The sequence below is a fragment of the Lachnoanaerobaculum gingivalis genome, from assembly GCF_003862475.1.
Taxonomy (GTDB): Bacteria; Bacillota; Clostridia; order Lachnospirales; family Lachnospiraceae; genus Lachnoanaerobaculum; species Lachnoanaerobaculum gingivalis.
In genome coordinates, this window is sequence record NZ_RRCO01000001.1 from 807,400 (window position 1) to 865,070 (window position 57,671).

Below are 57,671 nucleotides of genomic sequence, written 5' to 3' on the forward strand. Positions count from 1 at the left end.
CTTGGAGGTATGGCATATATATAATTGGGTGCGGATGCAATTCCTGCTATTATAAAATCATAGCTCTCCCCATTATGTATAAGACTTATAGTGTCGCCTTTTTTTAATTTTCTGGCTTTCATCATCTTTGAGCCTATAAATATCTGCTCACTGTTTGGAGGACTGTCAGGCTTTAAAAGAGGCCTGTTTAAATAAGCTTCTTCATCATAGGAGAGTACATGCAGATTTGCTATATCACCGATACCCTCTCCGGCAATTCTTAGATCCGCACTCAAAATACCACAAGCTCTCTTTATTCCCGGATAATCTTCAAATTCCTTTAAGCTTTCCTTAGGCATGGAAATAACATTTGCAAAAATATCAGCCATATTGTTTTCTTTATAATAGCTGTATACCTGACCTTTAAGATTTATAAATGTATCATTCATTGAAACAAATATAAAAACTCCAAGAGCCATTATAAGAGCGGCACCTATATATGTTCCCAAATTCCTTTTTGCGGACCTGAATAAATTTTTTGCAAAATATTTCATTACCACACCACCTCATCCGGACTTATGGGATGCTCATTTGTCACTATTTTTCTGATATTACCGTCCTTAAGATAAAAGACTCTGTTCGCAATCTTTGCCACATTTTCATTATGGGTTATTATCATAATGGTTTTATTATATTTTTTATTAAACTCAAGGAGTATTTTAAGTATCTGTACTCCTGTGGATATATCAAGAGCACCTGTAGGCTCATCACAAAGCAAAAGGTCCGGATTTTTACAGATCGCTCTTGCAATCGCCACTCTTTGCTGCTGGCCTCCGCTCATTTTTCCCGGATAATGATCTCTTCTATCCCATAATCCGACCTGAGTAAGAAGTTCCCTCGGATCAAGCGGATTTGGTGAGAGTTCCGCCGCCAGTTCCACATTTTCAAGAGCATTTAAGTTCGGCATCAGATTATAAAACTGAAAAATGAAGCCTATATTTGCTCGCCTAAAGGAGGTAAGTTCTCTTTCTGTCATACTGCTTAAATCAATTCCGTTGTAGCTTATACTCCCTGAACTTACGGTTTCGATTCCTCCAAGGATATTTAAAAGCGTGGACTTTCCTGAGCCTGAAGGTCCCAAAATAACCACAAGTTCCCCTTTATATACCTCAAAGCTTACATCATCAAGTGCATTTACCTTTACTTCCCCAAGAAGAAATTCTTTATGTACATTTCTTGCAATTATAAGTTCTTCCATAGTTCTACCTCATATCTTTATTCGTCAATATAAAACCTTCTTACATATTGTTTTGAAACTTCCGTCATTTCCTCATCCAACAGCGGAATACCTATGGCATCAAGAATCACTTTGAGCATATCTATTTTTCTAAATGCCCCCTCCATGCTGTTATCTATCAGTGTAGGCAGAAGCCAGACCTTTGAAAGCAGACCGAATACCTCCGCAGCCTCCTTGGTGTATTTGGGATCGACTTTCATAGAGCCGTCCTTATTCCCCTCCTTTATAAGTTCTTCTATCTGAGGTGAAATATTTTTTAAAACAGTTTCAACCAGTTGAGTAAAAAAATGCGGATTATGAATCAGAGGGATGGTTTCCATATTCATTCTCCTGACATTCTCATCATTGGCGGCTTCCTTAAAACTTGCCCTGATTTTTTCCAATGCATTTAATCCTGTATGATTTTTTATCATATTCGTAAAGCTGTACTCTTCACATAATTTATCAAAGATTGCACTTAGGATCTCATCCTTTGATTTAAAATGATGATATATAGCTCCCTTTGTTATATCACCCAGCTCATCCACAATATTTTGTATGGACACATTATCATAGCCCCTTGTGGTAAAAAGGTAATAAGATGTCTGCAATATTCTCTCCACTGTTTTTTCAGGGTATTTATTCCTTGACATATTTCCTCCGATATATGTTATTAAAAATTATTTATCTCTCCTTACTCTGTCGAATATATTTAGTATGAAACTTAAAATATACATACCAACCGTATGTATGTATATTATAATATTATTATATTTTTTTCAAGATATAATACTGTAAAATCAGAAAATAGTAGCGACAGTTTATTTACCGGTACATAAAAAAGCTTTTGGAAAATATCCAAAAGCCTTTTATCCGGATGCCGTCAGGTTCTCCGGCAAAACTTAATATTATATTGATAATACCATATCCACCTGTCTGGAAAATGATATCCCCGTTTTACACCAGAGTGCAAAATGTTCACAATTATTTTTAGCAAAATTATAGGATTTCTCCCCAAGCCTTGACTTTGCCCTTTCTATAGTCTCTTCAGGTGAAAACAACTTATACTTTGCTTTAAATAAAAAATCAAATACTCCGGTCTGTTCTCTCGGATTTTTATCAAAGTTTGTACTGCTCCTAATTTTTCTTGGCGGACCTCCCGCCTTTGGAAAATGAAGTACAAAATAATCCTGTGATCCTTCGGTAAATTCCTTTAAATCAGTCTCATATATGCTGACATTTCTGCCGAAATCCTTGGTTTTGTCCGCATAATGAATGACCTTACCGTCTCCTATATAAATACCGTAGTGATCGTATAATGCTCTGGACACTCCTATCACATCTCCGGGCTTTAGGAAACTGCCTGAAACCAACCTTTCAAATTTCTCTTCCATAGCACTCATTGTACCGGTAGCTTTTCTTATATTATTTTTATCAAGAATCCTTGCATGTCCGTCAAGAAGACTGTACTGCAATCTATAGCCCATTTCTTCTTTTTTATCTCTCCAAAAATGTTGCTTACCGCAAATTTTCTCTTCTCTGTTCGGTCTGTCACCACCGGTTCCCATCAACATTTTTCCGGCAATCAAAAGTGCTAATAACATATCCACTCCAAGTAATATATAATATTTACCCAGTTAGGCTTTGCTAAGTTAGGTATTACTAATATATATTACCTGTGTGAATTTTTCAAGTGGAAATTACTTTTCCGAATATTTCAGCCGGAATATATGCCTTTATACTGATTCCTTCGTCAATATATTCTTCACTGAGGATTTCACCGAATTTTCTAACAATTGCTATTTTGCCGGCATCCTTATATGGGAATACATGCTCAAGATAAACTCTTTGCTTTTGCAAAATATCTTCAACAGTCTTTTTTAAATCCTCTATACCCTCTCCGGTCTTTGCCGACATTTTAAGGATTTTGTCCGCATGGAAATCTCTTGGAAGTTCCATATTTTCTTCCATAAGATCGGTCTTATTAAATACTGTGATTATATCCTTATCCACTACATCAAGGCTTCTGAGTGTATCGTATACCACCAACATCTGTGATGATGCCTCTTCATTTGAAGCATCCACCATATGTATCAGAAGATTTGCATACTTTGCCTCTTCCAGAGTGGATTTAAAAGCTTCTATAAGATGATGCGGAAGTTTTCTTATAAAACCTACAGTATCTGTTACCAGTATTTCCTGGCCGCTTCCAAGTTTTAACTTTCTTGTTGTAGGATCAAGAGTTGCAAAGAGCTTGTCCTCCGCCAAAATATTTGCATCTGTAAGCTTATTAAGCAAAGTGGATTTTCCGGCATTGGTATATCCCACTATTGCCACATTAAAGGCAAGATTTTCATCTCTGGATTTTCTTATCAACTCTCTGTGATTTTCAACCTTTTTAAGCTCCGCTTTCAACTGTGAAATTCTCTCATGGATAAGTCTTCTATCCATCTCAAGTTTTTTCTCTCCCGGACCTCTGGTACCGATACCTCCACCAAGTCTTGAAAGACTGCTTCTAAGTCCTACCAGCCTTGCAGAAGAAAATTTTAACTGTGCCAACTCAACCTGAATCTTTCCCTCACTTGTTGTTGCTCTTTTTGCAAATATATCCAGGATTACCATTGTTCTGTCCATTACCTTGGTGTCCAAAAGATCCTCAAGATTTCTAAGCTGCGCAGGTGTGAGCTCATCATCGCATACCACTCCTGTAGCTCCAAGCTCTATAACTCTGTCTTTGACTTCCTCTATCTTGCCCTTTCCTATATAGGAACCCGGATGTATCCTTTCTCTTGACTGTATAATACTGTCAAGCACTGTTGCACCTGCAGTATCCACAAGCTCTGCCAGCTCTTTCATGGATTCCTTTGTATCGTCACCCACATCAACTCCCAGCAAAACCACCTTTTCCTCTATTTCTTTTGTTTCATATGTACTCATATACTACCTATCTGATTCTTGACTTTAAAAAAGCCACTTCGTGAGAGACCGCTTCGTCCTCACCGTATTTTTCAATATATGCATTGAAGCATTCCAAAGCCTTATTATAATCGCTCATATATTCATAGCATGATCCTTTTGAAAACATCAAAGACTTTAATGTCTCATCATCATGTGCATTTAAAGTCTTATTTTCCAAAAGTGCCATACCCTCTTCAACGGCTTCAAGTGCCTTTTCGTAATCTTCTCTCTTTGACATATGCTTTGCATAGACTGCCAATACCTTGGCATTCTTTCTATTGGTTTCTTTTAACTGATTTTCAAGAAACTCCTCGGCCTTATCAAGATATGATGAATCTGAACTCTTGCCATACATATCCTCATAATACTGTACTATACTGATACCGGCATTGATATGAAGTTCACTTCTGTCATCCAGACTCTGTGCCTTATCATACATTGCAGCGGCATCTGCTATATCTATATCCATATCTACATTGCTGAGTTTAGTATATATGATAGCCAGCATATCCAAGTATTCTACTCTTTCTTCATCCGCAGATATAAGAAGTCTGTATGTATGCTCTGCAGCCTTGTAATCTCCGGCTTTATACTCTGCTTCCGCTCTGTATCTGAGTATATCTATTTCAAGACCTCTGATATTCTTGCTTCCATGTACGCCTATCGCCTTATCAAAGACTTCTACAGCTTGTGCATATTTCCCTTCTTCAAGTAAAGCCTTGCCGCTTTCAAAGTATTTCTTTTCATTTGCACCACAACCGCTTAGTAAAACAATAGATAATACGCCTAATATAAATATCTTTTTAATTTTTCCCCGTACTGCCAAAGCCACCTCTGTCTACTCCATCCAATTTATTCACTTCTTCAAATTCAAATGCATCCTGATGCTTGATTATTCTGAACTGGCATATCCTGTCATTTACTTCTATAACTGTATCTCTCATTGCCAATGCTGGAAATCTCCATTCATCATTGTCACCGCAATATGACTCATCGATAACTCCCATTGAGTTAGTCTGTAAGATTCCGAAGTTTTTGAAAGTGGAACTTCTCGGTACCACCAATGCTTCATATCCAAGTGGCAATTCCATTCCCACTCCAAGCCTGATAAGCTTGTAATCACCCGACTTCATCTCAACTCTTTCAGCGGCTCTTAAATCTATCCAGTCACTTTTTCCGTCTATAAATTTCAGTTTCTCAATATTCTCACTGAAATATTTTATCTTTATTTTCATATTAATTATCTTCCCCTGCCGTATTTATTTCACTTTCAAAGCCGAACTTCCATCCGGTCTCTTCCTCAACCTCATGCACTATCTCGGCTTCAAGATCAGAATTGAGTCTTGGCAATGATTCTTTTGACTCCACTCCAAATCTTCGAAGGAATTCCTCCGTAGTGGCAAACTGTGAAGGTCTTCCGGGTGCATCCAGTTTTCCGGCTTCGTAAACAAGTCCGAACTCTACCAGCCTGCTAACCACATAGTCCGATGAGACGCCTCTTATACGTTCTATTTCAGCCTTTGTAATAGGTTGCTTGTAGGCAATAATTGATAATGTCTCAAGCATGGCATCGGTAAGCACCTGCTTTTTTGGTGTCTTACATACCTTTATAAGTTGTTCATAGTACTCCGTCTTTGTACACATCTGAACACAATCCCCCAAATCAATTATCTGTATTCCTCTGTTATCATTATTATACTTTGCTTTTAAAGATTCGAGATTTTGAATCACTTCGCTCTCTTTCATATCAAGAGCGGCACATAATTGTCTTATTTCTACAGATGTTCCCAAGGCAAAAAGTATTGCCTCAATCGCCGCTTCTGTTTTACTCAATTTAGCCATCTAATATATCGCTAAGATCCAGCGTCTCCTCCTTTCCCTCTTCCTCCAAAGTTTCTATTTGCATTTCTCCGAAAGTCTCCTCCTGTAAAAGAGCTATTTTACCTATTTTCATAAGTTCCAGTACACTTAAAAATGTAACCACAACTTCAAGCTTGGTTACCTGACTTTCAAGTAACGATCTGAAAGTAAATTTTCTGTGCTTTCTGGCATATGCCATAACCTCCTGTATCTTTGTTTCCAAAGATACAGGTTCCTTTTTTATAGTACCGAAATTACTTCTTACCTTATCGATCCTGTTTTCCTTTTGCTTCATTACACGGTCAAATACTTCTTTTAGCTTGTGTAGATTTAAATCTCCGAAAAGCTCATCCAAGTTTACAGGCTCCTTGTACTCTTCCACTTCTGCAGGTATACTCGGCTCCTTAAAAAGTATTTTCCCGGCATCAAAGTATCTTCCGGCAAGCTCATTTGCCATCATCTTATATTTTTTATATTCCAAAAGCCTTGCCACGAGCTCCGCTCTAGGGTCAATGATTTCCTTTGTTTCCTCGTCCTCTTCAAGCGGTAAAAGCATCTTAGCTTTTATATCAAGAAGCGTGGTTGCCATCACAATAAATTCGCTCATCAATTCAAGGTCATCGGTTTCCAGCTCGTTCATATAGTTTAAATACTGCTCAGTTATACTCACGATTGGAATATCATATATATCTATTCTATCCCTTTCTATAAGATATAAAAGTAAATCCAGCGGTCCTTCAAATCTCTCCAATTTGTATGAAATCTCCATACTCACCTCTCATATATAGATATCACTCAACCTTACTATTGTACCAAATTTTAAGATTTATTGCGACATTTAAGATTAATCACTATCAGCTCCGACATGTCATTTAATCTGATATTTATACTGTGAGTTCCAAGTCCCGCTCCGATTATCTGAACCATATTTCCGACTTTTTTCATTCCTACAACCAATCTGTTAAAGAAATGAAACTGTGGTGTCATCACTCCTACTCCACAAGGAAACCTTATCGTTCCACCGTGAAAATGTCCTGCAAGTGCCAAATCCACATGACTGTCTGCATAGTCTTTTACAAACAGAGGTGAATGTGCCAATAAAATATTAAACTTTGATTCATCTATACTTATGCGCTTATTTATATAACCGGGATCCAGAGGCTTTTTAAATCTTCTCAAATAATATTTTCTCTCAAGGTCCAATCCGTGAACGCACATATTATCATCTAAATCATAGCTTTTATTTGAAAGATATACTATCCCCATATCCTCCATTATCTGCTTATACTGCCTGTAATTTAATCCGAATTTATTCTCACTCAGTCTTTGTTCATGATTTCCGTTGGCATATATACATTTATACTTACTTGAAAGTCTTTTTAAAAGAGGCAGCACATTCTCTATACCGAGTCTACTCTTTACGGTTATCATATCACCGCCTATAAGCACCAAATCAGGCGATATGTCCTCTATAGCCGCAAGGAGCTTTTCATTATTTTTTCCGAAACTGTTATTGTGTAAATCTGTTAAAAAGACTATTTTCTTTTCACTCTCAATCTTTTCACTGCCTATACTATATTGTACTGTTTTAAAGTTCTTTCTTTCATAAAAAGAACGGAGCAGTAAGGAAATACTCCCCACTGCTCCTAATCCTATAATTTTAGAAAATATATTTTTCATCAAACTCCTAGCTTACCCAAACGCCGTTACTGTTTAAAGTGTATCCGTCAGGTGTGGTGGTATTTGTCAACATTTTACCATCACTTCCCAAATAATACCATAGTCCGTTGTACTTAAGCCAGCCTGAAGAATCCATAGCTCCGGAATCCTCCATAAAATACCATGAACCGTTTGTATCCTGTCTCCAGCCTCTTGCCATTTTGCCGTCTGCATCAAACCAGTATTTCTTTCCGTTAATATTTAAAACTTCCGCTCTGGCACTTGTTTTATCTGATTTTACATAAAACCAGCTTCCGTTGCTCTCTTTCCAACCTATATCAGGGGCCATACCCGGACCGTAGTTTTCAGCTCTTACATCAGATGTGGCAATTGACTTCGGTGCGGCATCAACTTTTGCACTGTCCGCATTTGTTACCTGAACTTGCTGTGCAGATTCTGTTCTTTCAACAACTTCCTTTTTTTCAGCCTGCACTGCGGCCCCTGTAATACTCTTTTTTACACTTACATCTTTTGATGCAATATCCACACCGCCTGTTGAAGCTATCGCAAAGCCGTAATCAAGCAATGCTCTTGTATCGGTATAATGAGTTCCCTGACTCTTAAGTATTACGACTACCAGTCTTACACCGTTTCTCTCCGCACATGTTACCAAAGTATTTCCCGCACTCTTTGTATATCCGGTCTTTCCGCCTATTACACCCGGATAAAACCTGTTGTCATTGGTCTGAATCATCTTATGATGCATTGCAATTGACTTTGCAGGATTTCTCTGAATTGCCGGAAATGTATAATATCTTGTACCGGCAATAGCTCTGAAATTAGGATTTCTGAATGCTTCAGCCGCAATCAATGCCATATCCTTGGCTGTAGTCTTATGGTTTTGATTGTTCAAACCGCTCGGATTTACAAAATTTGTGTTTTTTGCACCTATTTCTCTGGCTCTGGCATTCATCATATTTGCAAAGCCCGGTATTGAACCTCCTACATGCTCGGCAAGTCCGTTTGCAACCTCATTTGCAGATGCAAGCATAGTTCCGTAAAGTGCATCTCTTACACTTATTCTGTCACCTTCTACTACACCTAAGTTTGTAGCTCCCGATTCCAGATTTGTAGTAGCACTCTTTGAAAACACCACCGTGTCATCAAGATCGGCCTGCTCCAAAGCAAGCAATGTTGTCATAATCTTAGTGATTGAGGCAGGGAAAAACTGCTTATTTCCATCTTTTTCATACAGAAACTCACCTGTATTTGCATTGTAAAGTGCAGCTCCCTGTGATGCTATGTTTGGAGGAGTAGCTGCATATGTTACCATTCCGTTCCCCGGCGCAAAAGTTATCACACCCACCGACAATAATATCGACAGGCCGCCGGCTATAATTTTTTTGATTTTCATTTTTATACTCACTTTAATTTTAAAATTTACCCTCTAACTTATTAATACTATATCACAAATATTGAACATATGTATTAAAATAACCTTACATACCTGTTACTTTATGCTAAACTATATTTTAGAGGTAAAGTATCTTTAACAGTCTAATAAAAATCTAACTGAAAATCAATGAACATTTATATCTAAATATGTTCCATACTTTTACGTAAATACAAAAATTCGAACCGTTTAAAGTCCGAATCTTATTAAATCTTAATTATTTATTTTTCCGTAAGCTCTTTCATTATATCTTCCACATGCTCCAGCGCTGTAGCTCTGTAAGCATTTGAACCGCAAAAAAGCAATGCATGACTTTCATCCGAGTTTGCAGCACAACACAGTGCATCGGTTATACAATACGGTATAGTCTTTCTGTCACATACCGACAATGACAGACAGTTGTGACAATGTCTTATCGGTATAGGACCTTCTTTCAGTCTATCCATAAAGTCATTTCTTATAGCTCTTCCCGGCATACCTACAGGCGATTTTGTGATAACTATATCTTCTTCTTTTGCATCAATATAGGTCTGCTTGTAATCATCCGGTGCATCACATTCATATGTGGTAACAAATCTTGTACCCATCTGTACTCCGTCCGCACCCAGACTTATGGCATGATCCATATCTTCTTTGGTATATATGCCGCCTGCTACGAATACCGGAATCTTTTTGCCGAATTTTTCTTCATAGATTTTTACTTCTTCTATTATATCCTTTATTTCGACATCATACTTTTCTCTTTTATAATTTTTACTTGCCATGGTATCGGCACCAAGCTCATGAAGCTCATCATAGGAAAATCCAAGATGTCCACCTGCAAGCGGTCCTTCTATTACTACAGCATCCGCTGTAGTGTTATATTTTCTGTCCCACATCTTTAAAATGACTTTTGCACTTTTTCTGCTTGATACTATCGGTGCAATACAGGTCTTTTTTGCGTTTTCGCTTAAGGCCTGTCCTTTTGCTACAAGCTCCGGCAATTCTATAGGCAGTCCGGCTCCGGATATTATAATATCCGCACCGGCTTTTACAGCTTCTATTACATAGTCCGCATATTTATTTGTTGCTACCATTATATTAAAACCTATAAAAGGATTATAATTTTTTAATTTTTCCAAGAATTTAGAAGCCTGTTTTGAAACCTTAAATCTGTTTTCAAATACTTCCGCCGCTATATCTCTGGCTTTTTGAAGTTCGGTCTTTACGGCACGAAGATTTGCTTCTATAGGATTTTTATAAAAATCATCCTCTCTGAATCCGATCTGTGCCGTTGATATAATTCCCATTCCTCCATTGCCAGCCACATGTGCCGCAAGGGATGAAAGGCTTATTCCTACACCCATACCTCCTTGGATAATGGGGTAGAGCAAACTTTTATCACCTATTTTTAAGAATTCCATATTTCCCTTTCAGCTATTTAAAACTTCCTGAATCTGTTATATCTGTCCTCTGCAATTTCTTCCTTGGATTTTGAAGAATTCTTCTCAAAGAAATCGTCCATATTTGAAACCATTTCTTCTATTACAGTATCCATTGTATCTACAGTCAAAGGTAATTCTTCCTTTATAACTCTGTCTATTACTCCTAAGCCTAAAAGTTCTTTTGAGGTAATCTTCATAACCTCTGCAGCCTCTTTGTTCTTTTTTGCATCTTTATAAAGTATTGAAGCAAAACCTTCAGGTGAAAGTATTGAATATATGGAATGTTCAAGCATCCAAACTTCATTGGCTACGGCAAGTGCAAGTGCACCTCCGGATCCTCCTTCACCTATTACAACAGAAAGTATAGGTACTGTCATATCGCTCATTTCAAAGAGTGCTCTTGCTATTGCCTCGGCCTGTCCCTTCTCCTCGGCTTCTATTCCGCAAAATGCTCCCGGAGTATCCACTATGCATATGATTGGCATATTAAACTTCTGCGCATGCTTAATAAGTCTTAGCGCCTTACGATATCCGCTCGGATTGGGCATACCGAAGTTTCTGATTTTATTTTCCTTTATGCTCTTACCTTTTTGCTCTGCCACAACCATTACAGGTTTTCCATAGTAGTTTGCTATACCGCCGATAATTGCACCGTCATCTCCCGAGAGTCTGTCTCCATGTAGTTCCAAAAAGAAACTGAACAGTCTGTCGATATAATCCTTTGCGGTAGGTCTGTCAGGTCTTCTTGATAAGAGTACACTGTCCCATGCAGTCTTCGGTGCCTTTACCTTCGTGCGTTTCTCTGTGACCTTTTCGGTATTTTCATCCTGACTTTCCTTACGTGCAACTTTCTTAAATCCTGAGGTATGAGCTCTTAGTATCTTCTTTAAGACACTTCTTTGCTCCGATCTTTCTACTATAGCATCTATAAATCCGTGCTCAAGTAAAAACTCTGCACTCTGGAAACCTTCCGGCAGCTTTGTACCTATAGTCTGTGCAATTACTCTCGGACCTGCAAACCCTATAAGAGCCTTAGGCTCTGCCAGTATGATATCACCAAGCATTGCAAATGAAGCACTTACTCCTCCCATAGTAGGATCTGTAAGGACGCTTATAAAAAGCTGCCCTGCCTCATGGTGTCTTTTTAATGCTGCTGAGGTCTTTGCCATCTGCATAAGTGAAATCATACCCTCCTGCATTCTGGCACCGCCTGAACAGGAGTAAATAATAATCGGCATTTTCTCTTCTGTAGCCTTTTCCACTGCTGCCGTTATCTTTTCTCCAACCACTCTTCCCATGGAAGACATCATAAATCTTGCATCACATACGGCTATAGCTGTTCTTACATTACCTATAGTAGCCTCTCCTGTAACTACAGCTTCATTGAGCTTGCTCTTTTGTCTTTCCTCTTCAAGCTTAGTCTCATAATCCGGGAAATCCAAAGGATTTGATATAGGCATTGTCTTATTCCACTCGATGAAACTTCCGTCATCCACAAGCATTTCTATTCTTCTGTATGCATGAACTCTGAAATATCCGCCGCATTTCGGACATGTGTAAAAATTTGACTTTACATCTTCAGCAAAAATCGGCTCTTTACAGATTCTGCACTTTTTCCAAAGTCCCTCCGGGATATCTATCTTTTCACTTTCCGGTTCTATCTTTGCATATGTCTTTTTAAACATATTTCTAAACATGACAACACCTCAAAACTTTCATTGCTACATTTTAAACTGTTTTTCTATAAATGAAGTATCTATATCAGCATCTATAAAGTACGGATTATTAATAATCTCATAGTTAAAGTCTATATTTGTATCCACACCCTCTATTACTATCTCACCAAGAGCGGATCTCATCTTTGCAATAGCTTCCTGCCTGTTCTTTCCATGAACTATCAATTTTAAAAGCATGGAATCATAAAAAGGTGATACTGTGTAATCTTCATAAATATGTGTATCTATTCTTACACCGTTACCGCCCGGCAAATGCATACTCTCAATTCTTCCCGGAGAAGGTGCAAAATTCTTATCCGGGTTTTCGGCATTTATTCTGCACTCTATGGAATGTCCTTCAATCTTCACATCCTTTTGAGTAACGGAAAGCTTCTCTCCCGCAGCTACTCTGATCTGCTCCTTTATCAGATCCATACCGGTAATCATCTCTGTTACGGGATGTTCTACCTGTATTCTTGTATTCATTTCCATAAAGTAGAAGTTCTTATTCTTATCTACCAAAAACTCAATGGTTCCGGCGTTCTCATATCCTGCAGCCTTTGCCGCACTTACGGCAGCCTTTCCCATCTTTTCTCTGAGCTTACTGTCAAGAAATACTGACGGCGCCTCCTCCAACACCTTTTGATGTCTTCTTTGTATGGAACAATCTCTTTCACCGAGATGTATTACATTTCCATAGCTGTCGGCCAAAATCTGGAACTCTATATGTCTCGGTCTTTCTATATATTTTTCAATATACATGGAGTCGTCGGAAAAGCCCTTAAGCGCCTCCGCTTTTGCAGTCATAAAATTCTCGGCAAAATCGTCTTCGCTTCTTGATATTCTCATGCCCTTTCCGCCTCCGCCAAGAGCCGCCTTGATCATTACAGGGAAACCTACTTTTTTGGCAAGCTTTAATGCCTCATTCACATCCTTGACACTTCCGTCAGTTCCCGGTATTACAGGAATATGTGCCTTCTGCATTGTTGCTCTGGCTACAGCTTTATCGCCAAGCTTAGCAATTGTTTCAGATTTAGGTCCGATAAACTTTATTCCTACTTCAGTGCAAAGTCTTGCAAACTTTTCATTTTCCGATAAAAATCCGAATCCCGGATGAATGGCCTCGGCACCTGTTGTAACGGCCGCACTGAGTATCCTCTCCATATCAAGATAGCTCTTCATCGCAGGTGCAGGTCCTATACAAATAGCCTCATCTGCAAGCATCGTATGTAAGCTGTCTCTATCCGCCTCAGAATATACGGCAACACTTATAATACCCATTTCTCTAAGCGCTCTGATTATTCTGACTGCAATCTCTCCTCTGTTTGCTATCAATACTTTTCTAAACATTTATTCTCCAATGATAAAGGTAAGTTCGGCATCAACCGCTATCTCACCGTCCACACTTGCTATAGCTTTACCTATTCCAATTCTTCCTTTTGATCTGATTATCTCACAAGATAATTTAAGCTTATCTCCCGGAACAACTTTTCTTTTGAATTTAGCAGAATTTATAGCTCCGAAATATGCTGTCTTTCCCTTATTTTCAGGTACTGAGAGAATAGCAACCGCTCCTGTTTGTGCAAGCGCCTCTATCATAAGTACGCCCGGCATTACAGGCTCCTCGGGAAAATGTCCCAAAAACTGAGACTCATTATATGTTATACATTTGTATCCGACGCTTTTTTTGCCCGGCTCCAGCTCCTCAATACAGTCAATAAGTAAAAATGGATGTCTGTGAGGTATTATCTCTTGAATTTCCTTGATTCCCAACATAATCTTTACTCCAAAATAAACAGTGGCTGTCCGAACTCTACCACATCCTCATCCTTAACAAGGATCTCTTTTACAACACCGTCAAAGTCACTCTCAAGCTCATTCATCAGTTTCATTGCCTCAATGACACCTATTACCTGACCTTTCTTTACTCTGTCACCTACATTTACAAAGCTTGGTGAATCAGGTGAAGGTGCACTGTAGAAAGTTCCTACAAGCGGTGATGTTACGGTATGACCTGCAACCTTTGTGTTCTCTACCGTGTTTGCAGCTTCAAAACTTACGCTCTGTGCCACCGGTACGGCCTGAACCTCTCCTGCTACAAGCTTTGTTTTATTTTTCTTTATAACAATTTTTTCGGAATCTGTAGCATAGTTTAATGTATCAACATCATTCTTACTTACTGTCTCTATAAGTTTTATAATCTCATCTATCTTCATAGGTTTACTCCACGAATTTTTTTATAACTATACTTGCATTGTGACCGCCAAAGCCAAGGGAATTGCTTATTGTTCCGTTAACTTCCACCTCTTTTGACTCTGTCAAAAAGTCCAGATCGCACTCCGGATCTTTATTTATAAGTCCCACATTCTTGTGCATAAATCCGTCTTCTATAGACTTTACACATACAATTGCCTCAACACCTCCGGCTGCACCGAGAAGATGTCCTACCATTGACTTTGTAGAGCTTATTCCCACTTTATTTGCATGCTCACCAAGGGCGGTCTTTATTGCCTTGGTCTCAAATAAATCATTGTGGTGAGTTCCTGTACCATGTGCATTTACATAGTCAATATCCTCAGGCTTCATACCTGCATCCTTTATTGCAAGCTCCATAGCCTTTGCAGCGCCCGAGCCGTCTTCTGCAGGTGAAGTAATATGGAATGCATCACAGGTTGCACCGTATCCTGCCATCTCGGCATATATATGTGCACCTCTTTTTTTAGCATGCTCAAGTTCTTCTAAAACCAAAACGCCTGCTCCCTCTCCCATGATAAATCCGTTTCTGTCCTTATCAAAAGGTATTGATGCTCTGTCCGGATCATCTACCGTATTAAGTGCTGTGAGTGAAGTAAATCCCGCCACACCGATAGGAGTGATGGAGCTTTCCGTACCTCCTGCAAGCATTACATCAGCCTCTCCGTAAACGATGGATCTGAATGCCTCACCTATACAGTTTGTTCCTGTGGCACAAGCCGTTACTACATTTATATTCTTTCCTTTACATCCATAGGCAATCGCTACATTACCTGCCGCCATATTTGAAATCATCATAGGTACCAAAAGAGGTGCCACTCTGCTTGGTCCTTTTTCCAAAAGCTTTCCGTATTCCTTTTCCATAGCCTGCAGCGATCCGATTCCCGATCCTACCGCAACTCCTACCATATAAGGATCTTCCTTTGACATATCAAGCTTTGCATCTTCAATAGCCTCTTTTGTTGCCGCTACTGCAAACTGTGAAAACTGCTCCATTCTTCTGGCAGATTTTGGATCCATATAGTTCTTGGCATCAAAGTCCTTTACTTCAGCTGCAAGCTTTGCCTTATAGTCGGTTGTATCAAAGTATGTTATAGGTCCTATACCGTGTACACCCGCTTTTATATTTTTCCAAAAATCATTGACATTAAGACCTATCGGTGTGATAGCTCCCAATCCTGTAATAACAACTCTTCTTCTCATAGTCACCTCTTTTTTGGTTGTTCTTTCAATCCTTATTAATTACATACTCATTCCGCCATCTATTTTGATGACCTGACCTGTAATATATCTGCCCTCTTCACCGGCAAGGTATGCCACCATATTTGCAATATCCTCTACCTCACCCTGATATCCCAACGGAATAAATGAATTGATTTTTGCCTTGGCATCATCTGTCATGGCATCCGTCATATCTGTTCTTATATATCCCGGTGCTATGGCATTTACGGTAATATTTCTGCTTGCCATCTCTCTTGCTGCAGTCTTTGTCATTCCTATAACTCCTGCCTTTGATGCCGCATAGTTTATCTGTCCTGCATTGCCCATCACACCGCTAACGGAAGAAATATTTATTATTCTTCCGGCTCTTTTCTTAATCATGTATTTTGAAACCACCTGCATGGTATTAAAGCTTCCCTTTAAATTGGTTGCTATTACCGCATCAAACTCTTCAGGTTTCATTCTCATCATCAGATTATCTTTTGTAATACCGGCATTATTTACCAATATATCCACCGCACCGTCCTCTGAAATGATATTTTCAATCATCTGCTTGGTGCTCTCATAATCCGATATATCGCATTGGCAGATTTTTGCACTTCCGCCATTATCCTCTATCTCTTTTGCAACACTTTTTGCGGCCTCACTTGATGCCGCATAATTTATATATACCAGTGCTCCGTCAGCTGCCAGTTTCTTTGCTATAGCGGCTCCGATGCCTCTTCCTGCACCTGTTACCAGAGCTGTTTTGCCTTCTAATCTTTTCATTTTGCCTCCAAAATCTGACTACAAACACTTGCCACATCCGCATACTCTTCGATATTGAAGATTTTTACCTCCGGATCAATTTTCTTTACAAAACCTGCCATGGTCTTTCCCGGTCCGATTTCTACAAAGGTATCAACACCCCATTCAATCATTTTTCTTATGCTCTGTTCCAAATGTACACTTCCGGATACCTGATCTATCAAATTTTTCTTGATATCATTCTTATCTGTAACAATTTGCGCATTGATATTTGCCACATAAGGTATCTGAATATCTCTTATTTCAACACCATCCAGTACTTTTGAAAGTTTTTCTCCGGCTTCTTTCATAAGTCCTGAGTGAAAAGCACCGCTTACCTTTAAAGGCAGTACTCTTTTTGCTCCGGCTTCTTTTAATTTTTCGCCTGCAAGGGCAACCGCTTCTTCGGTTCCTGATATTACAGTCTGTCCCGGGCAGTTATAATTTGCCACCCAACATCCGTCTATCTCATCAACTACAGACTTGATGGTCTCGCTATCAAGTGAAAGTACAGCACTCATTGCACCACCCTTTATTTCCGACATGTACTGACCTCTTTTGTCCACTACCGAAATGGCATCCTCAGCACTTATAGCACCGCTTAAATACAGTGCTTCATATTCTCCAAGGCTTAAACCTGCACATATATCAGCCTTAAGTCCCGCTTTTTCTACAGCCTTTAACATGGCAATACCTGTTGCCACCATGGCTATCTGTGTATATCTTGTATTGTTTAATTCATCATTTTCTTTGAAAATCAGATCACATGCATCTATCCCCGTGACTGTTTTTACACTGTCAAAAACCGCCCTTGAATCCGCATCATTTTCATAAAAACTCTTGCCCATATTTTGTTTTTGAGCTCCCTGTCCCGGGAATAAAAATGCTATCTTCATAATTTATACTAAGCTCCCTGCATTCTTTAAAAGATTAGTTGCCTCACTCATTATCTCGTCAATGATTTCTTTTGCACTTTGCTTTTTGTTTATAAGTCCTGCTATCTGACCTGCCATAACTGTTCCGTTTACAATATCACCCTCCATAACAGCTTTTCTGAGTGTACCGAGAGTCAAGTACTCAAGTTCCTCAAAACTCTTTCCTTCAGCTTCAAGCTTAGTGTATTCTCTGGTCATAGCATTTCTTAAACTTCTTACCGGATGTCCGTGACTTCTGCCTGTTACGGCCGAATCGATATCCTTTGCGGCAATTACCCTGTCTTTGTAGTTTTCATGTACAATAGACTCATTTGCAACCACAAATCTTGTTCCTATCTGTACAGCCTTTGCTCCAAGCATAAGTGCCGCAGCCAAACCTCTTCCGTCTGCAATACCTCCTGCCGCAATAACAGGAATATTTACCGCATTTACAACCTGTGGAACCAAAGTCATTGTAGTAGCTTCACCTATATGGCCTCCACTTTCGGTACCCTCGGCTACAACGGCGTCAGCTCCGCATCTTTCCATTCTTCTTGCAAGTGCAACACTTGCAACTACGGGAATTACCACTATTCCGGCTTCCTTCCACATCTGCATATACTTCTCAGGTGAGCCTGCGCCTGTAGTAACTACCTTTATACCTTCTTCCACAACTACCTTGGCAATTTCTTCCGCATGAGGTGACATAAGCATTACATTTACTCCAAAAGGCTTATCTGTAAGCTTTCTTGCCTCTCTTATTTCATTTCTTACAACCTCTGCCGGTGCATTTGCCCCGCCAATAAGTCCAAGTCCGCCTGCAGCACTTACCGCTGCAGCCAAATGATGCTCGGCAACCCATGCCATACCGCCTTGAATTATCGGATATTCTATACCTAATAGTTTTGTTATTTCTGTTTGCATTAATTTCCTCTGCCTTTTTAAGAAAACGCCCGTAGGCGTTTTTTATTTTTTATAAATTATCTACGCCCTTGTCCTTAAGGTAATTTACCACATCACCTACAGTTAAAAGCTTCTCTAAATCCTCAGAAGGTATCTCAACACCATAGTTATCCTCAAGTGCCATTACCATCTCAAAAAGGTCAAGTGAGTCTGCATTTAAATCATCCTTGAAGCTTGACTCCAATGTGATTTCTGATGCATCGATATTTAACTGCTCTGCAATAATTGATTTCATTTTCTCTGACATAATTTTCTCCATCCTTTTAAATGTTTATTTTATATTTAAGTTGTAAAATAATTACAATCTTAATACACAAGTTCCCCAGGTTAATCCTGCTCCGAATCCACAAAGCAAAATCAAATCACCTTTTTTTGCAATGCCTTTTTTTATTACCTCATCAAGCAATAAAGGGATACTTCCTGCTGAAGTATTTCCGGTATTTTCCAGATTGTGAGGTAACTTTTCAAGAGGTATATCCAGCTTTTTGGATACGGCCTCAAGTATTCTCAAATTTGCCTGATGTAAAAGATATAAATCTATATCATCCTTATGTACCCCTGCCTTTTGTATAGCCTGTTCAATGCTGTGAGGTACCGTCCTGACAGTGAATTTAAAGACTTCTTGTCCGTCCATTCTTATATATCTGTCATCACCGTAAGAATTATCATACAGTGCAAATCCCTTACTTCCGTCAGCTCCGATATCAAAGCTTAAAAATCCCTCTTCTATATCCGCCTTCTTGAGTACCGCGGCTCCCACACCGTCACCGAAAAGTACACAGGTGGTTCTGTCAGTCCAATCCATCTCTCTTGAAAGTACATCACCGCCTACTACAAGAGCATACTCAATATCCAGAGTATTCATCATTGAATATGCAATACTCAGCGCATATATAAATCCGGAACATGCGGAGCTTACATCCATACATGCACAGTCCTTTGCACCAAGTAGAGGCTGTAACTCACATGCGGTATTGGGGAGTCTCTTATCCTGAGTTGATGTACCCACTATAATAAGTCCCAAATCCTTGCCGTCAATATTTGCAGATTCTAATGCTTCTTTTCCGGCTGCAAATGCCAGACTTACCAGATTTTCATTTTCACCTATGATATGTCTTTTTTTGATTCCGGTTCTTTGGCTGATCCACTCATCACTTGTATCTACGATTTTACTCAAATCATCATTTGTCAAAACCTTAGAAGGCAGCTTTGAGCCTGTTCCTGCAAGTGCTATCTTCATCCTTCATAAGTCCTTTCATAAGACTTTCATCAAAATAAAAAATACTTTGAATACCAAAGCAAATAGTTTGATACTCAAAGTATTTTAATTTTACTACATAAATTTGTCAAGTGATTTGTTCATTCAGTTCCGTATGCTATTAATGCATCTTTCTTTCTGACCCCCAAGGATAATGTATAGTATAAAATATCCGCATCAAATTTTGCCACAACTACCTGAAGCTTTTCTCCTTCAATATTTTTTAATACTCCAAGCAGTTCTCCCTTTTTTACTCTCTGTCCCTGTTTAATATAAGGATACCAAAGCCCGTCACACTCCGCCTCTACATACTCTACACTCACTATCTCTTTTTGTTTTTTATTTACACTTATATCATGCCCATCTTTTATTATCCCAAGCATCTCCATAAGCTTATATATATCTTCTTTTTCGGCAAGCACATCATCTTCACTCCATATACCATGTTCCCCCCTTTCATAGAGCATTGCGGGAATGTTTTTCTTTGTGGCATAGCTGTAGAGTCCGTTGGATGCGTAGGAGCCGACTCTAAAATTCACGCTCATTCTCGAAGCTATATCTCTCACATAGTTTTTCATATCTTCACCGGAACCGTAAGGAAAGAAGATAAGAGGAATGAGATTCTCATTAATATCTCCCCCATGCAAATCCACTATAAAATCAGCTGTCGGGTAGAGATATTTTTCTATGTCAAAAGCAATCCTTTGTGTACTTGTACCTTTTTCATCACCCGGAAATTCCCTGTTTAAATTTTTATAATCTGATGTGGATATCTGTTTTACTCCGTCATAAAATCCGTCGGTATTTAAAACAGGGCAGATAATAATATTTCCGGATAATTTTTCAGCTTCAAGTTCTTTTATAAGTCTTAGAGCTGTTTCTATTCCCACATATTCTCCGCCATGTACTCCTGCGGTTATAACTAAAGTTTTTCCTGTATTTCTCCCACAAAAAGCTGTTCCGCTTATATTCCCAAGTGTGAATTTTTTCTTTTCCCCTTTATTTATCAGAATATCTCCTATTTTCACAGATTCCTCATTTCCGAACACACTAAGTTTTTATGTTATATTAGCATAGTTAGTCGCATCTAACCATATATTTTTTCATTTATTATTATTTGTTCAAATAAAAGACAGCTGTCTGTTTTTCTATAATTTTTATTTTTTTATGAAAGATATTTCCATATTTTATTAAAAAAACTTGAAAAACTTATTTTCAAGTAGTATGTTTATTATGTATTAATTAAACATAGATAGAAAGAGAGGAATTTTCTATGGCAACATTTATGATCGGCCTTGTGATTCTAATCGTAGGCGGGCTTATCATGGGCAAGTTATGTGACCATGTTTTTCAGCCTGACGACAGAGAAACACCGGCCTATTCTAAGCAGGACGGTGTAGACTATGTTCCTATGCCTACATGGAAAAATGCACTTATCAACCTACTTAATATCGCAGGAACAGGACCTATTCTCGGACCTATCCAGGGTATTCTTTTCGGACCTATAGCACTTCTTACAATACCGATAGGTAATGTAATCGGCGGTGCGGTTCACGACTATTTTGCAGGTATGATTTGTACAAGAGACGGCGGCGCTCAGATGCCTGAGATGGTTCGCAAATATACAAGTAAAACCGTATTCTGGATTTATGACGTGTTTGTATGTCTCTTGCTTTTACTTGTAGGTACAGTATTTATTTATACACCGGGTGATATAGCCGCAACTCAGGTATTCGGTTTCAGCGGTGCTCCTACAGAAGTTTCAACATGGGTCATCTACGCTGCGATTTTTGTTTATTACCTTATTGCAACAGTTTTCCCGATTGATAAGATTATAGGACGTGTATACCCTATCTTCGGTGCGATTTTGGTATTCTCCGCACTTGGTGTATTCGGTGCAATGGTTATCTTCCATTATCCGCTTGTAGATGTTTGGGGAAGCTGGGCAACACAGTCATTTGACTATGCAGCATATTTTAAAGCGGGACATTTTATTCCGATTTTCTTCGTTACTGTAGCCTGCGGTATCCTTTCAGGATTCCATTCATCACAGACAGCTCTTGTAGCTCGTACAATTAAGAGCGAAAAAGAAGGTCGTATGACTTTCTACAATATGATGGTTGTTGAAGGATTTATAGCTATGGTATGGGCTGCCGGTACAATGGCACTTATCCAGTTTACAGCTGAGCACGGCGGTATCACAATGCAGCTTAGTGACAAGGGTGTATGGCAGTATATGATCCAAAAAGGAGGCGAGCTTGTCGCTATTTCTCCTACCAGTGTTGTAGGTGTAGTATGTAGATATGCACTTGGACCTATCGGAGGTGCCGTAGCCCTTATCGGTATTATTATACTTCCTATAACATCAGGAGATACAGCACTTCGTGCACTTAGACTTACTATTGCAGATACTTTCCACATCAAGCAGGATAACAATGCAAGAAGACTCAGTCTTGCCGTTCCTATTTTCGTTATAGTAGGTGCAATCCTTGTTTGGGCAAAGATTGATCCTAAGGGATTCAATATTCTTTGGAGATATTTCGCATGGTCTAACCAGACAATGGCACTCTTCCCACTTGCTGCCGCTACTATTTATTTAATAATAAATAAGAGAGGACAGTGGGCATGGATGACCCTTATACCGGGTGTCTTCTACACATTTATTTGTGCATGCTATATCTTGAATGCAAAGCTTGGCTTCGGTTTAAGCTGGAATGTTGCTTATATCGTCGGTGCTGTAATTGCCGCTTTATATGCAGTTCTTACTATCTGGAGAGGTAAAAAGGGTGGTTTCACTCCTGCCGATCCTGTAAAGTAAATAAAATTATTGCTCCTCCCAAGACAGTTGTAATATAATACTGTCTTGGGAGTTTTTTATTATTTTTTATTAGACAGAGGAAATATGGAAATTTTAGAATTTTTAAAACAGGAAAATATATCGGATAAAATTATTTCAGAAATAAAGTCATTTAGAAGCTTCTATAAGCTTGAAACCGAGGATGAAAGAAGAATCCCGAAAGATTCATATCTTTACTACGGAAAAGAGATTTGGGAAGAGGCGGCTACAGCTATAATAGCAGGTGAAAATATCTTGCTTGACGGTCCTAAAGCTACAGGAAAGAATGTATTGGCACAAAACCTTGCAATGGCATTTGCAAGACCCGAGTGGGATATATCACTTTATATAAATACCGATGCTTCATCTCTTATAGGCTCGGATACCTTTGAAAACGGCGAAGTCAAGCTTAGAAAAGGACCTATACTTAACTGTGCTCTAAAAGGAGGTTTCGGCGTGCTTGATGAAATAAATATGGCAAAGAATGAATCTCTTGCCGTACTTCATGCGGTACTTGACTTCAGAAGAACCATTGATTTGCCGGGATATGACAGAATAAATCTTCATGAAGCCACAAGATTTATAGGTACAATGAACTACGGCTATGCCGGCACCAGAGAGATGAACGAAGCTCTTGCTTCAAGATTTATGGTACTTCATATGCCTGTTATATCGGCAGAAAACTTACAAAAGCTTATAAAGGATAAATATCCTACTCTAAAACCTGAGTACATATCACAATTTGCCACTCTTTTTGATGAAATAAGAAAAAAATGTGAGGGCGGTGAAATCTCTACAAGAAGTCTTGATCTTAGAGGTCTTATCTCCTGTATAGGAATGATGAAAAAGGGACTTGGAGTTACAAAGGCTCTAGAAATGGGACTTATCAATAAATGCTTTGATGAGTATGAAAGACAGCTTGTACTTGATATTGTAAGTGCCAGATTACCTGAAAGTCTTTTGGGGGAGAGTATCTTTTCATGATCTTGACGGAGTTTGAAAAAAAGAGAGCCGCAAACATGATTTGGAATGCTGCAGGAAATTATGATGTTTCCGTCGGATTTCGTATGTATGACAATGATGCAAAGGCGGATCTTTACTGGAATACTATACTTGGCAGCAGCTATGCACATTTTGACTGGAAAAGGTTAAAAGAGTTTTACAATACCTTCCATGAAACAATAGGGCAGGGAACCTATGAAGCATTGTTTTGGATTGCACTTGAAAATTCCACCTTTGAAAAGGAAAAGGATTCAAGACCGAGTCTTCCACTACTTAGAAAAGAGTACTGCAAACAAAAGCTCATAGAATTTATGCCGAGTATTGCCGAAAGCAGAGAGGGATGGATACTTGAAGGACATTACAGGACTTCTATTGGTGAGGACAGCGGACTGCCCGATTTGGTGGACAGGAAACTCTTAAGTGAGGTTGAAATAGGTGCTGATGTGGATACAGAAGGCTTTATCAGGAGTCTGTCAAATACTCTTGCAAAGTATTTTACATATCTTCCAGGTGTCAGTGCAAAGGGACAAAAGCGCAGATTCAAAATCCCTGTTCCAAGACTCTTCTTCGGCAAAAAGGCCGGGGTATCAAATGAAATTGAAGGCGCCACCAAGCTTGTACTTGGCTATGTTGAAAATCAGGGAGGTGCCGACGCCTCAGCATTTGAAACAGACTCTGAAAAATTTAACAGAATCACGGAAGAGGGGCTTAGAAAATATATCAGCAGCTATTTCGGAAAGTCCATTTATGATGATAAGACTTCGGAGAAAATACAAAGAGAGTGCTGTACCGGTAATCACGAAGGTACCAGAATATTTTTTACAAGAGGTGAAAGTGAAGATAAGGTAAGCGGATTTGCCGCAAAGATGCGAAAAGAAATGCAAAAGCAGTATACTAAAAACAAAGCATTTTTCTTTGACAATATCGGAAGTAATAATGCGGCCGTCTTGGAACTTACAAATCGTATAAAAAATGCTCTGCTGACTCAGCTTGAGCCTACTACGGTTTATTCAAAAACAGGTAAATTAAACCCCGCTCTTGTCTGGAAGGCTCTGTATCTTAACAATAATAAGATTTTTGAAAAACAGGTGGCGGAAGGTAGCGGCAATATAAGTGTCGATATTTTACTGGATGCCTCAGCTTCACAGATTCATCGTATGGACACAGTATCCACACAGGGCTATATTATTTCAAAAGCACTTGACAACTGCCATGTTCCTGTAAGAGTATGGGGATATTCATCTATGAACGGCTACACTGTAATGAATCTTTACAGAGATTACAATGAGACCTCAAAGAACAATGAGATATTCAGATTCTTTACCACAGGTGCCAACAGAGACGGTCTTGCACTTAACGCTTTAATGGAACAGATGAAGAAAAACAATGCTTCTCACAGAGTTGTGATATGGCTTACAGATATAAAGCCGAATGATATGCTTGAGGTCAAGGGTAAATCAAGAAATTACAGCGGTGATATCGCTATAGAGGATATGACCGAGCTTGTACATAAGGCAAAGCTTGAGAACATATATGTCCTCTGCGCATTTACAGGCGATGACGCCGACCTGCCGAATGTTCAGAAAATCTTCGGCCGAAGTTTTGTAAAAGTAAAATCGCTTGATAATTTTGCCTCATTGGTAGGAAATATGTTACAGGCGGAAATTAGGAGAATGTAAAAGCGGGGCTGTCGGGAAATGGCAGTCATAAAATAGGGAGGAGTAACTCATGATGAGTCACTCCTCCCTAAATTTTTACATAAAAAAAGATGGCTAACGACAACCATCTTTCTCCGTTACATGTTATAATGTAACTATGCTCACAGTTAATTATTATAACGACTTTTTTGAAATAGGTCAACAGAAAATCAACTTTAGCTTATATGAATTGAGTTTACCCAATGACGATCCAGTCTATACCCTAAAAAAAGTTATGGAGGATTTAGATTTTTCCGGACTGTTAGCCAATTGTTCGGACAAGGGAAGAACAGGGTACAATCCAATTATGATGTATGCAGTTATTACTTATGCAAATATGCGAGGAATACGCTCTATTGATCGTATTGTGGATTTATGTGAAAGAGATATTGCTTTTATCTGGCTTACTCAAGGGAGGAAGCCTAAAAGAGATGCTTTTTATGATTTTAAAAGTAAGAAACTTACTTCAGATATCCTGGATGACTTAAACTATCAGTTTATGAGACGATTACAAAAAGAAGGATTTGTAACATTAAAAGAGTTGTTTATTGATGGAACGAAAATAGAAGCTAATGCTAATCGTTATACTTTTGTATGGCGTGGAAGCATTAATTATCATCTTGCAGGTCTGCTTGATTCTATAGACAAGCTTTATTCAGACTATAATTCTTTTTTACAAGATAATGGATTTGGTGAAAAGTACGAGTTTGGAAATGCACAAATGTTTGTGATTGACGGGATTGATAGAGTTAGAGATATTATTGAAAAGAACAGAAAAAGAAAGATTACAAAACATAAAAAGCTATCTAATAACCGTATTATAGAGATTGATAACTGCTCTCCTCTTGAAATACTTAAGCTCCAGAAAAATCTTATGACAATTGCTGACGGAGAAGGCATTGTATTTGTTAACGGAAAGGGTAAGAGAAAGCCAAAACTTCAACAACTTTATGAAGAACTTGAACATTGTGGACAGCGATTAATGCACTATAAAGAATGCTTTGAAATTATGGGGAAAGATAGAAACAGCTATTCCAAAACCGATTTGGAAGCAACCTTTATGCGAATGAAGGAAGATCATATGTTGAACGGGCAGCTAAAGCCGGCATACAATGTACAGATAGCAGTAGAGAATTATTTTATTGTACATAGTTATGTAAGTAATGATCGTACAGATTATAATACATTAATTCCGGTCCTTGAAAAGCATAAGGAAGCATTTGGAGAAGTACTTGAAGAAGTGACAGCAGACAGCGGTTATTGTAGTGAGAAAAATCTCTTATATCTAAAAGAAAATAAGATAGACAGTTATATAAAACTGCAGGATCATGAGAAAAGAAAAACGAGAGCATACAGTAAAGATATAGGTAAATACTACAACATGAAGACAATGGTATTTGAGGATGAACAAGTCTATATCTGCCATGACGGTCGTGAACTGAGACATATCAACACTGAAAAGAAAAGACAGAATGGTTATACACAAACATATGAAGTATATGGATGTTCAGACTGTAGTGGATGTGAACATAAGTCTAAATGCTTATACAAATATAATCCTGATAAAGATATTGATAAGAACAAAGTGATGAAGATCAATGAAGTATGGGAAGAGCTTCGAGAGAAGTCACATGCTAACATACAGAGTGAAAAAGGTATTCTGAAACGACAGACACGCTCTATTCAAACGGAAGGTCATTTTGGAGATATTAAAGAAAATGAAGATTTCCGACGCTTTAACTATCGTTCTTCAGATAAGGTATATAAAGAATTTATGCTTTTTGCAATAGGAAGAAATATAAATAAATATCATCGTTTTCTCTACGCAAAACTAAAGAAATTTGAAGGAAAAATACAGGAGAAAACCGCATAGTAAAAAATGCAAAAGCAAAATTTCTGCTAAGGGGGTTTTGTGCCCAAAAATAGAAAGTATAATAGAAAAACAAAATATCCTGACAAAGTCACAAAGCCAAAATGCCTTGTATTTGTCAGGATATTTCTATTTAGTTCTGTAGGGATTAAAATTCAGTATTTCCCGACAGCCCCCTTTTTATAAATACTATACTTTTAACTTCTTTATTACCTCTTTGACTTTACTATAAACCACCTTATAAGAAGTCCAAGGGCAACCCAATATCCTATATATCCGACTACACTGACAACTGTTATTACAGAGTCCCAAAACAACTGCATATCCATAAGATTCCTCCTCGTTCCCCATACAAAACTTTCACGAAGCTTTTATTTAATTTCATTGTACATCGTATAAATCAGTTGTCAATAGCTGTGTAGCGCCCTCCTATACATTATCCAAAAACTCCATAAATGTAGGCAAATTGTCCCATTCATGTCTTTCTATTTTTTTCTTTATAGTATGCTCTTCACCGAAAAGATATAGGCTGTCCACCAAATCGCTCACCTGATTGAAGTGGTGGCTTGTTATTATAATTGTCTTTCCGGCCTTTTTCAAAGAGTATAAAACATCCTTTATAAGCTCCACATATCTTGGTGAAAGTCCGTTAAAAGGCTCGTCAAGTATTATCACCTCAGGATTCATGGTAAGTACCGAGCCTATAGCCACAAGCTTCTTTTCGCCACCTGATAATTGATAAGGTACCCTGTTTTTAAGATGTTCTATCTGTAAAAGTTTTAAGCAATCTTCCACTCTTCTTTCCACCAAATCCTCAGATAATCCAAGCTGCCTCACACCGAAGGCAAGTTCCTCATAGACTGAGAAATTGAAAAGCTGCACATCGCTGTTTTGAAATACAAATCCTATTTTTCTGTAGAGGTTTGATACTCTTTTTAAGTCCTTTATATATGCTTTATTTATCTCTTCACCGTCAAAAGTATATTTACCCTCACTCAAAGCAAAAAGCCCTACAATAATCTTAAGCAATGTGGATTTTCCGGCTCCGTTCGGACCCATTATAGATACACTCTCTCCCTTTTTTATATCAAGGTTTATATGGTCCATTCCTATTTGGTTTTCATAAATATATTTTCCGTTTTCAATATGAATCATATCTGCCCTTTCAATATAAAAAATAAAACTATAAACAATATACAAACAGCTATATGCAATATGTCGGATTTACTTAATTGCAATCTTCTCCTTACTTTGACCTTATTCCCGTATCCTCTAAGCAGCATAGCTTCATAAAGGATCTTCATATGTTCCTTACTTATAAGATATACCTGACCCAAGATTGCACCTGTAAGTTTTTTTGAAACTACACCTCCCACACTTCTTATTCTGACGGCATAAAGTATATTCATTATATGATTCCCGAGAATATAAAAATATTTGATTGAAATATCAAATATCATAACAATCTCATCCGGAAGATATAGTCCCCTAAGTCCTGCTATAAAATCACTCCATGAGGTCTTTGTCAAAAATACCGAGAGGTTTAAGAGCAAAAGTGCGGTTCTGATAAGGAAAAAAGCCGGATGAATACCGGGATGAAGCAAATAACTCGGCAATAAAATAACGGCGGTAAAGATAATAAGCCTAGTCAGCTTTTTTACAATAGCCCTTATCTCCCTACCGCTGAAAAAAACAATCTCCACCAAGAAAAAGATTCCGACTGTCCATAAAAACAATATGCTCTTACTGTTGTAAATAAGTATCAAAAGTATTATCAATTCGCAAATTCTTATAACCGGACTGTCGTCATATTTCTTTCTGTTTTCTATCTTTAAATAAGATAAAAGAGAAATAACAGTTGAAAGATTGCTTTGAAGAAAACTGTTTTTAACTTCATGCCTTTCCTCTGTTATTTCTTCTCTCATCATCCAATCAGGCAATGTCTGATTTGTCATACATACTTCCTATAATTTTTGAAATAATAAAAAATAAAAGTATCGCCGTTACCGCGCTGAGCACATATCCGACACCTACATTTATCCCCGGTATCTCATAGTCTGTAAATAATGAACTGAATGAGAATCCTGTTGCCATTCCTGTAGGTAATGTAGCCATAGTATTTGAAGATTGAAGCTTTTCAAGCAATTCTTCACCCGACCATTCTCCAAACGCCGTTCCGGAGGCTATAAGTCCTATAGGTGTTATAATTACCAGAAACAGTATCAGACCGTAAAGCTTTCCTATCAGACTCTTATCCACACTCTTTTCATTGTATATCGCATCCGTAGAGGCCATGTTTACAAAGCGATATATTACAACTGTAAAAAATACTTCCACCCAACCTGCTATCGCCATATGTGGAATCAGCATTGCAGGTATTGTCACCGAAAGCGGATACGGATTATAAAGCGGCAATCCGTTACTTGTTGCTATTATCGGCTGTATACCAAGTTCTATTGCGGTAAAGAATGCCGCTATATTGATGCCGATAAATGCACCTGCCCCCGCTCCGATATAGCTATGCCCTCTTTTTCTAAAAAAATCATAGATCGCGTATCCGCTAAAAGGCATAAGGATTGCCATATTGAAGATATTGGCGCCCAGCGAGAGTATTCCTCCGTCACCGAACAAAAAGGCTTGAAGTATAAGTGCCACACTTACACAAAGACTTGCGGCATAAGGTCCCATCAAAACGGCTAAAAGCACACCTCCGATAGCATGTGCCGTTGTACCTCCCGGTATAGGTACGTTAAACATCATCATAAGGAATGAAAGCGAAGCACCAACTCCAAGCATGGGTGCAAGCTCTCTCTTCTCTTTCAGTTCAAGTCTTACTTTAGACACGGACACAGCCAAAGGCGGCAATGATACTACACTTAAAGCCGCACAGGTAGCCGGTCCCAGATAATTGTCAGGTATATGCATATTTCTCCAATCTATCTTTGATTTTTTCTAAGTTCCAAATGTTTTAAACCCCTTATATCTTCACGATAAAAGTTTATAAAATCCCACATAATCCCCAGATTATTGTGGCTGCTCCTGCCCAAAATTCGAAGCACAAAACCATATTTTTCCAAGGCGGTAATACCGTAGATTCCTTCAAAATCTTTAGTATCAAGCGCCTCTTTACTTCTCTTTATCCAATCTGTACAAAAATTTTCGTCAATTATTACAACAGAATTAAAATTGGTGTAGCCCTCAAAAAGTCCAAGCTCGCTCATATCCTCTTGCCTCGGATCCACTATCAAATAGTCATTGAATACAAGCTCATCATCATATAAAATCTTTGTCTTTAAATCCACTTTATTGTACAAAAAAGGTGTGTCGCTTTTTGACCAACCGGCAGTCAACCCGTCAGTTAATATAAGGCTTCCTCCCTTTTTTATATCTGCAAATGTCTTTTGATAATATATGGCATCCTCATATGGAATAACCTCATCAATATAGTACTCAAGGAAGGCGTTTTCTTTTACCATAACCTCATTTAACTGTGACGTGGTTTTACCGTTTGGACATTTATATATATAATTCGGTGTCTGAGTGGTTAAAATCGCATGAGCATCTTTTTCCAGCGTCACTACATTGTAATACCTCTCACCCTCTATAAATCCTCCACCGGTAGCCACCAAAAAGTACAAAGGAGTATTATCTTTAGTTGGAATCTGTGCGGAAATCCTTGAGTTACCGCTTCTATAGCGATTGGTAAGAACCGTCCTGTCACCGCGCTTTTCAAAGGCGATATCACTTACTCCGTCATAGGATCTGTTCATTTATAACCCTTCCAGTAAAACATCTTTTTTTATCCAATCAATAACTCCTGACAAGCCTTCATCAGTTTTCAGATTTGTAAAAAGGAAAGTACCGCTCTCACGGAATTTTTCAGAGTCCGTCTTCATCCTGTTAAGATCGGCTCCTACATATGGCGCAAGGTCTATCTTGTTGATAATAAAAAGATCCGACTTTATCATTCCCTGTCCGGCTTTTCGGGGGATCTTTTCTCCCTCAGCCACATCTATAATATATATTGAAAAATCCACAAGTTCAGGGCTGAATGTAGCCGCCAAATTGTCACCACCGCTTTCCAAGAAAATAAGATCAAGCTGTTCGGGGAATCTCTCTTCAAGTTCATCAATAGCCGCCAGATTCATAGATGCGTCTTCTCTGATAGCCGTATGTGGGCAACCGCCTGTTTCCACACCTATTATTCTATCCTCAGGCAGTACGGAATTTGCCACCATAAACTGTGCATCTTCCTTTGTATAAATATCATTTGTAATTACAGCTATACTGTAATCATCCGCCATATGGCGAGTAAGTCTTTCTATCAAAAGTGTCTTTCCCGAACCTACCGGCCCTCCGACACCTATACGAATTGCTCTCTTCATAATCTACCTTTCTACTACGACATAAAAAGCCTTGACTCCTGGCTTTCATGTCTGATCTGCGCAAGCTCTATACCTATCATACTTGCGCCCAGATACTCCTCATCCAAATCTTTAATCTTCTCATAAACAGAAAAAAGCCTCTCACTGATATTATGTAAAATAATCTGCCCTTCCATCTGTCCCAGCGGAACGGCACGAACTGCATTTTGAACCATAGTGGATGCAATGCTGTAGCCGTAAAGAATAAAGGCATCTTCAACATCTATACCCTTTTCAAATGCAAAAACAGCAAATACAATTGCCGGACTGCCGAAACACTTTTTTTTCTTTATCTCTTCTTCATATCTGACTATTGTTTTTATATCACCGTACATTCCCTTAAGAAGCCTTATCATCTGCTTTGCAATAAGCTTTGTACCGTTTCTGGTTTCCGTTGCAAGTGTGGACATGGTGATAATCTTGTCGTACTCACAAATCTTTTCAAAATCATTATTTTTTAGTGCCTGCATACACAATAAAATAAGCAAACCTTCACTGTACTTAAACTGCTTTTCAAAATAGTTCTTAAACCAGATTTCAAACTCAGGTGCTTTCTTTATTCTTCTGTCACTAAGATAATTTTCCATTCCAAAAGAATGGTTGAAAGTACCGATAGGAAATGTGGAGTCACATACCTGAAACACTTCAAGAAGACTTAGTTTATCAATATTTAAACTGTTTTCGGTCATGATAAATCAACATATCGAAGAGATTCTTCAAGCTGAATTTCTTCCACCTTAAACTCTACATTAGACTTCTCAAGATTCTTTGCAACTACAGGGTCATAAAGCAAAGAAATCTTTCCGCCCTTTACTTTAACAGGTTTGTGCATATTTCCAAGCATATGTGCAATGATTCCGCAGTCATCCATATCCTTCGGAGTAATAACTATCATCTCCTCAGGAATTACATTCAGCACCAATACATGGTGGTCGTCTATAAAAAAGAAGGAGCCGTTTTCAAGTTTTCCCTCTTCAAGTCTGATGCCGTATTCATTGTGATGGTCACTCTTTACACGAAGAATACTCTTTGCAAGATCGTCACTTTTTACCATTGCAGTCTCTACATGTACATGGCCGAGATCTTCTCTTTCCTTTATATTTCCGTCTATCTTTGTAAAAATCATAAATACCCCTTTTATAACAAAGGAGAGTAGATAAAAGTGAATGCTTTTTTGTCTACTCTCCAAAGTAATAAATCATCTTAGAATAAATAATATCTCTGAGCCAAAGAAATTCTCTCTACAGGCTCACAAGTAATCTCCTCACCGTCGATAGTAACCACAAAGCTCTGTGGGTCTATCTTGATAGTCTTCGGAGTATAATCATTCCATTTCATATCTCTCTTTGTAAGATTTCTTGTGTTCTTTACAGGAAGCACAATCTTATCAAGTCCAAGCTTCTCCTTGATGCCATGCTCATATGCATATGCTGATACAAAGGCGATATTTGACTTTCCGCAAGATTTACCCAAAGAACCGTAAAGATCTTTCATAAGTCTCGGCTCAGGAGTAGGCAGTGATGATGATGCATCACCCATTATACCGTAGCTTATAACACCTGCCTTTAAAACCATCTTAGGCTTTGTACCGAATCTTGAAGGCTCCCAGATAACAAGGTCGGCATACTTTCCGACTTCTACAGAACCGATGTACTCTGAAATACCGTTTACAATAGCCGGATTGATAGTGTACTTTGCAACATATCTCTTGATACGGTTGTTGTCATTATACTCGCTGTCTCCTGCAAGCGGTCCTCTTTGCATCTTCATCTTGTCTGCAAGCTGCCAGCATCTCATAGCAACTTCGCCTACACGTCCCATTGCCATAGCATCACTTGTCATTACGCTGATTGCACCCATATCCTGAAGTACATCCTCAGCCGCAATAGTCTGCTTTCTTACACGAGACTCTGCAAAGGCCACATCCTCAGGAACCTTAGGGTCAAGATGGTGACAAACCATGGTCATATCAAAAAGTTCGTCCACAACATTTGTCGTATATGGGTCTGTAGGATTTGTTGAAGATGAAAGTATATTGTTCTTACCTGTTACCACCATAATATCAGGGGCATGTCCTCCGCCGGCACCCTCAGAGTGGAATGCATGTACGGTACGACCTGCAAAAGCATTGATAGTATTGTTTACGAAGCCGCCCTCATTTAAAGAGTCTGTATGTACCGCAAGCTGTACATCATACTTATCTGCAGCCTTCAGCGCATTGTCTATAGCCGATGCTGTAGCACCCCAGTCCTCATGAGTCTTTATACCTGCCGCACCTGCCTCTATCTGCTCACCTACAGTATCGACTACCGCACCGTTTCCTTTTGCAAGGAAGCCGAAGTTTAGTGGCTCATTATCTGTTGCCTGTAACATTCTTGCTATATGGAATGCACCCGGTGTTGTAGTAGCCGAGTTTGTACCGTCGGCAGGTCCTGTACCTCCACCGAACAGTGTAGTTATACCGTTATCAAGTGCCGCATGTGCAAGTCCCGGTGAAATGAAATGAACATGAAGGTCAATACCTCCGGCTGTTACTATAAGTCCCTCACCTGCAATAGCCTCTGTAGAAGCACCTACAACAAAATCTATCTTGTCCATATTGTCGGGATTTCCACCCTTACCTATGGCTAAAATCTTTCCGTCACGAATACCGATATCGGCCTTATAAACTCCGGTATAATCAATAATTGTAACACCTGAAATAATAGTATCCGCTACCTTCGGATTATCTCTCCTTGTCTCTGTGGCGTTGACACCCATTCCGTCTCTAAGTACCTTACCGCCTCCGAAGATACTCTCCTGTCCGTATACAGTGTAGTCTTTTTCAATACAGGCAAAAAGATTGGTATCACCCAGTCTTACACTGTCTCCTACAGTAGGTCCGTATAGTGAAGCATAGGCTTTTCGATCCATTTTAAAACTCATATGTATCTCCTTACTGTTCTATATCTAAATAACCGTTGACTTTATTGTTAAAACCGAATATTCTTCTCTTTCCGCCGAAGTCAATCAAAGACACTTCTCTTTCCTCGCCCAGCTCAAAACGAATTGCGGTACCTGCCGCAATATCAAGTCTTTTGCCATATGCCTTTTCACGGTCAAACTGTAGTCCTTCCTCATTTGCTTCATAGAAATGAAAATGCGAACCTACCTGAACGGCTCTGTCTCCTACATTCTTTACTTTTATTTTAATTGCCTCATAGCCTACATTGTAATCAACAGGCTCTTTTTTTAAAATATATTCTCCCGGAATCATATCTACTCCTATCTGATCGGATCATGAATTGTAACAAGCTTTGTACCGTCAACAAATGTTGCTTCTACTTGAATCATATGAATCATCTCAGGCACTCCCTCCATTACATCGTCTCTGGTGAGTACCTTGGCACCTTCATTCATCAAGTCTGCTACGCTCTTTCCTTCTCTTGCCCCCTCTAATATGTAGTCTGTAATGATTGCTACGCTCTCGGGATGGTTTAATTTTAATCCTTTATCCCTTCTTCTTTGTGCAATCATTGCAGCCAGACTTATCAGCATCTTCTCCTGTTCTCGTTCAGTTAATTGCATAAATCCTTCCTTTCTACTTTGGCCATTTATCCACTAACATAAGAAATCCCGGAATCCATGCGGTTACAATTCCTTCGAAAATTGCAAGGTATGGAACAAAATTTCCAAGATCTTTCTTTAAGTTTATTTCTATAAAAGCGGTAAGCCATAAAATACCCCATAGCCACCATATAATTCCGTACAGCATATTTCCTCCATATCCAAAAAAGCAAAGCAAACCTGCAGGAATAGAATTTATAGCTACAAAAAGGCTAAACCACCCATATAGACGCTGATCAAAATTCCATATAGTATTGATGGCGGTATAAAGATATGTAAATGCAAATAAAAGTCCTGTTGCACTTGCATAAAACCAACTTGCATCCGCACCTGTTACCGCACCGTAACCAATGGCAATTAAATTTAGGATAAGTCCCAGTCCGCCTGTAAAAATATTCATAACTACATTTGACTTATCATTGATTTTTTCAAGTCGATAAAATCCGTTACTCATAAGAACCATACCGACATAAAGTAAAATAACTCCTAACATTGTCCCACCTTATATTAATCAAACTTTAGAACCCGGAGCTCCTTTTTAGAAATATTTCTTCCAGTAAAGAAAAAAGGGCAAACAAAACATGCGTCTTTGCAGTGTTAATGTTCACCCTTGCCATCCAACTGATGGTTACATTTTAGCACAAATCTGATAAAAATAAAAGTTGTCATATTCAAACGAAATTTCACTTTCAAAAAGATTGTACCGAAAAATATAGCGTAATTTTCCTTATTTTTATTCTAATAAAAGCATTATTTTACAATGAAAAAATTTCTATAAAGATTATATCCCATAAATTATCTATTTATAAGAGAAACCGGTAATTATTTTATTTAAAATACAGAAAAAAATTTACATTCTCAAATAATACCGGCATTAAAATATTATACCAAAACGGCCTCTTCCTCTTTATGAACTATCTCATCAGGTACAGCCCAACCGAGAGCCTTTCTCTTTTCAATGATATCGGCAACTATCTTTTCACCCAGAGAATCCGGATTTGTATCTACTACCATTACCGATCCAAGCATTTCCTTTGTTCCCTCTTTCAAAAATTCTATTACATTCTTTGAACCGTGAATTTGAGCCTCCACACAGTGATATGAATTGATTCCCATAAGTCTGAAGCCAAGGGCCGCATCTATTCCCTTTTCATTGCTCCACTCCGGAGATGAAAATGCAAAAGGCATTTCATAAAGCGGCTTACTCGCCTCACCCGCAACTCCTGCAAAGATTCCGCTTGATTTTGTATTATCTATACACTCACCCACATGCCATACCGGAGGTAAATCTCCAAGGAACTCTTTTAAACTCTCTCCTGCATGCTCCTGTCCCGAAACATTGCAATATCCCATCTTCATAAGCGGGAATGAGGCACATCCGTTTGTAAGTATCAGGATATTGTTTCTAAGCAGTGCATTGGCTACATCAATAACACATTTCTCATATACAACCTTAGGATTGTTACATCCTACTATATTTACAATACCAAGTATTTTGCCTTCTCTTACGGCCTCGTATAAAGGTTTCATAGAACCGTAGTGTTTATGCACATACTCAGGTGAAAATCCGACTTCGGCATCAACCTCATATGGCGGGATATATACAGGTATACCCTGTCTGTCTTTAAAGCTTTCTATACCTCTGAGTACTATTTTTTCTGCAAGTTCTCTTGTCTCTCCTATATTTGAATGATGATGGTCATACTCAAATCTCTCGGCACCTGGCAATCTTGCAGATTCACTTGTCGTAACAACTGTAGTTCTGAAGCACTTTGCAACTTCCATAATTGATGGAAATACATCCTGTACATCGGCAATCCAAAGGTCAAGCGCTCCCGTACCAAGTACAAGCTCCGCAGATACAGCATTTGAAAGTGGAATAACTCCTGCATAACGATACATTGCTGAAAGTCCTGAACAGCAGATGCCGTAGAATCTGATTCCCTTTGCCCCGGCTTCTTTTGCAAGATTTATAAACTTCTCTTCCTGACCGACTCTTACAATCTCACTTACAAGGGTAGGCAGATGACCGTGAACAGCAATATTTACATATCCTTTTTTCAAAGCACCGATATTTACCTTTGATGTAACTCTGTCACCCACTCCGAAAAGTCCGTCTGTTGCTATTGATGTACTTACAACACCTGAGTATGTGAATGCAAGTCCGCAGCGTAAAAACTGCTGCATAATGCTCTTCCAGTCACCGTCAGTACCGACACCTGTTTTATGATAAGCTTCAAACACTTCATGGTAGGCACTGATAGGTATAATATCAAGTTCCTTCCACACTTTCTTTCTTTCCTCTGAACCAAGTGCCTCTATGATCTTATAATCCCCCGGCACTGTACGGCTCATATCATCCAAAAGCACATCAGCAAGTTCCGATGCAATCTTTTTTATACTTCTTCTCTCAGTCTTTATTCCGAATGCTTTTGCGGTATCCTTTATCTTTTGCTGTCCGAGTATAGGTAAATCAAGTTTCCCTTCAGCAGCCCACTTTAAAGATAGAATAACTTCTCTACCGTGCATACCGTGCTGAGCCGCACCTGCAGCAGCGGAACGAAGCAAATTTCTTGCCACTATAAGGTCCGCATCCGCACCACAGACTCCCTTAGGACTCTTTGAAGTTATCTTACATGGACCCATATTACAGATCTTACAGCAGATTCCTGCCATACCGAAACCACACTGTGGCTGCTGTTTGTCAAATCTGTCAAATGTGGTATCAAATCCCAGCTGATTCTGACGCAAAATCATCTCTTTTACTGCCGGATCCGGAGTATTTTCCAAAACCTCATCCTTTGACGGAAAAGTCTTTCTGTACTCAGATACAGCATTCATATAATCTCTGATAAAAGCTTTATCGTCTCCGTCCTCTTCATGGTCCGACTTTAATGTAATTGTCGGTACTCCATGTTCATCAAATCCTATCAAATTTCTATGGCTGTGAATATGGTCAACTCCATGCTTATGTTCGTGACTATGATTGTGTTCGTTATTATGATTATGTTCGTGACTGTGTTCTTTCTTTCCCATGAGCATTCCTTCCTACTTTACAACAAGAAACCTATAACCTATTTACCTATTAATTTAGTATGTTTTAAGTTTTTTTGATTATAAAATATTTTTTATCCCATGTCAAGCGGAAATTTGTACTCTTTTAAAAACCATCTTTTTAAAAAAAATCGCTATAAACCCGTTTCCCGGTTTATAGCGATTTAATTTATATATCTATATTAATCTTCTTTAGCAAGCTCTGCTTTAATCTTCTCTGTAAGTGCAGGAACTATCTTATTCAAATCACCTACTATACCATAGTCTGCAACACTGAAGATAGGCGCATTCTCATCCTTATTGATAGCGATGATAATATCACTCTCTTCCATACCTGCCAAATGCTGTATAGCACCTGAAATACCTATTGCAAAATAAAGATGTGGACGAACTGTTTTTCCTGTCTGTCCTACCTGAATATCCTTTGACATCCAACCTGCATCAACTACAGCTCTTGAACAGCTTACAGTACCGTGAAGTGCATCTGCCAAATCCTTAAGTATCTTAAAGTTCTCTGCCGAACCTACACCTCTACCTCCTGATACCAAAATCTTTGCAGCCATGATATCTTCTGTTGTCTTGGCATTCTTTACTATCTCTAAGATCTCAACATATTTGCTGTTCTCTTCAAGCTTGGCATCAAAGTCTATTACCTGTGCTTTTGCTCCTGCCACTCTTTCCTTCTTTTGCATAACACCCGGACGAACTGTTGCCATCTGCGGTCTGTTCTCAGGACATGCAATAGTAGCTATGGTATTTCCACCGAATGCAGGTCTTGTCATAAGAAGCTGATTATGCTTCTGCTCTCTTCCTGCAATAGCCACTAAAGGATAATCACCGATCTCAAGCTGTGTACAGTCTGCTGTAAGTCCTGTTCCGACTCTTGCGGAAACTCTAGGTCCTAAATCTCTACCTATAGCTGTTGCACCGATAATAAATATTTCAGGCTTAAACTCGTTTATAACTGCTGCAAGTGCCTGTGTATACGGCTCTGTACGGTACTCTTTAAGTTTAGGATCATCTACGACTATTATCTTATCTGCACCATGCTCGGCGAGTTCTTCAACCAGTCCCTTTATATCAGATCCAAGTAATACTGCTGTAACCTCTGTATTGAGATCAGCAGCCAAATCCTTACCTTTTCCTATAAGTTCAAGGGAAATACCGCTCAATTTGCCGTCTACCTGCTGGGCAAATGTAAACACTCCCCTGTATTCTTCTGTATTTTGTCTCATAAACGACTCCTTTTTAGATGATATGTGTTTCTTTTAACTTGCCTATGATGTAGTCAACAGACTCTGATGCACCAAGGTTTACCTGCTCTCCTGCACCCTTTCTTACCTTATCGGATGCTTTTGCAATCTGTGTCGGTGAACCCTTAAGACCGATATTTGAATCATCTACACCTACAAGGTCCGCTCTAGAGAATACGGTTACTTCTTTGTCATAAGCATCAAAAATACCACCCGGAGTCATATATCTTGGCTCATTAAGCTCTGATAAAGCTGTAATAAGTACAGGCATTTTTGCTTTTAAAACATGATATCTGTCATCAAACTGACGCTCTACCACAACACTGTCTCCATCAATCTCTATCTTTTGTGCATAGCTGATAACAGGTAAATCAAGATGTTCTGAAATCTGTGGTCCTACCTGCGCCGTATCTCCGTCAATAGCCTGACGTCCTGTAATAACCAAGTCATACTCCAATTTCCTAAGTGCACCGGCTATTGTCTGTGATGTAGCCCATGTATCGGCTCCTCCAAGTACTCTGTCTGTTATAAGCACTGCCTTGTCGGCTCCCATTGCCATAGCTTCTCTAAGCACTTCATCAGCCTTTGGAAGTCCCATAGTAACCACTGTAACTTCTGCACCGTATTTATCTTTAAGTCTAAGAGCAGCCTCAAGACCCGCCTTGTCGTCCGGGTTCATAATTGTAAGCATAGCTCCTCTGTTTAATGTGCCGTCAGGGTTAAAAACAACACCGCCCTTTGTATCCGGCACTTGTTTAATACAAACAACTATCTTCATGACATCCTCCATTCGTAATAGCACAATTATTTAAGCAATGCGCCTGAAATTACCATTCTTTGTACTTCACTTGTACCTTCGTATACTTCTGTAATCTTCGCATCACGCATCATTCTTTCAATCTCATATTCTCTTGTATATCCATATCCACCGTGAAGCTGTACTGCCTTTGTGGTAACTTCCATTGCCACTTCTGCAGCATAAAGCTTAGCCATAGCCGCTTCCTCAGAATATGTCTTCTGTGTTGCCTTAGCCATAGCTGCTCTGTATACAAGCATCTGTGCCGCCTTTACTTTGGTTGCCATATTTGCAAGTTCAAACTGAGTATTCTGGAATGCTCCGATAGATCTTCCGAACTGCTTTCTCTCTTTTACATATGCAACTGTTCTCTCAAGTGCTCCCTCAGCAATACCAAGCGCCTGTGCGGCAATACCGATACGACCGCCGTCAAGAGTGTGCATTGCAATACCGAATCCCTTACCTGCAGGACCGAGCATATTTTCCTTCGGAACTCTGCAATCTGTAAAAATAAGCTCATAAGTAGATGAACCTCTGATACCCATCTTCTTTTCCTTTGTTCCGAATCCGAATCCAGGTGTATCCTTCTCAACTATAAATGCGGAGAAAATCTTCTTCTGTCTTCCCTTTGCATCCACCTTTATCTCTGTACATGCAATTACAACATAAATATCCGCCTCTTTACCGTTTGTAATAAAAATCTTTGAACCGTTAAGTACATACTCGTCACCGTCAAGCACCGCCTTTGTAACAGCGCCCTGAGCATCCGTACCCGCATTAGGCTCTGTAAGTGCGAAAGCACCAAGTTTCTCTCCCTTTGCCAAAGGAACAAGATACTTTTCCTTCTGCTCCGGTGTACCGTACATAGCGATAGGATCTGCACAAAGTGATGTATGAGCTGAAACAATAACACCTGTTGTGGCACAAACCTTTGATATCTCTTCTACACACATAACATATGCTAACGGATCGGCACCCTGACCTCCAAATTCCTTTGCTACAGGAATACCAAGGAAACCGTATTTTGCCATCTTGGTTACAGTTTCTCTTGGAAATATTTCTGTTTCATCCACCTCTACTGCAAGAGGTTTTACTTCCTTTTCGGCAAACTCTCTGAAAAGGGATCTTGCCATCTCATGTTTCTTGTCTAAAGTAAAATCCATGAATCATACCTACTTGAATAAATCCAAGTGCAAACATAAATAGTGAAAGTCTTTGTTTGCGTTATCCTTTCTTAGTTTTCTTTCACCTTATATATAGTAAATACAAACCCGCCTTTTGTATCTATCTCACATTAAAACCCCTTTTTACATTTTAACTGTAAAAAGGGGATAAATATTTTACTTATAAGAGAATATTCCTTCTCCGGTCTTCTTACCAAGCTTACCTGCAGCTACAAGCTCTTTTAACTTTGGAGCCGGTAAATACTTGTCATCCCCTGTCTCATTGTGAATAACTTCCATAATGGCAAGGCAAATATCAAGTCCGATAAGGTCTGCCAAATGAAGAGGTCCCATAGGATGTGCACATCCCAAAACCATAGCTGTATCAACACCCTCAGCGTCTGCCGTTCCTGCATCCCATACATTGATTGCTTCATTGATCATTGGAATAAGGATACGGTTTACTACAAATCCCGGAGCTTCCTTAACCTGTACAGGTGTCTTACCGATTTCAACGGCAATCTCTTCTATCTTCTTAACAAGCTCAACAGGTGTGTTCTTTCCACCGATTACCTCAACAAGTTTCATTCTGTCAGCAGGATTGAAGAAATGCATTCCTACTACAGGTCTGTCAAGCACCTCACCGATTTTTGTAATAGAAAGTGATGAAGTATTTGAAGCGAAAATACAATCCTTAGGAACTATATTCTGAAGCTCTTTGAAAATCTGCTGCTTAACTTCCATCTTCTCAAGGGCAACTTCAACAATCAAATCACAGTCACTGCAGATATCGTTAAGGCCTACTTTTATTTTTGAAATAATTGCATCTCCGGCCTCTTTTGATATTTTCTCTTTTCCTACAAGGAAATTGATGTTCTTTTGAATCTTTGCAAAACCTGCCTGTGCATATTCTTCTTTAATATCACAAAGTCTTACTTCATATCCTTCCGTCATTGCAAAAGCCTGAGCAATTCCTGAACCCATTGTACCTGCACCGATAATACCAACTTTCATTTTTTTATCCTTTCCGAATTAAAATTTATATTTTAAACTTCATTATAATTTTTTAAATTAAACCTATATTTATGAATTAGTAAAATTCTTCTCTTTTCTCTTTTCAAGGAAAGCACTCATACCTTCTATCTGATCATGTGTTTCAAAGCAACTTCCAAACAGTTTCTCCTCAATCACAATTGCATCATCCATCTTCGCATCAAGTCCTTCATTGATAGCTTTCTTACATGCACGAACTGCTATAGGAGCGTTTTGTGCTATGGTAGCCGCAATCTTTTTTGCGGCAGGCATAAGTTCCTCCGGTGAATATACAGCGTTAACAAGCCCTATTCTAAACGCCTCATCAGCTTTTATATTTCTTGCTGTATAAATCAACTGCTTTGCCATTCCTACGCCGACTATTCTCGCAAGTCTTTGTGTTCCGCCAAATCCCGGTGTGATTCCGAGTCCTACTTCAGGTTGACCGAACATCGCATTATCCGAGCATATACGAATATCACAGCTCATAGCAATCTCACATCCTCCGCCAAGTGCAAATCCGTTCACAGCGGCTATAACAGGAACAGGGAAAGTCTCTATCTTTCTGAATACATCATTTCCCTTCTTACCGAAAGCCTCACCCTCCGCCGGGCTCAATTTGCTCATTTCACCTATATCGGCACCTGCTACAAAAGACTTATCTCCTTCTCCTGTCAGAATGACAGCTCTGATTGTATTAGTGTCAATACTGTCAAAGCAAGCATCAAGCTCAGCCAGTACTTCAGAGTTCAAAGCATTGAGCGCCTTCGGTCTATCTATTGTCACAATACCTACAGCACCTTCTGTATCAAACCTTACAAAACCCATAAAACACCTCCTTGTCAATATTGCATGTCAGAAACCAAGTTTGACATGTTAATCCATATGATAAAAATATAACATATATGTATCCGACAATCAATTAGTTTTTTTGACTAATTATTATATCAATTTTGCATAACTATATTCCGAAATCAAAATATTGTCATGCTCAAAATATATATTTTTTTCATTTATATTGGGCAAAATTATTTTGCTGTTCTTTTTATTATCCGCAAAAGATTAAACACGACTCATCTTTAATATTTTTTACATATCAATATTTTTATTTATTATACCACATTGTTTAAATAAGATATATATAAAAACATATTATTTTTTTTATAGCAATTTTGAATAACCAAGGGGTGGATAATTGATTTCACTTGTGATATGCTATAGGTGATACATATATCTGACAATACAAAAAAAAGTTTACTCAATCGGTATTGTCCACTTTTATAGAATAAGTGAGGTGAAAAATATGAAAGAAGTAGTTATCGTCAGTGCTGCAAGAACAGCTATCGGTAGTTTCGGCGGTTCATTGGCAGGTGTAAGTGCAGTAGATCTCGGTATAACCGCAGCAAAGGGAGCCATTGAACGTGCAGGCATTGACGCTTCTCTTATCGACGAAGCCGTTATAGGAAATGTTTTAGGCGCAGGACTTGGCCAGAATATCGCTCGTCAGGTAATACTCGGAGCGGGATTGCCAAATACAACACCCGCATTTTCAATAAATAAGGTTTGCGGTTCAGGTCTTAGAACCGTTGAACTTGCAGCACAGATTATAAAGGCCGGTGATGCGGATATCATTCTTGCCGGCGGTACGGAGAGCATGTCAAACGCTCCATATCTTGTTAAAGGTGCAAGATTCGGCGTTAAGATGGGTAATCAAACATTGGTTGACGAGATGATTACAGACGGTCTTTGGGATGCTTACAACAACTATCACATGGGCGTGACAGCGGAAAATATTGCTGAACAAAAAGGAATAACAAGAGAAGATCAGGATGTATTCTCGGTTGAAAGCCAGAGAAGAGCACAGGTAGCTATAGAGACCGGAAGATTAAAAGATGAAATAGTTCCTGTACTTATTCCTCAAAGAAAAGGAGACCCTAAGGTATTTGATACAGACGAATATCCTAAGTTCAATACTACAATCGAAAATCTTGCAAAGCTTAAACCGGCATTTAAAAAAGACGGTACTGTAACTGCAGGTAATGCTTCAGGTATCAATGACGGTGCCGCAATGTTCATCATCGCATCAAAGGAAAAGGCACTTGAGCTTAAACTTCCTATCATGGCTACTATAAAGGGATATGCTTCAGGAGGTGTTGACCCAAGCGTAATGGGACTCGGAGTAATTCCGGCATCAAAAAAAGCAATGGAAAAAGCAGGTATCACAGCCGACGATCTTGAGCTTATAGAGGCAAACGAAGCTTTTGCGGCACAGGCTCTTGCAGTATGCAATGAACTTGGATTTAAGAGAGAAATCACAAATGTAAACGGCGGTGCAATCGCGCTTGGACATCCTATCGGAGCATCAGGTGCAAGAATACTTACCACTTTACTCTTTGAGATGCAAAAGAGAGATGTTAAATGTGGCCTTGCTACACTGTGTATAGGTGGTGGAATGGGCACAGCAATTGTTGTAGAAAGGGAGACAAAATGAAAATAGTTTCAATCAAAGATGCTATTGCAGGTATCAATGACGGCGCTACAATCATGGTAGGCGGATTTTTAGCATGCGGTACACCCGAGCCGATTATTGATGCATTAGTTGAAAAAGGTGTAAAGGACTTAACACTTATTTGTAATGATACTGCCACTCCTACCACAGGTATAGGTAAGCTGGTTGCCAACAATCAGGTAAAAAAAGTTATTGCAACACATATAGGTACAAATCCTATAACCGGACAAAAGATGCATGACGGTACTATGGAGGTTGAACTTTCTCCTCAGGGTACACTTGCAGAGAGAATACGTTCAGGCGGCGCAGGACTTGGCGGTGTACTTACACCTACAGGTGTGGGTACCGAGGTTGCCGAAGGTAAGCAGGTTTTAAATATTGACGGTAAAGATTATCTTTTGGAAAAACCTTTAAGAGCCGACTTTGCTCTTATCGGTGCTACAATAGCCGATGAGAAGGGAAATCTTTACTTTACGGCTACCAGCAAAAACTTCAATACAGTTATGGCAACCGCTGCCGATGTTGTTATTGCGGGTGCCGAACTTATAGTTCCTGTAGGCGATATCCAGCCTGAAAATGTTGCAATACCTGCAATATTTGTAGATTATCTTGTAGGAGGTGAGTCATAATGTCAAAAGAGAGAATTGCAAGACGTGTTGCAAGAGATTTAAACGATGGTGACGTAGTAAACTTAGGTATAGGACTTCCTACTATGGTGGCTGACTATGTACCTGAGGGTATAGAAATTACACTTCAGTCAGAGAACGGAATTCTCGGTATGGGACATTTGGCTTCAAGTGCGACAGCAAATAAGCATTTAATTAATTCCGGTGGACAAAATGTTACTGTACTCCCGGGTGCCGCATACTTTGACAGTGCATTCTCATTTATGATTATTCGAGGCGGCCATGTTGATATGACTGTTTTAGGTGCATTGCAGGTAGATGCTCACGGAAATCTCGCAAGCCATATAGTTCCGGGTAAGATGGTTCCCGGTATGGGCGGTGCTATGGACCTTGTTACAGGTTCAAAAAAGGTTGTTGTTGCTATGACACATACCGCAAAAGACGGTTCTCCAAAGATTTTAAAGGATATCACACTCCCTGCTACCGCTATTCATGCAGTTGACGAAATCGTCACCGAATTGGCTGTAATAAAGGTTACCGATGAAGGTCTTGTACTTACAGAAGTAGCTGAAGGCGTAAGTGTTGAAGATGTTATAGCAAAGACAGAGGCACCCCTTAAGGTTGCAGATGATTTAAAGACATTCTAATTTATTTTAGTATAATTTAAATTCCCATGACCGGGATGCCATATTTAAAGGACTCTTCTCTTTAAAGATCGGCATTCCGGTCTTTTTAAATCTCATATCGGATGACTTCAGTATTAGAAAATACTAATTATAAAAGTATTTTTGTGTGATATATATAATATATTCATACATTTTCGTTATTTTTAAGACTGGAAAAACGAATATCGGATTGATATAATAATGTTAATAATTAAACAATTTACAAAAAGGAGGCAGATAAATGTTTAAGAAATTTACAAACGCTTGTGTAAATATTGTTCAGAAGTATTTGCCGGATGCATTTATTTTTTGTATCATACTTACCATCCTAGTATTTATCGTAGCAATGCCTGTTACAGGCATGAATCCTATTCAGGTAGCTAATTCCTGGGGTTCAAAAATTTGGGATCTTTTAGGTTTCTCTATGCAGATGGCTTTGGTACTGGTTCTCGGTACAGCGCTCGCTACCGCACCACTGGTTAAAAGAGCTATAAATGCTGCTGCAGGAGTTCCAAAGACACCAAGTTCAGCAATCGTTTTTATTACTGTAGTTTCAATGATTGCCTGCTGGCTTAACTGGGGCTTCGGCCTTGTAGTAGGTGCAATTCTTGCAAAGGAAATTGCCAGAAAAGTAAAGGGTGTTGACTACAGACTGCTTATCGCATCTGCATATTCAGGTTTCGTAGTATGGCATGCAGGATTCTCAGGTTCTATACCTCTCCAGCTTGCTTCATACAATGATAAGATAAATGAGCAGACCGCAGGAGCTATCACAGAATCTATTCCTACTTCACAGACAATATTTTCTGTTTGGAATATTATAATTGTAGTTGCAATAATTGTTGTGATTGCCTTTATTAACTCAAAGATGCATCCTACACCTGAAGATACAGTTACTGTAGATCCTAAGCTTTTAGCTGATCCTGAAGCAGTTGAAACAAAGGCGACAACACCGGCTGAAAAGCTTGAAAACAGCCCTGTATTATCTTTGATAACAGCAATACTTGCCATAGTATATTTGATTTACAACTTTGCAAGTACAGGAAACTTCAACCTTTCACTTAATATTGTAAATCTTATATTCCTTACACTTGGAATTATATTCCACGGAACACCTATCAGCTATGTAAGAGCTATTACAGATGCTGCAAAGAATGCCGGCGGTATTATATTACAGTTCCCGTTCTATGCAGGTATCATGGGTATTATGACCGCTGCAGGTCCAAACGGACATTCACTTGCAGGTGCTATAAGTGATTTCTTCGTAAATATTTCAAATCAGACTACATTCCCGTTATTTACATTCCTCTCAGCAGGTATTGTAAACTTCTTCGTACCTTCAGGTGGAGGACAGTGGGTTGTTCAGGCTCCTATCGTAATGCCTGCCGGAAACTCTCTTGGTGTTTCTCCTGCAGTATCAGCTATGGCTATTGCATGGGGTGATGCATGGACAAATATGCTTCAGCCGTTCTGGGCTCTTCCGGCTCTTGGTATAGCAGGTCTTGGCGCAAGAGATATTATGGGATATTGCGCTATAGTTCTTATCGTAACAGGAGTAATCATAGGATGCGGATTCCTATTCCTCGTCCCGTTCCTGGCATAAACATAAAAAGTACCGGCTCACAACCGGTACTTTTTTCTTATCTTAAAATAATATATACAGTATACGCTACATAGGCCGCTACCATTGCGAGGCCTTCTTTTTTTGATATCTCACCGTCATTCTTGGCAAGTATATATACCATCAAACTTGCACAAAGCAAAAAGAATGTATCATATACAGCCATAACTTCCGCACCTATCGGATTAAGTACCGATGAGAATGCCAGAATAAATATTATATTGAATATATTTGAACCTACCACATTGCCAAGAGCGAGCGCATTCTCTCCCTTGCTTGATGCTACAATGCTTGTCACAAGCTCAGGAAGTGATGTTCCTATGGCAACTATTGTAAGTCCGACCAAGGTCTCACTCATTCCGAACATCAACGCTATCTCTGAAGCCGACTCAACTACCTTGTCACCTCCAAACACTACAAGAGCAAGTCCGCCCACTATATAAACGATGGCTAAAGGTATCGGTAAATTCTTTTTCTTTTCATCCTTAGCCTCATTGCTTCCCTTTAGCGCCAATCTTATAGTATAAACCATATATGCTATAAAAATCAAAAGGAAAACAACTCCTGCAATTCTGTCTATTCCGCTTAAAAATAACACAAATCCAAGCAACAATATTGTTATAACGATATTTACAATATAATCAAATTTTAAAAGTGCCTTATCTACCGGCATAGCATGTATTATTCCGCAAATTCCAACAACAGCCAGAAGATTAAATATATTCGATCCGATTACATTATTCAACGCTATTGCATTGCTGCCCTTTAATGCCGCATCAATACTTACCGCCGCCTCAGGTGCACTTGTTCCGAAAGCCACTATAGTAAGCCCTATTACAACCGAAGGGACATTCAACTTTCTTGCCACTCCCGAAGCACCCTCAACAAAAAAATTAGCTCCTCCCACAAGACATACGAAGCCCAAAATAAGCCATATATATACCATAAAACCATTCCTTTACATTAAAAACTGAACACAGACATAATATCTATATATTTTTAAATTGTCAACATAAGTATTAAAAATGAACTTTATTTCTATTCATCCACTGCTTAAAGAGCAATTACATATTCCTTTAAAAGTATTTAAGAAATTTATCAACACAAATATAGTATTATCTGCTATACTAAGTAAATGTATCGAATACTCTGTATGTCATCTACATCTTATATTTTATCTATCGTAGATTCCACACAACTCAGGGCATTCAATTTATCTAAGGAAGGTAGAAATGAAAAAGAGAAGTAGAAGAAGACGAAAGAATATTTTCGTCCCAATTGTAGTTTTAATTTTTTGTTGTATTTTTACGGCAATGGTTGCCTATGGATGGCAGTCACGTAAAAAAAATGTAAAAGTAGCCGATTCCTCAAAGAATGCAAATGAAACTGTAGAGGTAAATCAAAGCGAAACTTCATCTGACGGTGAAATTAATGCAATATCTGAGAGTGAGACGGATACAACCGCTGAAACCACCACAGTACCTGCAAGCAATCCCGGTCCGGATGAAAAGGTTGTTTATTTCACATTTGACGACGGTCCTTGGACAGGTACTCCAAGACTTTTGGATATCTTGGATCAGTACAATATCAAGGCTTGTTTCTTTGTTACAGCACAGTATATGGATACTGAGCCTCTGATAAATATGCTTAAGCAGATAAAAGACAGAGGACATAATGTAGCCGTTCACAGTTTGACACATAACTACAAGCAGATATATGCTTCTGTAGATGCTTTTATGGCAGACTATGACGCTATGGACGATCTTATATTTAAAGCTACCGGTCAGCACAGTACTATGCTTCGTTTCCCGGGCGGAAGCAATGCAGGCTATAATAAAGCTATCAGACCTCAGCTTTTACAGGCTGTAAGAGACAGAGGAATAGTATACTTTGACTGGAATTCATTTGACGGTGACGTAGAGGGCAAGAGAGGTCAGGAACTTATCGACCAGACTATCAAGCAGGTAAATGAGAATACTCACTCCATTTTACTTATGCATGATATGCCGAATACGGCATTTGTACACGATGCTCTTCCTACTATAATAGAGAGATTGCAAGCTGACGGATATAAGTTTGAGCTTCTCAATGAAAATACACCACCAAAACAATTTGCAAAATAATATATAAAGGTCTTAATTTTTTCCGTTTTATTGCTTCGGAAGAGATTAAGACCTTTTTTAATACACATAATATAAAAAAGAGAAAACCGAAATGATTTTCTCTCTAATATCCCTTTTGCAAATGTATTAACTATATTACCCCTTTTGATAAAGAGGCCTCTGAGCCATATAAATATATTAATATTGCTCACGTTACCTGCTGTAACTACGTATAACTGTTCTTTTACATTAACTTATTTGCTATATTCTATTTTTACTGATTCTGTCCGGCCTGTCTTTCAGCTCTTCTTGCCAAGATCGCATCAATCTTTTGCTGAGCTTCCTTTGCATCGCCTTCAACAATATAAAGTTCCGGATATCTTACTCCGTGCGCTCTGGCTTCACTATCATTGTTCATATAGATATCAATGGTCTTTCCCTTAATATTTCCACCTGTATCCTCAACAACATAGATAGTATCACTATTTCCGATGCGGACTCTTGTACCCCTTGGGAGTACTGACCAGTCAGCCGCAATAGTTCTTCCAACAACCGGTGTTGTACCTGACTTTGTTATATTTGAAGGATCACAATCATGTGAATAGGCATAGGCTTTAAACTTACCTACGGATCTTCCCTTAGCCGCTTCTCTAAGAGCAGCTATTTCCGCATCCTCCTTTGCTACAAGCTCAGCTTCCTGCTGTTGTTTATATGAGTCAAGCGTTGTTTCATACTGATCGGCATTCAAACCGAATGCAGGACCTGTAACTTTGTCAACCTCCGCCTGTGTAGCTGCATAAGTACTTCCTGCCATCAATGCGGAAAATACAAATGCTACTAAAGTAACCTTTTTTATTTTATTTATCATTTACTTCCTTTCTTGCAAAGAACGAATCTTTTGTTCGTCGGGATATACTAATTATATTACATAAATGTTAAATGTCAATAAGAAAATGTTGCATTCTCTTTGCGAAGCATTAAAACACCTCTTTAAGCTGTATTTTTTCAGTTTTTATGCATAAAAAAATCACGTTAAAATATATTTTTTATATATAATAACGTGATTTTTCTTATGTTATCTATAAAACTTTGTTAAATATTTTTTAAGTAGCTTTTGTAAATTTCTACATGAAATTACACTTTACTCACCCTTTGAAGCAAGCTTAAAAAGCTCTGCAACTTTGCTGATAGGAACCAAAAGTCCGCCTCCGGATGCAGCCATCTTATCGCCGTATACATAAGAAGGTACAGCCTGAATCTCCAAAGTCTGCCAAACCTCAATATTTGAATCTTCCACTTTCTTTGCATTCCTGTTCTCATTAAGCAAAGTAATAATATCTTCTCTCTTTGCTCCTGCAGCTTCACCTAAATCCGCCAAAAGCTCTATATCATCAATTCTTTGTTGATTCTCAAAATGTGCTTCATATACTAAATCATTGTACTTTTTGATATTCAATCCGTTTTCCGCCAAATAAAAACCTACCTGTGCGGCCAAATCGGAATGCACTCTTGCAGGTTCAGGTCTCGGATGAGCTTCACATGGGGACCATTCAATCTCTACAGTTTTATAATCCGGAAGAATATCTCCAAGTTCCTTTAAACCTTTATAACAAAACGGACAGGTATAATCATAAAAAACTTTAATCTTCTTTGACATAAACTTTTCCTTTCTACTTACAATCTGTACGATATTCATACTTTATGATATTTATTATAACATATACACATTATTAAGGCTATATCTTTGACTTTCTCTTCAATACCATATATCCCGCATCCGCTACCGCCTTTGAAAGCTTCTCAATATCCGGCGGATTTTTTAAAAGCACTGTCGCCATATTATCTTCAAGGCTTACACTTGCCCATGTTCCGTCAAGAGCATTTAGTGCATTTTCTACATTTCTTACACAGTTATTGCAGCTCATACCGTCAATGGCAAGCTTTGCCTCATACGGATAATGTGATTTATCTCTATCCTTTACTTTTACAGACTTGGTGGCTTCTTCATGCTCAGGACAGCAATCTCCGCCTTTTTTCAATTTCTTTATATAGCTGATTGAACCGAATACAACTATTACCACAACAATTAATACTATAATTATATTTAATATATTCATTAAAAAACCTCCCGGTTAGATATCGCTAACTAGAAGTATATCACTTTGTTCTTAAAAAACAAGTTTATATTTAATTTTCAATATAATATTATTGTATTATCTCTATAGGCTCACCTTCGTATACAAAAATCATTGCATCATATAGACTGACCGGCAGCGCCTTCGGTCTGTAACTGCTTTCTACTATCCTCATCATCCATGTATATCCTTCTCCAAGACTTCCCATTCTTAACGGAGAGTTTATCAGACTGTATAGACTGCTTCCCTCCTTTATATCTGCAAAATCCAACAAATAATACTTATCTTTTGCAAATCTTGCCTGTGCCGCAAGCGGATCGGCTGAAATAAAGCTTTGTATACTTCTTTTTTTCTTTTCAAGAACCTTTATATTGTCTGTAACCTTCCAAAAGTCGGTACCTATACTGTAGTAAGCTTCTTTAAGATCATTTGATAAAACGGCTCCCATAGATGTATATCCGTTTCCGACCTTTGCTATATGTCCGTCATGTGCAGCTATAACAATCCTTCCGCTACCTATTCTCTTTTCAATATCCAAAATATCCTCTATATTGCCCGCCATATCGCCGTCTCTGAGAGTATAATATGACTCATCTCTTTTAGTAAAAGTCTCCATAGACTGCCTTACAGTATTTAACTCAAATACCGCATCTCTGTCATCAGCATTTGCCACGTCTATATCACCGATTTTTTCTTTCAAACCGGTAACGAAATCTATAACGGCTTTTGCACTCTCCGGGCTTACCTCACCTTTTTCTATACAGTCGAGATTTTTATCAAACTCCTCTGCACTTGTAAGTCCTTTTGATATACAGTAATTTTTTAAAAACTCATAACTTGTTTCAGGATTTTGCATATCAAAGCCGTAGAATCTAAGCTTCTTACCTTCACTTACAGTACTGTTGTATTCTCTCATCCATGAAATAAGTTCTTCCATCTGTTTTGTATGGTATATCGGAAATGAAAATGTCTTTACAATACTTTCTATATCTACTTCACCGCCTTGAATATATCTGTTTATTGTGGCACATTCACCATAGTCGGCCTCCAGAGCAAAAGCTCTGAAGTCGTAATCTTTAACCATTTTCTTTAGGACTGAAAGCTTAAGTTCCTGAAAGTCCTTACAGCCGTGAGCCGCCTCTCCTATCGCAACTACATTTACATTATCTGATATTTTTATATCATCTACAGTCTTCATATATGAATTTATATCCGATATTTTTTTATGAGCACTTATATCTTCCACCTTAAATCTGCCAAACCAAAAGAGTGCCGCTGCCGATAAAATAATTACAAAACCTAGTAAAATTCTCTTTAATGTCTTCATATTCCCTCTCTATACTTTTATATAATCTCATACAATTTCTTGGACCATTCATCATCTGTTTCTTTTAATAAAGGTTTTAAAAGAATCAACACCTGTTTTGAATAGTAATAAAAGCTGTAATACAAATCATCAGGAAATACATCTTCTTCTTCCCACCTCATTTCATCCTCTTCTTCATCATAAACCTCAAACCAAAGATACTCTTTGGATAGCATATCTTTAAAGTTCACTAAAGGATCGGGATGCTCCATATTTTCTACAATGTTTACCGCTTCAACTATATATACGAACAATTCCGCAAGCTCAGATACAAGGTAGTCTGCTACAGGGTTTTTATCTCTGTCCTCTAAAGCCTTTTTAAATATTCTGTATAGGAATATACATGCAAAAGGTGTTGCTTGCCAAAGAGTAGACTGATGCTCTATATCCATAGCTATCTCTTCTCCTGCCATCTCTATTGCATCTTTATCATTCATATCACTTAAGATTTCAAAGCACTTAGGAAAGTCCGTAGCTCTTTTATAGGTAGTAGTAAGCCTGTGCCAAGGTATATCCTGTACCTTCACATTTTCTATATATTGCAAAGTACTATCTGTCATATTTCCTCCTTAAAAATAAAACCCCTCATAAGCATAAGTTTAATGAGGGGCAAGTAAATTATTCCAATTTTATATATTTCTTTGTTTCTTCATCTATATGATCAAGGTCCATGTAATGTTTGCTGTCAGGCTCCAATCCCTTTTTCTTTAAGAAATGCTCTGAAAGCCTGCTTATAGTTCTGTATATTATTGCCCAGGTCGGCACAGCTATTATCATACCCACAATACCGAAAAGTCCGCCAAAGAGCAATATTGAAAACAGTACCCAAAAGCTTGGAAGGCCTGTAGTCTGTCCGAGTATCTTAGGTCCGATAATATTTCCGTCCACCTGCTGCAAAACCAAAATCCATACTGCAAACTGAAGCGCCGTAACAGGCGATATAAGAAGTAAAAGTATGATACTTGGAATTGCACCTATAAAAGGTCCGAAGAAAGGTATTACATTGGTTACACCTACCACCACACTTATAAGCAAGGCGTATGGCATATGTATTATGGCCATAAACACATAGTTTATTATTCCTATTATAATAGAATCTATTATCTTACCTACAATAAACTTTTCAAACATATTCTTGATATATCTGGCCTCTGTAACTATTTCATTTCCTATCTTTACTCCTGCAACAGCATATACTATTTTCTTTGCCTGTGATGCCAGTGTGGTTTTCATATTTAAAAGATACATCATTACCATTAAACCGATAATAATATTTACAACCACACCAAGGGCATTTAGTACGCCGCTTGAAAGATTCTTTATATAGGTATTAACATTAGGCAATACCGTTGTAGTAGCTATATCGCTAAGTCTCGCACTGATATCCAGATAATTTCCGATTATAAGTTTCTCCAAATTCGGATTTTTATTCAAAATATCCTTGAGCCAAGCTTCAAGGTTTTCGGCGCCCGAAGGTGCATAGCTTATAACATTTGTGATACTGTTTACCAACTCAGGTATAATCATCATTATCAAAGCAAACACTACCAAAATAAGTATTACAAGGCAAGACAAAGTAGCTATCATCTTAGCATACTTATCGGATTTCTTCCACTTTGGAAATAATGATGATAATATCTCACCCACCCATCTTCCGATATGATCATATACAGGTGCCATTAAAAACGCCATCACCACACCGTAAAGCACTGAAGAAACGGTCGATATTATAGTGCTTATAGCTGTAGCAATAATCCCAAGTTTATTGAAAATCAAAGATATCACAAGGGCTATTACTATGACTGCAACTGCTGTTAAACCCCATTTAAAATATATGTCATTCTTATTTTCTTCCATTTAAACCTCTACAGCGATCTTATCATCTTTTATATCAATATTTGCTTCAAAAAAGGCTTTAAGCGCCTCAAAAGCATATCCTACGTCCTTTGCACCTGCAGTCTCATATGCTGAATGCATTGCCAACTGCGGCAATCCGATGTCCACCGCATTCATACTTACAACGGTATTTGAAAGATTTCCAAGAGTTGAACCGCCTGCAATATCACTTCTGTTTGCAAAAGTCTGATATGGTATATTTTTCTTTTCAAGAATCTTTTTCAGTATTGCTCTGCTGAATGCATCTGTTGTATATTTTTGATTTGCACTTTCTTTAATTGCAATTCCTTGATTTAAAACAGGTCTGTTCTTTACATCAAACAGTTCAGGATGATTCGGATGAAGGGCATGTGCATTGTCACAGCTGATAAGAATACTCTTTGCTATAGCCCTGTAATACTCTTCCTTTGTTTTTCCAAGTGCGGTGTTTACTCTGTCAAGTGTACTTGCAAGGAATGTAGACATGGCACCCTGCTTTGTAACCGATCCCACCTCTTCATTGTCAAATACCGCAAAGACATTTATATGGTTTTTATTTTCAGCCTCAACAAATCCTCTAAGCGATGTGTAAACACACTCCAGATCGTCAAGTCTTCCGCTTGATATAAGCTCATTGTCAAATCCGACAACCGTAGCCTTTTGTCTGTTTACCAGATACAGATCTTTTGCAAGTATATCCTCAGGCTCTATGCCAAGTTCCTTTGCAATCATATTGTCAAAGTCAGCTTCTTTAAGATTGCCTGCGCCAAATATCGGAAGCATATCAACTTGATTATTGAAAGCAAATCCCTTATTTATCTCTCTGTTAAAATGTATAGGTACATTCGGAATAATAAGTAAATCTCTGTTTATATGAATGAGTCTGCTTTCAATACCTTTATCGGTATTTACCATAACTCTTCCTGCCAATGTCAGAGGTTTATCAAGCCATGTGGCATTTATCATGCCGCCATAACCTTCCACATTCAGCTTTAAATAGCCGTTTGCTTCTATTACCGGCCTGTCCTTAAGTTTAAATGTAGGTGAATCGGAATGTGCCGCACTTATCTGAAAACGGTAATCTCCTTTTGCTATATCAAAAGCTATAAGACTTGATGAATTCCTTTTTGTATAATACTTTCCTTTGTTTATATTCCATTTCTCATTTTCAGGCAGATAAGTAAAGCCTGATTTTTGTAAAACTTTTTCGCATTCATTTATTGCATGAAACATTGTCACTGATGAATCCAAAAAATCCATCAAATCTCTTAAAATATCCATACAGCCTCTTTCTATCCTATAATGTCATCTTAATACTGCATTATACCATAGAAAACCCTATCTGTATTATCTAAATTTATTATGATTCTTATATTTAAATATTTAATGTACTTAAATTTATCTGACTATGTTCGTATAAACTTTTGATGTGAGTTTAAAAATAACAAAGTAAATAAGTGCAAATATAAACAATACACCTCCAAGGCAGATCATATATAGCGAAGCGTCCGATACTCCAAACAGCCCCAAAAGTCTAAAGATAATCTTTGACGCCACGATACAATGAGCGGCCGCTACAATAAGAGGTCCATAAAACATCAGGCAGATTTGAGAATCTGTGGTTTTCTTTATCAAATCATCCGAAAGCCCCAGTTTTTTCATGATTTGATACTTTTCCCTGTCTTCAAAACCTTCACTGATTCTCTTATAGTAAGTAATCAAAACAGTCCCTGTAAGGAATATAATACCTATCAGAACTCCAAGGAATAAAAAACCTCCGTTTACCTCATACTGATTGCTTATCATCACACTACGACTGCTTACACCATACATACTTCTACCATCACCTGTAAGCTGATTCTTTATGCCGTCTTTAAGCTTTACCAATGTATCCTCATATTCCTTATCACCTACTCCGTCTACATCCCAATATACACTGCAATTTATGTCCGCCCCGTCCAAAGCTTTTCTTACAAACTCCAGAGTAGCCATATCCTTAACGACAATACTGTATCCGTCAACTCCCGAATATTCTAAAGGAAATATACTGTCTATTTTTATGACTTTAAAATCTCTGTCTCCGATTTTTAATATATCGCTGATTTTGTTATTTTTATTCTCTCCAAGTAATATTTCTCCTTCATCAAGCTTAATATTTTGATGTGTTCTTCCATTGTATCCTTCAAGGTCGCTTGCAATTACAAATATCGGATTGGCCTTACTTCCTCTTTGATATTTACTTATTTCATTACCTGTCTTTACTGCAGCTACAGTCATATCAAATGTAGTATACTCATCTTTAATCATTGACGTATCAGGC

Annotated in this window: 58 protein-coding genes (2 of these 58 only partly in view); 9 read left to right on the forward strand and 49 right to left on the reverse strand. The window is 38.5% G+C overall.

All coding sequences use genetic code 11. The features are described 5' to 3' along the window. The 23 genes from EHV10_RS03730 to EHV10_RS03840 form a co-directional block, all read right to left on the reverse strand. A protein-coding gene (locus EHV10_RS03730; RefSeq protein ID WP_128673460.1) for an ABC transporter permease crosses the window boundary here: on the reverse strand, nt 1–533 show its beginning. 1,813 nt of this gene lie to the left of the window's left edge; 533 of the gene's 2,346 nt are visible here — the first part of the coding sequence; it begins with the start codon at nt 531–533; its stop codon lies beyond the left edge, outside the window. After that, nucleotides 533–1,237 (reverse strand): ABC transporter ATP-binding protein, encoded by a 705-nt coding sequence (locus EHV10_RS03735; protein ID WP_128673461.1) that lies wholly within the window; start codon nt 1,235–1,237, stop codon nt 533–535. The genes EHV10_RS03730 and EHV10_RS03735 overlap by 1 nt, the downstream gene beginning before the upstream one ends. 17 nt (nt 1,238–1,254) lie before the next feature. Continuing rightward, entirely contained in the window at nt 1,255–1,908 is a 654-nt protein-coding gene (locus EHV10_RS03740) for a TetR/AcrR family transcriptional regulator (RefSeq protein WP_128673462.1), read from the reverse strand. Between the two features lie 255 nt (nt 1,909–2,163). Next, a complete protein-coding gene (locus EHV10_RS03745) occupies nt 2,164–2,859 on the reverse strand; it encodes a lecithin retinol acyltransferase family protein (RefSeq protein WP_128673463.1) in 696 nt (231 codons plus the stop codon). Between the two features lie 85 nt (nt 2,860–2,944). Continuing rightward, complete coding sequence (gene hflX, locus EHV10_RS03750; RefSeq protein WP_128673464.1) at nt 2,945–4,192, reverse strand: GTPase HflX; 1,248 nt, start codon at nt 4,190–4,192, stop codon at nt 2,945–2,947. A 7-nt stretch (nt 4,193–4,199) separates the two neighbouring features. Further along, nucleotides 4,200–5,045, reverse strand: a complete 846-nt coding sequence (locus EHV10_RS03755; protein ID WP_128673465.1) for a tetratricopeptide repeat protein — start codon at nt 5,043–5,045, stop codon at nt 4,200–4,202. Beyond that, nucleotides 5,017–5,448, reverse strand: coding sequence for a dUTP diphosphatase (locus EHV10_RS03760; RefSeq protein WP_128673466.1), 432 nt, complete (start codon nt 5,446–5,448; stop codon nt 5,017–5,019). Before EHV10_RS03760 ends, EHV10_RS03755 begins: the two co-directional genes overlap by 29 nt. Before the next feature lies 1 nt (nt 5,449). Next, the gene (scpB, locus tag EHV10_RS03765; protein ID WP_128673467.1) at nt 5,450–6,055 is read right to left on the reverse strand and encodes an SMC-Scp complex subunit ScpB; all 606 of its coding nucleotides are present in this window, start codon (nt 6,053–6,055) and stop codon (nt 5,450–5,452) included. Beyond that, nucleotides 6,048–6,842 carry a segregation and condensation protein A gene (locus tag EHV10_RS03770; RefSeq protein ID WP_128673468.1) on the reverse strand — a complete coding sequence of 265 codons (795 nt, stop codon included), beginning with the start codon at nt 6,840–6,842 and terminating at the stop codon, nt 6,048–6,050. The genes scpB and EHV10_RS03770 overlap by 8 nt, the downstream gene beginning before the upstream one ends. A 50-nt stretch (nt 6,843–6,892) precedes the next feature. Further along, the gene (locus EHV10_RS03775) at nt 6,893–7,753 is read right to left on the reverse strand and encodes a metallophosphoesterase (RefSeq protein WP_128673469.1); all 861 of its coding nucleotides are present in this window, start codon (nt 7,751–7,753) and stop codon (nt 6,893–6,895) included. Between the two features lie 7 nt (nt 7,754–7,760). After that, nucleotides 7,761–9,146 (reverse strand): serine hydrolase, encoded by a 1,386-nt coding sequence (locus EHV10_RS03780; RefSeq protein WP_128673470.1) that lies wholly within the window; start codon nt 9,144–9,146, stop codon nt 7,761–7,763. 260 nt (nt 9,147–9,406) lie between these two features. Next, nucleotides 9,407–10,588 carry an NAD(P)H-dependent flavin oxidoreductase gene (locus EHV10_RS03785; protein ID WP_128673471.1) on the reverse strand — a complete coding sequence of 394 codons (1,182 nt, stop codon included), beginning with the start codon at nt 10,586–10,588 and terminating at the stop codon, nt 9,407–9,409. Nucleotides 10,589–10,605: 17 nt separating this feature from the next. Further along, entirely contained in the window at nt 10,606–12,306 is a 1,701-nt protein-coding gene (accD, locus tag EHV10_RS03790; protein ID WP_128673472.1) for an acetyl-CoA carboxylase, carboxyltransferase subunit beta, read from the reverse strand. Between the two features lie 24 nt (nt 12,307–12,330). Continuing rightward, entirely contained in the window at nt 12,331–13,674 is a 1,344-nt protein-coding gene (locus tag EHV10_RS03795; RefSeq protein ID WP_128673473.1) for an acetyl-CoA carboxylase biotin carboxylase subunit, read from the reverse strand. Beyond that, nucleotides 13,675–14,100, reverse strand: coding sequence for a 3-hydroxyacyl-ACP dehydratase FabZ (gene fabZ, locus EHV10_RS03800; RefSeq protein WP_007595523.1), 426 nt, complete (start codon nt 14,098–14,100; stop codon nt 13,675–13,677). Between the two features lie 5 nt (nt 14,101–14,105). Next, nucleotides 14,106–14,540 (reverse strand): acetyl-CoA carboxylase biotin carboxyl carrier protein, encoded by a 435-nt coding sequence (accB, locus tag EHV10_RS03805; protein ID WP_128673474.1) that lies wholly within the window; start codon nt 14,538–14,540, stop codon nt 14,106–14,108. A gap of 4 nt (nt 14,541–14,544) precedes the next feature. After that, nucleotides 14,545–15,780: a beta-ketoacyl-ACP synthase II gene (gene fabF, locus EHV10_RS03810; RefSeq protein WP_007595519.1), complete on the reverse strand. Its 1,236-nt coding sequence runs from the start codon at nt 15,778–15,780 to the stop codon at nt 14,545–14,547. A 39-nt stretch (nt 15,781–15,819) separates the two neighbouring features. Continuing rightward, entirely contained in the window at nt 15,820–16,566 is a 747-nt protein-coding gene (fabG, locus tag EHV10_RS03815; protein ID WP_128673475.1) for a 3-oxoacyl-[acyl-carrier-protein] reductase, read from the reverse strand. After that, the gene (gene fabD / locus EHV10_RS03820) at nt 16,563–17,480 is read right to left on the reverse strand and encodes an ACP S-malonyltransferase (protein WP_128673476.1); all 918 of its coding nucleotides are present in this window, start codon (nt 17,478–17,480) and stop codon (nt 16,563–16,565) included. The genes fabG and fabD overlap by 4 nt, the downstream gene beginning before the upstream one ends. 3 nt (nt 17,481–17,483) lie before the next feature. Continuing rightward, nucleotides 17,484–18,422 carry an enoyl-[acyl-carrier-protein] reductase FabK gene (fabK, locus tag EHV10_RS03825; RefSeq protein WP_128673477.1) on the reverse strand — a complete coding sequence of 313 codons (939 nt, stop codon included), beginning with the start codon at nt 18,420–18,422 and terminating at the stop codon, nt 17,484–17,486. A 49-nt stretch (nt 18,423–18,471) separates the two neighbouring features. Further along, on the reverse strand, nt 18,472–18,708 hold the full coding sequence (acpP, locus tag EHV10_RS03830; RefSeq protein WP_007595511.1) for an acyl carrier protein: 237 nt from the start codon (nt 18,706–18,708) through the stop codon (nt 18,472–18,474). A 51-nt stretch (nt 18,709–18,759) separates the two neighbouring features. After that, entirely contained in the window at nt 18,760–19,701 is a 942-nt protein-coding gene (locus EHV10_RS03835) for a beta-ketoacyl-ACP synthase III (RefSeq protein WP_007595510.1), read from the reverse strand. Nucleotides 19,702–19,820: 119 nt separating this feature from the next. After that, entirely contained in the window at nt 19,821–20,747 is a 927-nt protein-coding gene (locus EHV10_RS03840) for a M14 family zinc carboxypeptidase (protein ID WP_128673478.1), read from the reverse strand. A 245-nt stretch (nt 20,748–20,992) separates the two neighbouring features. Between EHV10_RS03840 and EHV10_RS03845 the strand changes: the two genes are divergently transcribed. The 4 genes from EHV10_RS03845 to EHV10_RS03860 all read left to right on the forward strand — a co-directional run bounded on the left by EHV10_RS03845 (nt 20,993) and on the right by EHV10_RS03860 (nt 27,127). Further along, nucleotides 20,993–22,537 carry a carbon starvation CstA family protein gene (locus EHV10_RS03845; protein WP_128673479.1) on the forward strand — a complete coding sequence of 515 codons (1,545 nt, stop codon included), beginning with the start codon at nt 20,993–20,995 and terminating at the stop codon, nt 22,535–22,537. Between the two features lie 84 nt (nt 22,538–22,621). Then, complete coding sequence (locus EHV10_RS03850) at nt 22,622–23,539, forward strand: AAA family ATPase (protein WP_128673480.1); 918 nt, start codon at nt 22,622–22,624, stop codon at nt 23,537–23,539. Further along, a complete protein-coding gene (locus EHV10_RS03855) occupies nt 23,536–25,236 on the forward strand; it encodes a vWA domain-containing protein (RefSeq protein ID WP_128673481.1) in 1,701 nt (566 codons plus the stop codon). The genes EHV10_RS03850 and EHV10_RS03855 overlap by 4 nt, the downstream gene beginning before the upstream one ends. Before the next feature lie 136 nt (nt 25,237–25,372). Then, nucleotides 25,373–27,127, forward strand: coding sequence for an IS1182 family transposase (locus EHV10_RS03860; RefSeq protein ID WP_128673482.1), 1,755 nt, complete (start codon nt 25,373–25,375; stop codon nt 27,125–27,127). A gap of 426 nt (nt 27,128–27,553) precedes the next feature. On the opposite strand, the gene EHV10_RS03865 is transcribed toward EHV10_RS03860, so the two are convergent. The 17 genes from EHV10_RS03865 to EHV10_RS03945 form a co-directional block, all read right to left on the reverse strand. After that, nucleotides 27,554–28,279, reverse strand: a complete 726-nt coding sequence (locus EHV10_RS03865) for an energy-coupling factor ABC transporter ATP-binding protein (protein ID WP_128673483.1) — start codon at nt 28,277–28,279, stop codon at nt 27,554–27,556. Beyond that, the gene (locus EHV10_RS03870) at nt 28,276–29,079 is read right to left on the reverse strand and encodes an energy-coupling factor transporter transmembrane component T (protein ID WP_128673484.1); all 804 of its coding nucleotides are present in this window, start codon (nt 29,077–29,079) and stop codon (nt 28,276–28,278) included. The genes EHV10_RS03865 and EHV10_RS03870 overlap by 4 nt, the downstream gene beginning before the upstream one ends. After that, a complete protein-coding gene (gene cbiM, locus EHV10_RS03875) occupies nt 29,057–30,049 on the reverse strand; it encodes a cobalt transporter CbiM (protein WP_128673485.1) in 993 nt (330 codons plus the stop codon). Before cbiM ends, EHV10_RS03870 begins: the two co-directional genes overlap by 23 nt. An 11-nt stretch (nt 30,050–30,060) precedes the next feature. After that, entirely contained in the window at nt 30,061–30,894 is an 834-nt protein-coding gene (locus tag EHV10_RS03880; protein ID WP_128673486.1) for an urease accessory protein UreD, read from the reverse strand. Then, complete coding sequence (ureG, locus tag EHV10_RS03885; RefSeq protein WP_128673487.1) at nt 30,895–31,509, reverse strand: urease accessory protein UreG; 615 nt, start codon at nt 31,507–31,509, stop codon at nt 30,895–30,897. Nucleotides 31,510–31,523: 14 nt separating this feature from the next. Further along, the gene (locus EHV10_RS03890; RefSeq protein WP_128673488.1) at nt 31,524–32,237 is read right to left on the reverse strand and encodes an urease accessory protein UreF; all 714 of its coding nucleotides are present in this window, start codon (nt 32,235–32,237) and stop codon (nt 31,524–31,526) included. Continuing rightward, complete coding sequence (locus EHV10_RS03895) at nt 32,234–32,674, reverse strand: urease accessory protein UreE (RefSeq protein ID WP_128673489.1); 441 nt, start codon at nt 32,672–32,674, stop codon at nt 32,234–32,236. Before EHV10_RS03895 ends, EHV10_RS03890 begins: the two co-directional genes overlap by 4 nt. Before the next feature lie 77 nt (nt 32,675–32,751). Then, the gene (gene ureC / locus EHV10_RS03900; protein ID WP_128673490.1) at nt 32,752–34,473 is read right to left on the reverse strand and encodes an urease subunit alpha; all 1,722 of its coding nucleotides are present in this window, start codon (nt 34,471–34,473) and stop codon (nt 32,752–32,754) included. A 10-nt stretch (nt 34,474–34,483) separates the two neighbouring features. Continuing rightward, nucleotides 34,484–34,804 (reverse strand): urease subunit beta, encoded by a 321-nt coding sequence (locus EHV10_RS03905; protein ID WP_128673491.1) that lies wholly within the window; start codon nt 34,802–34,804, stop codon nt 34,484–34,486. Between the two features lie 8 nt (nt 34,805–34,812). Continuing rightward, nucleotides 34,813–35,115 carry an urease subunit gamma gene (locus tag EHV10_RS03910; RefSeq protein WP_128673492.1) on the reverse strand — a complete coding sequence of 101 codons (303 nt, stop codon included), beginning with the start codon at nt 35,113–35,115 and terminating at the stop codon, nt 34,813–34,815. A 13-nt stretch (nt 35,116–35,128) separates the two neighbouring features. After that, on the reverse strand, nt 35,129–35,647 hold the full coding sequence (locus tag EHV10_RS03915) for an AmiS/UreI family transporter (protein ID WP_128673493.1): 519 nt from the start codon (nt 35,645–35,647) through the stop codon (nt 35,129–35,131). Nucleotides 35,648–36,036: 389 nt separating this feature from the next. Then, on the reverse strand, nt 36,037–38,196 hold the full coding sequence (cooS, locus tag EHV10_RS03920; RefSeq protein WP_334295157.1) for an anaerobic carbon-monoxide dehydrogenase catalytic subunit: 2,160 nt from the start codon (nt 38,194–38,196) through the stop codon (nt 36,037–36,039). Between the two features lie 194 nt (nt 38,197–38,390). Beyond that, nucleotides 38,391–39,443, reverse strand: a complete 1,053-nt coding sequence (locus EHV10_RS03925) for an electron transfer flavoprotein subunit alpha/FixB family protein (RefSeq protein ID WP_128673495.1) — start codon at nt 39,441–39,443, stop codon at nt 38,391–38,393. A gap of 13 nt (nt 39,444–39,456) precedes the next feature. Then, a complete protein-coding gene (locus EHV10_RS03930; RefSeq protein WP_128673496.1) occupies nt 39,457–40,239 on the reverse strand; it encodes an electron transfer flavoprotein subunit beta/FixA family protein in 783 nt (260 codons plus the stop codon). Between the two features lie 26 nt (nt 40,240–40,265). Further along, entirely contained in the window at nt 40,266–41,420 is a 1,155-nt protein-coding gene (locus tag EHV10_RS03935; protein ID WP_128673497.1) for an acyl-CoA dehydrogenase, read from the reverse strand. Between the two features lie 177 nt (nt 41,421–41,597). After that, nucleotides 41,598–42,434: a 3-hydroxyacyl-CoA dehydrogenase family protein gene (locus EHV10_RS03940; protein WP_128673498.1), complete on the reverse strand. Its 837-nt coding sequence runs from the start codon at nt 42,432–42,434 to the stop codon at nt 41,598–41,600. Between the two features lie 69 nt (nt 42,435–42,503). Further along, nucleotides 42,504–43,280: an enoyl-CoA hydratase-related protein gene (locus EHV10_RS03945; RefSeq protein WP_128673499.1), complete on the reverse strand. Its 777-nt coding sequence runs from the start codon at nt 43,278–43,280 to the stop codon at nt 42,504–42,506. A gap of 475 nt (nt 43,281–43,755) precedes the next feature. On the opposite strand from EHV10_RS03945, the gene EHV10_RS03950 reads away from it, so the two are divergent. The 4 genes from EHV10_RS03950 to EHV10_RS03965 all read left to right on the forward strand — a co-directional run bounded on the left by EHV10_RS03950 (nt 43,756) and on the right by EHV10_RS03965 (nt 47,855). Further along, nucleotides 43,756–44,943 (forward strand): acetyl-CoA C-acetyltransferase, encoded by a 1,188-nt coding sequence (locus EHV10_RS03950; protein ID WP_128673500.1) that lies wholly within the window; start codon nt 43,756–43,758, stop codon nt 44,941–44,943. After that, nucleotides 44,940–45,590, forward strand: a complete 651-nt coding sequence (locus tag EHV10_RS03955) for a CoA transferase subunit A (protein ID WP_128673501.1) — start codon at nt 44,940–44,942, stop codon at nt 45,588–45,590. The genes EHV10_RS03950 and EHV10_RS03955 overlap by 4 nt, the downstream gene beginning before the upstream one ends. After that, entirely contained in the window at nt 45,590–46,234 is a 645-nt protein-coding gene (locus EHV10_RS03960) for a 3-oxoacid CoA-transferase subunit B (protein WP_128673502.1), read from the forward strand. The genes EHV10_RS03955 and EHV10_RS03960 overlap by 1 nt, the downstream gene beginning before the upstream one ends. Nucleotides 46,235–46,493: 259 nt before the next feature. Continuing rightward, the gene (locus tag EHV10_RS03965; RefSeq protein ID WP_128673503.1) at nt 46,494–47,855 is read left to right on the forward strand and encodes a short-chain fatty acid transporter; all 1,362 of its coding nucleotides are present in this window, start codon (nt 46,494–46,496) and stop codon (nt 47,853–47,855) included. A gap of 37 nt (nt 47,856–47,892) precedes the next feature. On the opposite strand, the gene EHV10_RS03970 is transcribed toward EHV10_RS03965, so the two are convergent. Then, a complete protein-coding gene (locus tag EHV10_RS03970; RefSeq protein WP_128673504.1) occupies nt 47,893–48,819 on the reverse strand; it encodes a calcium/sodium antiporter in 927 nt (308 codons plus the stop codon). Between the two features lie 286 nt (nt 48,820–49,105). Here EHV10_RS03970 and EHV10_RS03975 point away from each other — a divergent pair, with 286 nt between their 5' ends. Beyond that, a complete protein-coding gene (locus tag EHV10_RS03975) occupies nt 49,106–49,996 on the forward strand; it encodes a polysaccharide deacetylase family protein (RefSeq protein ID WP_128673505.1) in 891 nt (296 codons plus the stop codon). 253 nt (nt 49,997–50,249) lie between these two features. Here EHV10_RS03975 and EHV10_RS03980 read toward each other — a convergent pair whose 3' ends face one another. The 8 genes from EHV10_RS03980 to EHV10_RS04015 all read right to left on the reverse strand — a co-directional run. Further along, nucleotides 50,250–50,843 carry a 3D domain-containing protein gene (locus EHV10_RS03980; protein ID WP_128673506.1) on the reverse strand — a complete coding sequence of 198 codons (594 nt, stop codon included), beginning with the start codon at nt 50,841–50,843 and terminating at the stop codon, nt 50,250–50,252. A gap of 273 nt (nt 50,844–51,116) precedes the next feature. Next, a complete protein-coding gene (locus tag EHV10_RS03985) occupies nt 51,117–51,632 on the reverse strand; it encodes a DsbA family oxidoreductase (RefSeq protein WP_128673507.1) in 516 nt (171 codons plus the stop codon). Between the two features lie 79 nt (nt 51,633–51,711). Further along, nucleotides 51,712–52,092 carry a heavy-metal-associated domain-containing protein gene (locus EHV10_RS03990; RefSeq protein ID WP_128673508.1) on the reverse strand — a complete coding sequence of 127 codons (381 nt, stop codon included), beginning with the start codon at nt 52,090–52,092 and terminating at the stop codon, nt 51,712–51,714. Nucleotides 52,093–52,180: 88 nt separating this feature from the next. Then, entirely contained in the window at nt 52,181–53,437 is a 1,257-nt protein-coding gene (locus EHV10_RS03995) for an erythromycin esterase family protein (protein WP_128673509.1), read from the reverse strand. 17 nt (nt 53,438–53,454) lie between these two features. Then, nucleotides 53,455–54,036 carry a hypothetical protein gene (locus tag EHV10_RS04000; RefSeq protein ID WP_128673510.1) on the reverse strand — a complete coding sequence of 194 codons (582 nt, stop codon included), beginning with the start codon at nt 54,034–54,036 and terminating at the stop codon, nt 53,455–53,457. A 58-nt stretch (nt 54,037–54,094) separates the two neighbouring features. Further along, nucleotides 54,095–55,333, reverse strand: a complete 1,239-nt coding sequence (locus tag EHV10_RS04005; protein WP_128673511.1) for an AI-2E family transporter — start codon at nt 55,331–55,333, stop codon at nt 54,095–54,097. Beyond that, nucleotides 55,334–56,632, reverse strand: coding sequence for a M18 family aminopeptidase (locus tag EHV10_RS04010; protein ID WP_128673512.1), 1,299 nt, complete (start codon nt 56,630–56,632; stop codon nt 55,334–55,336). A gap of 117 nt (nt 56,633–56,749) precedes the next feature. After that, a protein-coding gene (locus EHV10_RS04015) for an ABC transporter permease (RefSeq protein ID WP_128673513.1) crosses the window boundary here: on the reverse strand, nt 56,750–57,671 show its end. The gene runs 1,043 nt beyond the window's last position; only the last 922 of its 1,965 coding nucleotides appear in the window; its start codon lies off the right edge, out of view; its stop codon occupies nt 56,750–56,752.

Excerpts from the sequence above, each read along its gene's own strand:
- EHV10_RS03745 (WP_128673463.1), bottom strand. The coding sequence starts at position 2,859 with ATGTTATTAGCACTTTTGATTGCCGGAAAAATGTTGATGGGAACCGGT.
- EHV10_RS03985 (WP_128673507.1), bottom strand. The coding sequence starts at position 51,632 with ATGTCAAAGAAGATTAAAGTTTTTTATGATTATACCTGTCCGTTTTGT.
- EHV10_RS03770 (WP_128673468.1), bottom strand. The coding sequence starts at position 6,842 with ATGGAGATTTCATACAAATTGGAGAGATTTGAAGGACCGCTGGATTTA.
- EHV10_RS03845 (WP_128673479.1), top strand. The coding sequence starts at position 20,993 with ATGGCAACATTTATGATCGGCCTTGTGATTCTAATCGTAGGCGGGCTT.
- EHV10_RS03780 (WP_128673470.1), bottom strand. The coding sequence starts at position 9,146 with ATGAAAATCAAAAAAATTATAGCCGGCGGCCTGTCGATATTATTGTCG.
- EHV10_RS03910 (WP_128673492.1), bottom strand. The coding sequence starts at position 35,115 with ATGCAATTAACTGAACGAGAACAGGAGAAGATGCTGATAAGTCTGGCT.
- EHV10_RS03775 (WP_128673469.1), bottom strand. The coding sequence starts at position 7,753 with ATGAAAAATATATTTTCTAAAATTATAGGATTAGGAGCAGTGGGGAGT.
- acpP (WP_007595511.1), bottom strand. The coding sequence starts at position 18,708 with ATGTCAGAGAAAATGAAATCAATTATTGCAGAGCAGTTAAATATCGAT.
- EHV10_RS03870 (WP_128673484.1), bottom strand. The coding sequence starts at position 29,079 with ATGACAAATCAGACATTGCCTGATTGGATGATGAGAGAAGAAATAACA.
- EHV10_RS03760 (WP_128673466.1), bottom strand. The coding sequence starts at position 5,448 with ATGAAAATAAAGATAAAATATTTCAGTGAGAATATTGAGAAACTGAAA.
- EHV10_RS03935 (WP_128673497.1), bottom strand. The coding sequence starts at position 41,420 with ATGGATTTTACTTTAGACAAGAAACATGAGATGGCAAGATCCCTTTTC.
- EHV10_RS03950 (WP_128673500.1), top strand. The coding sequence starts at position 43,756 with ATGAAAGAAGTAGTTATCGTCAGTGCTGCAAGAACAGCTATCGGTAGT.
- EHV10_RS03970 (WP_128673504.1), bottom strand. The coding sequence starts at position 48,819 with ATGGTATATATATGGCTTATTTTGGGCTTCGTATGTCTTGTGGGAGGA.
- EHV10_RS04010 (WP_128673512.1), bottom strand. The coding sequence starts at position 56,632 with ATGGATATTTTAAGAGATTTGATGGATTTTTTGGATTCATCAGTGACA.
- accD (WP_128673472.1), bottom strand. The coding sequence starts at position 12,306 with ATGTTTAGAAATATGTTTAAAAAGACATATGCAAAGATAGAACCGGAA.
- cbiM (WP_128673485.1), bottom strand. The coding sequence starts at position 30,049 with ATGCATATACCTGACAATTATCTGGGACCGGCTACCTGTGCGGCTTTA.
- EHV10_RS03895 (WP_128673489.1), bottom strand. The coding sequence starts at position 32,674 with ATGATTTTTACAAAGATAGACGGAAATATAAAGGAAAGAGAAGATCTC.
- EHV10_RS03955 (WP_128673501.1), top strand. The coding sequence starts at position 44,940 with ATGAAAATAGTTTCAATCAAAGATGCTATTGCAGGTATCAATGACGGC.
- EHV10_RS03995 (WP_128673509.1), bottom strand. The coding sequence starts at position 53,437 with ATGAAGACATTAAAGAGAATTTTACTAGGTTTTGTAATTATTTTATCG.
- EHV10_RS03915 (WP_128673493.1), bottom strand. The coding sequence starts at position 35,647 with ATGTTAGGAGTTATTTTACTTTATGTCGGTATGGTTCTTATGAGTAAC.
- EHV10_RS03890 (WP_128673488.1), bottom strand. The coding sequence starts at position 32,237 with ATGACCGAAAACAGTTTAAATATTGATAAACTAAGTCTTCTTGAAGTG.
- EHV10_RS03880 (WP_128673486.1), bottom strand. The coding sequence starts at position 30,894 with ATGAACAGATCCTATGACGGAGTAAGTGATATCGCCTTTGAAAAGCGC.
- EHV10_RS03835 (WP_007595510.1), bottom strand. The coding sequence starts at position 19,701 with ATGAAGATAGCACTTGCAGGAACAGGCTCAAAGCTGCCTTCTAAGGTT.
- ureC (WP_128673490.1), bottom strand. The coding sequence starts at position 34,473 with ATGAGTTTTAAAATGGATCGAAAAGCCTATGCTTCACTATACGGACCT.
- EHV10_RS04005 (WP_128673511.1), bottom strand. The coding sequence starts at position 55,333 with ATGGAAGAAAATAAGAATGACATATATTTTAAATGGGGTTTAACAGCA.
- EHV10_RS03940 (WP_128673498.1), bottom strand. The coding sequence starts at position 42,434 with ATGAAAGTTGGTATTATCGGTGCAGGTACAATGGGTTCAGGAATTGCT.
- EHV10_RS03965 (WP_128673503.1), top strand. The coding sequence starts at position 46,494 with ATGTTTAAGAAATTTACAAACGCTTGTGTAAATATTGTTCAGAAGTAT.
- fabK (WP_128673477.1), bottom strand. The coding sequence starts at position 18,422 with ATGCAAACAGAAATAACAAAACTATTAGGTATAGAATATCCGATAATT.
- EHV10_RS03785 (WP_128673471.1), bottom strand. The coding sequence starts at position 10,588 with ATGGAATTCTTAAAAATAGGTGATAAAAGTTTGCTCTACCCCATTATC.
- cooS (WP_334295157.1), bottom strand. The coding sequence starts at position 38,196 with ATGCTCATGGGAAAGAAAGAACACAGTCACGAACATAATCATAATAAC.
- EHV10_RS03865 (WP_128673483.1), bottom strand. The coding sequence starts at position 28,279 with ATGATTCATATTGAAAACGGAAAATATATTTATGAAAACCAAATAGGA.
- EHV10_RS03930 (WP_128673496.1), bottom strand. The coding sequence starts at position 40,239 with ATGAAGATAGTTGTTTGTATTAAACAAGTGCCGGATACAAAGGGCGGT.
- EHV10_RS03960 (WP_128673502.1), top strand. The coding sequence starts at position 45,590 with ATGTCAAAAGAGAGAATTGCAAGACGTGTTGCAAGAGATTTAAACGAT.
- EHV10_RS03905 (WP_128673491.1), bottom strand. The coding sequence starts at position 34,804 with ATGATTCCGGGAGAATATATTTTAAAAAAAGAGCCTGTTGATTACAAT.
- fabD (WP_128673476.1), bottom strand. The coding sequence starts at position 17,480 with ATGAAGATAGCATTTTTATTCCCGGGACAGGGAGCTCAAAAACAAAAT.
- fabG (WP_128673475.1), bottom strand. The coding sequence starts at position 16,566 with ATGAAAAGATTAGAAGGCAAAACAGCTCTGGTAACAGGTGCAGGAAGA.
- EHV10_RS03975 (WP_128673505.1), top strand. The coding sequence starts at position 49,106 with ATGAAAAAGAGAAGTAGAAGAAGACGAAAGAATATTTTCGTCCCAATT.
- hflX (WP_128673464.1), bottom strand. The coding sequence starts at position 4,192 with ATGAGTACATATGAAACAAAAGAAATAGAGGAAAAGGTGGTTTTGCTG.
- EHV10_RS03855 (WP_128673481.1), top strand. The coding sequence starts at position 23,536 with ATGATCTTGACGGAGTTTGAAAAAAAGAGAGCCGCAAACATGATTTGG.
- EHV10_RS04000 (WP_128673510.1), bottom strand. The coding sequence starts at position 54,036 with ATGACAGATAGTACTTTGCAATATATAGAAAATGTGAAGGTACAGGAT.
- scpB (WP_128673467.1), bottom strand. The coding sequence starts at position 6,055 with ATGGCTAAATTGAGTAAAACAGAAGCGGCGATTGAGGCAATACTTTTT.
- fabZ (WP_007595523.1), bottom strand. The coding sequence starts at position 14,100 with ATGTTGGGAATCAAGGAAATTCAAGAGATAATACCTCACAGACATCCA.
- EHV10_RS03740 (WP_128673462.1), bottom strand. The coding sequence starts at position 1,908 with ATGTCAAGGAATAAATACCCTGAAAAAACAGTGGAGAGAATATTGCAG.
- EHV10_RS03980 (WP_128673506.1), bottom strand. The coding sequence starts at position 50,843 with ATGATAAATAAAATAAAAAAGGTTACTTTAGTAGCATTTGTATTTTCC.
- EHV10_RS03795 (WP_128673473.1), bottom strand. The coding sequence starts at position 13,674 with ATGTTTAGAAAAGTATTGATAGCAAACAGAGGAGAGATTGCAGTCAGA.
- EHV10_RS03990 (WP_128673508.1), bottom strand. The coding sequence starts at position 52,092 with ATGAATATATTAAATATAATTATAGTATTAATTGTTGTGGTAATAGTT.
- ureG (WP_128673487.1), bottom strand. The coding sequence starts at position 31,509 with ATGAAGAGAGCAATTCGTATAGGTGTCGGAGGGCCGGTAGGTTCGGGA.
- EHV10_RS03735 (WP_128673461.1), bottom strand. The coding sequence starts at position 1,237 with ATGGAAGAACTTATAATTGCAAGAAATGTACATAAAGAATTTCTTCTT.
- fabF (WP_007595519.1), bottom strand. The coding sequence starts at position 15,780 with ATGAGAAGAAGAGTTGTTATTACAGGATTGGGAGCTATCACACCGATA.
- EHV10_RS03925 (WP_128673495.1), bottom strand. The coding sequence starts at position 39,443 with ATGAGACAAAATACAGAAGAATACAGGGGAGTGTTTACATTTGCCCAG.
- EHV10_RS03860 (WP_128673482.1), top strand. The coding sequence starts at position 25,373 with ATGCTCACAGTTAATTATTATAACGACTTTTTTGAAATAGGTCAACAG.
- EHV10_RS03945 (WP_128673499.1), bottom strand. The coding sequence starts at position 43,280 with ATGGGTTTTGTAAGGTTTGATACAGAAGGTGCTGTAGGTATTGTGACA.
- EHV10_RS03850 (WP_128673480.1), top strand. The coding sequence starts at position 22,622 with ATGGAAATTTTAGAATTTTTAAAACAGGAAAATATATCGGATAAAATT.
- accB (WP_128673474.1), bottom strand. The coding sequence starts at position 14,540 with ATGAAGATAGATGAGATTATAAAACTTATAGAGACAGTAAGTAAGAAT.